Here is a 57671-nt window from a genome sequence, read left to right on the forward strand (position 1 = left end):
GAACACAGAAGTTAAGCTTCTCCGCGCCGAAAGTAGTTGGTGGGAAACTACCCGCGAGGATAGGGAGCTGCCACGCTAATGATAAGGGATCAACCAAATGGTTGATCCCTTTTTTTGTGTATTTTTTATTTTCATATTTTTAAAGTAATAACTAAATTATTAATGAAAACTATGAAAGCTAAATTTATTTGATAAATCCAATTAGATTTTAGGATAATTTAAATAGTTGACCAATAGACAATTAATGATAAATTTAATTTAAAAGCAAAGTCGAACTTGTAGCTATCGCAAACAAGTTCGACTTAAATAATAGAAATAATTCGTAACAATTTTGCACATTAATTTTTCCTATTTTATAAAATTTGTTTTTTTCTGAATTAAGGACAGCCAAGGTACTATACTTATTAAAAATAAGGCGTAAAATAAAATATTGGTATAGATAATAATATATGTTCATATTATTTAAAATATTTTGTCTATTTATTTAAGTAAAGAGATATGGTAGTTTACTATATATAAATTTATTTACAATAAAATCAAGGTTTGAATATAAAATTGAATGTATTCTATTATAATAGAACTAATTGAATCTACGGGGGTGGAGTTCTTGGATAGCTTTACTGACTTGTTTCTATCAAAATCAGAGATAGAAAAAATACAACTATTTAACAAGATAAAATTAATCAGAACTAATCAATTGGCCAGTGCTAATCTTATTGAGACTTATCGTAATCGTGATATCAAAGTAAAAGATATCAATTTACGTAAGGCTGCTTATCAAATGAATAAGAGTTATGGCAGTGTTTATAATACATTTTTAGGAATTCAAGAGGATTTTAAGAAAATTCTTAAAAAGGATAAATACAATACTGAAGAAATGTTTGGTGTGACTAGAGATGCTTATCATGCTTATTTAACGACTAATTCAGATGGATATTTGTTCTTAGACGCTATTGTTAAGGATAAGGAGAGTTCTTTCAAACATTTCTATGAGACATTGGAAAGTAGCAAAGCAACTGTCCTACGTCATTTAAAGCCAATGAGAGGCTATCTAAAACGGTTTGGTGTCAGAATCGCCTATGAGCCAATGCGCTTTGTTGGAGATGAGGAATCGATTCGTTTGGCCATTGCAGCATTATATTGGAACGCTACACGGGGATACGTTTGGCCTTTTGAAGACTTCACGCAAAAAGTAGCCTTCAAAGTTGTTGATATTGCTTTGGATAAATATCGTCTCAAACCAACAAATCATATAACAAAAATGTTCTATGCATATGTCGTTATGGCTCATTTGTATCGAATCATTGAGGGCAATCACGTTCAAAACATGGACGCTTTAAATGTGATCAATTATCCGTTCCCTAATATTTTTGAAAGTGCCGGTTCAATGCTTGAGGGTGATACTGGTAGTGAAAAAGTTAGAGAATTAAAGCGTGCTATTAAAGAAGATGTCAGTTATGAGGAGCAAATGTTCCAGTCAGCTGATTTTTATATTTTGTTAATGTGTGTTCCTGCTACATTTGAAGTTTCAGATGAATATCTTCAATCTGTTTCTAAGCAATTGGTTAGATACAATCCATTGTTTGCTAACTTTATTGATGATTTCTTGGAACTTATTCCAATTGATGTGGAACAAACTGTTTCTGATATGGCTATGTCCCATAAGGAATTTTTGAGATATAAGTATAATTTAACAACATGTATTATTGGTGTTTTAGCTCTAGATCATAATTATATTGAAATTTTGAATTTGTATTCAGGTTTCGGTGATGCTATCAGTAAATTAAATGATGAAGGTCTTGAGAGTAAAATTTATTCAACTGTTCAACATTTAATGTTACGTGACAAGTATCAATCATTAACTGGAAAATCTAAGCAAATCTCAGAAGCCATTTATGCAATTGCATATCGTTTCTTCTCACTTTATAACAAGAATATTCAAGTTAAGGTTTATTTGGAATTAGAATCATTCTTCCTAGTTTATTCTGATTTAGCTGTAACTCTACAATCGTTGCCATACGCTAAAATTGTTAGTGATCCTAAAGAGGCTGATATTGTTGTTACTGCAAACAGTGCCAATCCACCAAAGGATGAGATGAAAAAAGATGTATGTATCTATCGTTGGATGTATAACGGTGTTGATGGACAAATGGGTGGCTTGTTGAATCTTATTTATAAGATATGGACGGAAGAAAAAGTTAGTGAAAATCCAAATCTTTAATGAAAATAGTTGCAACTATTTTCAGAATATATTATGATACAGGTTGTGCGATGAGTCGAGAGCCGTCGAATTTGGACGGCACTTATGATGGTAGGATATCGAGCACTACTCACCGGATTTGTGAGGGATATCTATAGAAACCTGATGTGAACAGGAATCTATTTGCTCATCTTGAGTACTACCGCTAAAACCATGGTGATTGAAACCATGGTTTTTTTATTGAAAAAAATATATAGAAGAGGTGAAAAAGATGCGCGCGCAAAGAATATGGTTAATTATTTTAAATGTTGCTTTTAACTTGGTCATGGGATTTATGTTGCCAGTTAATACTATTTTTATTCATAAGAACTTACACGAATCTCTAGTAACCGCCGGATTTGCGTTGATGGTCTATTCAGCGTTTATGATGGTGGGTAACGCTATAGGTGGTATTATGTTCGATCGCTTTTCAAGACGGGGAACGTTATATATTGGTTATGCAATATCAATTCTCTCGTTATTAGGTATGTCAGTACATCATGTTTGGCCTACATATGCGTTTATGCTAGTTATTTTAGGATTTGGAATGGGATTAGTGTATACGGCAATTAATGCTTATACGGCCTTCGTAGCTGAACAAATGACCGGAAATAGCCGAGTTGTATTTAATAATATGTATTTGGCTGCCAACTTAGGAATTGCAATTGGTTCAAATGCAGTTGGCTTTATTTTTGATTGGAGTATCTTTTTCACCTTCTTTATTCCAATGTTATTGTTTGTAGTCAGTGCAGTTATATTATTACTTAGAGCTAATGTTTTAGATCATGTTAAAGAAGAAGACGAGAGTCAGATCAAAGAAAGATCATATAATGCGGTTGAAGAAGAAGATCCTAAAGTTGCAATTGGAGCACGTCGTTTTAATATAAATGTCTTTATTATCTGTGCTTCTATTTTGATCGTTTGGTTAGGATACTCACAATGGGACAGTAATCTTTCAGCATATATGCTAGATCAAGGTTATACAACACGTGAATATGGTTTTGTCTTTACTATTAATGCCGCTTCATTGTTGATTATTCAACCAGTAATGAATCGTGTCGTTTCAAGAATATTTAAGTTGTTAAAGTATCAAATTTTCTTAGGAACAGTTATCATGGGAGCATCATTTTTATTGTTACCAGGAGCAAAAACATATTTGGCATTCATTATTAGTATGTTGATCCTAACAATTGGTGAATCAATGGTCTTCCCAACTATTCCAGCATTATTGAGTAAGATGTCGACAAATCGAAATCGTGGTACTTTCCAAAGTTTTTATAGTATTTTTGGTTCATTGGGACGTGCTATCGGACCTTATGCCGGAAGTCTGATTATCACAGCATTGTCATTCTCTACTTTGTTTGTAGGAATTACGATTTCAATGATTATAGTTGCCATAGCAATGATAGGTGTGAAAGAATTAGGATAAGTGAGGTAATATCATGATAATTATTCTGTTGGTATTGTTATTACTAGTCGTTCTAATTCTGAACGCCTTTTTTTTATATATTCAAAAAAGAGGTTCTAAGGCTTTGGGAGCGGAAGCACCTAAGGTTAAAATGGATGAAGGACTAGTTGAGAATACGACTAAATTTTTAGAAAAAGAAAAACAAGAATGGCAGATAAACTCTACATATAACAATAGTAAGTTGTACGGTTGGTTTACTGATAATAACGATGGTGTAACGGTAATTATGGTCCACGGCTTCGGTGTCGATCATAATTCACTTAATGTACATGCACAGCTTTTCGATAAATTAGGATGTAATGTCTTGCAAATAGATAATCAAGCGGCTGGTAAAAGCCAAGGTAAGTACTTAGGTTTCGGATATATTGAGAGTTTGGATCTATTGGATTGGATCAAGTACTTGTTATCGATCCGTCCTAACGATAAAATTATTCTGTTTGGTGCTTCAATGGGTGCAGCAACTGTTATGCTGACATCGAAGTATGATTTACCAAAGAATGTTAAACTGATTATTGAAGATTCTGGATATACTAGTGCGTACGATATTTTAAGTTATCATTGCCAGAAAAGATATCATATTAAGGGAAGACTTTTAATCAAAGGGATATCTTTGATGTCAAAAGTTAGAGCTGGTTTTTCATATAAGCAAACCGATTGTCGAAGAGCTTTAGAGAAGAATTCTTTACCAATTATGTTTATGCATGGTAAAAATGATTTTACAGTTCCGTTTGAAATGAGAGATGAGTTATCCACATGTGGAAAATCCCCAAGAAAGTCTTATGAAAGCCTTGGTGTTCACATTCGCAGCTACTATGTTGATTCTAAAAACTACCAAGAGGCTGTGGATAAGTTTTTGAAAATGTACCTTTAGGAGAAGAGTATGAAAATTAAAATTGCAGATTTTATTGAGAATGTTCAAGAAGGGAAATTTAATCAAACTAGTTTAGAAATTAGTAAAGATGATTTACTTCAAGAGGATCTTTGGTCTTTGAATAAGGCTAAGGAACAAATGGAGAAGGATGTTGCCGATAATAAACTTTCTCAAATTATGATTCATGTAGCGGATGCTGAGTTTGAAATTAACTTTTATTTAGAAACAGGAGTTATTAATTTACCGTTTGATGATGCCAAAAAAGTAACTCATTTCTTTGATGATGATGCTGAGGTTGAAACAAAAATTTATCTTTCAACAAATTGTGATTATTTGAATGCATCTAAATTTCATATTGATTTAATTTCAGAAAATGTTTTAAAAAATGATGAAATAAAACACACAATGGATATAATGAAAAGTAATTACGAAACTTCCGTGGAGAATTTCTCTAATAAAGAAGAAGTTGAGAAAGAGGATAAATAAAATGAATTCAATGCTGCTACTCCTAGTGATGGGTGTGGGAGCTGGTATTCTTGGTGCAATTTTGGGGATCGGTGGCGGAATGATTATCACTCCGGTATTGACCATTATGATGGGATTAGATATTAAGTATGCGATTGGTGCTAGTATCATTTCTGTTATTGCAACGAGTTCTGGCTCAACTATTGCTTATTTAAAAGATGATATGTTAAATCTTCGAGTTGCGATGTTTTTGGAAATTGCTACTACAGTTGGTGCAATTATGGGTGCCTTACTAGTAGGAGTATTTTCTAGTAATTTCTTATATGTCTTATTTGGATTTTTCTTACTTTATTCAACTTACAATATGATTCGTAAGTTAATGGATAAAAAGGGCGAAAATGTTTATACGGGACATGATCCGATTGTTGATAAATTCAAACTTGCCAGTACTTATTATGATAAAGCTGAGCAGAAACAAATTGATTACTCAATGAAAAATGTTCCTGGTGGTTTTATCATGATGTGGGCTGCTGGTCTTGCAAGTGGTTTGTTAGGTATTGGTAGTGGTGCTTTTAAAGTTATCGCTATGGATACGATTATGAAGATGCCTTTAAAGCCATCCAGTGCTACTAGTAATTTGATGATGGGTGTAACAGCTGCCGCTAGTGCAACAGTTTATTTCTTTAATGGATCGATCCGTCCTGATATTGCTGCACCATTGGCAATTGGCGTCTTAGTTGGTGCTACAATTGGCGCTCGATTAATGCAAGTTTTGAAACCTAGAATTATTAGAATGATCTTTATTCCTATTATTCTTTATATGGGAGTTCAAATGGCTCTTAAAGGATTTGGGGTGAATATCTAATGAATAATACACATGAAGAAACACGACAAGTTGAATTAGTAATTGGAAAAATTTTACGAATCGGTGTTATCACTTCAGCAATTGTTATTTTAATAGGTATGGCTTTGTACTTTATGAGTGGTAGTGGCTATGCTCCAGGAGCTTATCCACGTAGATTCATGGCAATATTTTCAGGTGTAGCTGCTGGTAAATCGTATGCTGTTATTATGTTGGGTGTATTTTTATTAATTTTGACGCCTGTTTTACGAGTAGTTGTTTCAATTTATGCCTTCTATAAAGAACATGATAATTTGTATGTTGTTATTACAACGATTGTTTTAATTATTTTGATGTTTGCTATGTTTATGGGATATCGTAGTTAATATACAGTAAAAAAAGAGTGTGAGGTTTTTTTCCTCACACTCTATTTATTTGGAACAGAATCTTGTAAAGTCCAATTAATAAGACCACTATAGGTGCCAGCTTTATTGTGTGCTTCGGAAAGTAATAAAATACCGTTTTGAGATTTCCATTCTTCAGTTATATTTTTACTTTCAATACCATCAGTATCTTTATAATGTTGAGCAATCGAGGCTCCCTTATTAAGTAGAGTTATCTTGCCAGATTGATCTTTAAAAATCATATTTCCATTGAATTTTGTTTTGTCAGTGTTGTTAATAAGGTCGGCGGATTGAGCTTGAACTTGCCAATTGTTGCCTTTTTTGCGGCTATCAAGAATATTAACTTCCCAAGTATCAAATCTGGGGATGATTTGATTAGGAAAGGTAAGATTAGTATTTTTAAATTGCATTTTTTTAGTTATGTTACCGAATTGAAGAGTACCAGAATCGTCTATATTAATCTGTCTAGTAATCTTATTGGTAGTATTGCCTAAGTTATCTTTGACATAGAAGGTTATCATATTAATCTTTGAATGTGATAATTGGTCGCCGGTTAAGTGAAGCTTAAATCCAGTAGCTGGATTATCGTCATTTAACCTAAAAGGAGATAAGCTTTTATTATTTAAAGTTGGATAAACTGTCATATTAGAGCTAATTAAAGATGTTCCGTCATGATATTCTAGTTCTCCAGGAATATCTACATCCTCATTTGGCTGTACATTTTTAACTTCTGGAAAATCACTCTTTAGGGTTAATAAACGAGATTTTATGAAAAATTGGTTTGTGTTAGTATCGGTAATTAAATTGTCACCATCGAAAGAGGCATATGCAGCAGGTACTTTTAATTGCGTGGTAGCGATTGTTTCGGTATGTCCACGTAATTCAATTACTGCTTTTGGACTTTCGTGACTTAATGGATCTGGTAATTGTGTTTGAACTATACGGGGATCATTAACAAGCAAATCAGAAATATTATAAGTTTTACCCGTTGATTCATATTTAATAGAGCCAGTGGTGAAGTGAATGTTGTTTGGAACATTAATAGTAGCATTGATTTTATTCCAAGTTTTAGTCCAACCTTTATAATTTAAGGTATAGAAATAGCTTATATCATCATTAGGATCAACATTGGTATCATTGGCTGCGATGTCACGATTTTGAGTATTATCGTGAATTCTGGGGATTGCTTCTGCATCAACAAAGGAGGGAATTGATTCAAAAACCATTAAATTATTTTCATAGTATTTACCAGTGGAGCCAGTAAATCCCCAGTATAATTTACTATCTGATTTGAGATTGAAATTGCTAGTATCTAAATCGAAACTAGTACTTTGTACACCGTCAGTATTGGGAGTGCCGTCAATATTTTTGTCATTATAACTGTAAGTCATTGTTCCCCCTGTAGGAATCTGTTGACTGTTTGCACTAGTATTTGGAGACCATTTGATGGTAACATGATGCCACTTACTGTCTACTAAGTTTTTAATACCAATAAAATTATCATGGTGCATAGTGTAGTAATAAATTGGAGGATTGGTATTACTGGCCTTTTGTCTTATATAGGTTTTGGATGAAGCAGGAAATCCGGTAGCAATATGTTGAGAATAAGTTCCAGGATTAGTAGCATCAAAGGAAACACCCTCTCCAGAAATTTCATTGGCGCCAGTTAGTAGATTTTTGTAAGTATCGAACTCCATGGCCCAGCTGTTCTGAATAGCGGTTTTAGAGATATTTGAGGGTTCGGAATTTGTTTTATCCCAATCAGCGCCCCAAACGCCTAATGATTGTCCGTTTACGGGTATTCCGGTTGATGAAAGAGCAATAGAGTTTTCGCCCCTTTTATCGTTTTGTAAGACGAAGGCCATACCGTCACCGGGAGCTTCTCCTCCGGTATTACCAAAGTATATCCACATTGAAGCCACTTGTTCGTGACTTAAATCAAAATAATTGTCTTTTTCAAATTTGCTCCAAACAGCACCAACTTGGTAAGTGCCATTGGTTAAGCTAATGACACTGGTATTTTTAGTTGCTGGATTTGTTGAATGAACAATAGTGGCATTATTGTTATAACTGTATTTTTTTCCCGTTGGACTAGAAAGCGGAGCATTGTCTGGTTTGGGAGGAAATTTAGCAATTACAAAATTTCCATCGTCCCAATCGAGCCCCTTAGGGGTAGTAGAAAGGGCATGATCATAATCAGAATCTCCAAAGACTGTGGTAGAAAAGGTACCTAGAAATAATATTAAGGTACACAAAAAAATACCAAAGATTAAAAAATCTTTTTGATGAAAATTATTCATAAAAGTCCCTCACAATTTTATATATCCTTAATCATTACAAATTGTATCAATATATCATGTTCTAACTCAATTAATTTAAGTATTTTTATTATTATTTGAGTTTAAAATTTATAAATATTTGATTATAAATATTTATATTATATTTGGGACTTTTAAATTAAGTTGTGCGAAATAGAATAGTTTACAATTTCATTGATTAGGAATAAAATTAATCAATAAAAGGATAAGGAGGGATAAGTATGGCAGAAAAAGTTGAAATAGATATGACTAAGCCGATCCCCTTGAATGATCATTTGTGTTTTTCTCTTTATGCAACTTCACGTGCGATTCAAAAGTTATATCACGATGGGTTAAGTAAAAATCATTTAACCTATCCACAGTATTTAGTATTAGTTTCCTTATATGAAAATAAAGAGGTTACTGTCAAAAGATTGGGTGAGTTATTATCACTTGATTCAGGTACTTTAACTCCTTTGTTAAAAAGAATGGAAAATGAAGGACTGGTTGTTCGTCAACGAAGTAAAAGTGACGAACGTGTTGTTAATATTCATTTGACTGAAATTGGAGAGAATAAAAGAAAAGATGTAAATGAGTTACCAGAAATATTAGTGGCTAAGAGTGGATTCAATAAAGAAGAATGGGATTCATTGGAAAATCTTTCTAAAAAATTATTTCAAAATATAACAAAATAAAAAATAAGGATTCACCTCTTGGTGAATCCTTATTTTTTATAAATTATTTTAATTTTTTAACTTTATCAAATAATGAATTGCTGTCAGGGGTTTTATTGTCGCCAGTACGTCCGATATCGTAATCAGAATCTTTCATGGCCTCAACTTTACCCATTAAATAACCATTACCAACTTGTGAAAAGAAGTCGTGATTACTTGTACCAGTTGAGATACCGTTCATAACGATAGGGTTAACATCTTCAGCATTTCCATCAGGGAAAAGTGGCTCTTGTCCAAGATTCATCAAGGCTTTATTAGCGTTATAACGAAGAAAGACGAGAACTTCATCGACCCAACCAACTTCTTTGTATAATTCTTTAGTATATTTCTCTTCATTATCATAAAGAGTATAGAGTAAATCATACATCCAATCTTTTAATTCGGATTGTTTCTCGGCACTCAATTCATTGAAACCTAGTTGAAATTTATAACCAATGTAAGTTCCGTGAACTGATTCGTCACGAATGATCAATTTAATAATTTCGGCAACATTAGCCAGTTTGTTATTACCTAAATAGTAAAGAGGTGTGTAGAATCCAGAATAGAAAAGGAAACTTTCTAGGAAGACACTAGCAACTTTTTTTTGAAGTGGATCACCATTTTGATAAATATCATTAATGAATTTAGCTTTCTTTTGAAGATATTCGTTATGATCTGTCCAATCAAAGATTTCTTCAATTTCTTCAGCAGTATTCAAAGTACTAAAAATAGAAGAATAACTTTTGGCGTGAACTGACTCCATGAATTCAATATTATTGAAAACGGCTGTTTCAGCTTGAGTACGAGTATCTTTCAACATGGCTTGGATTCCATCTTGAGATTGAAGGGTATCCAAGAGTGTTAAACCACCAAAAACGTGTCCAACAACAGTTTGTTCAGCAGGACTAAGGGTACGCCAGTCGTCTAGATCGTTGGAAAGTGGAATACGTGTATCCAACCAAAATTGTGAAGTTAACTTTTCCCAAGTTTCCTTATCAATTTGGTCTTCTAGTTTATTCCAGTTCATTGATTTGTAGTATGTATCAACCATTATAAAAATTTCCTCCTAGATAGAGCAGCTTTCGCATTCATTACTGCCAATTTCGTCATTGTTCTCTGTAAATGTTCTGACATAGTAAAGAGATTTGATACCTTTGTAATAAGCGTAATTACGTAAAATACTTAAATCACGAGTTGTCTGTTTAGTGTCGTTTGCGTCTTTCCAGTCGTAAAGGCCAGCAGGTATTTCAGAACGCATGAATAAAGTTAAACTCATACCTTGATCAATATGTTCTTGAGCTGAAGCATAAGTATCAATTACTTTACGCATATCAGTATCATAAGCGGACTTATAGTATTTGATTGTATCATTACTTAAGAAAGGTGCAGGGAAATATAATTTACCGTTTTTCTTTTCTTGGCGTTCCTCAACAAGACGAGTTACTGGCTGTAAACTAGCACTGGTATTGTTGATATAAGAGATTGAACCAGTAGGTGCTACGGCCATACGATAAGCGTTATAAAGGCCATCACGCATAACGTCTTGCTTCAATTTGTCCCAGTCACTAGGTTCAGGAATAAAGATATCTTTAAATAAATCCTTTACTTCGGCTAATTTAGGAGCAAAGTTAGTAGCGACATATTTGTCAAAGTAAGATCCGTCAGCATATTTTGACTTCTCAAAATTAGCAAAGGTTTCATGACGTTCCTTAGCAATATTATTACTTTCAACCAAAGTCCAGTAGTTAAGTAACATAAAGTAAACGTTAATAAATTCAATGGCTTCTGGTGAGCCATACTCAAGATGATGACATGCCAAGAAGGTATGAAGTCCCATAGCACCTAGACCGATAGAATGACTCATTTTGTTACCGTGAGCTACCGGAGGAACTGCAGAGATATTAGAAGCGTCACTGACAAAGGTCAATGCTCTTGTCATTGAACGAATTGATTTTCCAAAATCAGGACTTTGCATCATGTTTAGAATATTAGTTGATCCTAGATTACAGCTGACATCAGTTCCAAGTTTAGTATATTCTTGAGCATCGTTTAATTCTGAAGGAATTTGTACTTGTTGAATCTCGGTACAAAGATTACTCATAATAATTTTTCCGTCAATTGGATTGTCACGGTTAACCGTATCAATATTTAGAACATATGGATAGCCAGATTCTTGTTGTAGTTTACTGATTTCATCTTCAAGTTCACGAGCTTCGATTTTGTATTTCTTAATACGATCATCTTTAACCATGTTGTCGTATTCTTTAGTGATATCGACATATGAGAAAGGTATACCATAGACTTTTTCAACTGAATAAGGGCTAAATAAATACATATCTTCATTGTTACGAACTAGCTCATAGTATTTATCAGGAACGATAACACCTAATGATAGTGTTTTAACACGGATCTTTTCGTCAGCATTTTCTTTTTTAGCAGAAAGAAAATCAATAATATCTGGATGAAAAACATTCAAATAAACCGCACCAGCACCTTGTCTTTGACCAAGTTGATTACTGTAACTAAAACTATCTTCTAATAATTTCATAACTGGTAAAACACCAGAAGAAGAATTTTCGACACCTTTGATAGGTGAACCAGATTCACGAAGGTTAGAAAGAGTTATTCCGACCCCACCACCAATTCGGGAAAGCTGTAAAGCACTATTGATAGTTCGCCCGATACTATTCATATCGTCAGTTACTTGTAGTAAGAAACAAGAAACATATTCACCACGACGCTTACGTCCAGCATTTAAAAATGAAGGAGTTGCAGGTTGATAACGTTGAGCAATCATTTCAGTAGCTAAACTTTGAGCCAAATCTTGATCTCCGTTAGCGTATAAAAGGGCATTAAAAAGGATTCTCATTTCATAATTTTCAAGGTAAAGATCACCATCATTAGTTTTTAAGGCGTACTGATTGTAAAATTTATATGCAGCCATGAATGATTGAAATTGGAAATGTTGATCTAACAAATTTTGATAGAGTTTTTCAATAAAAGATAATGGATATTTATCAATAACATTTTTCTCAATAAAGTTCTCATCAATTAAGTAATTAAGATGGTCTTCAAAGGAATCAAATTTTTTAGTATTTGGTTCAACATTTTCTTTAAAAAAGGCTATAACGGCTTCTTTATCTTTGTTTAAAGGAATTTTGTCATCTACGGGGATGTTGATTTCGTTATTTAATTTAAAATAACTGAGTTTGGTTACATCTAGGTTATTTAATCCCAATTTCATTCACTACTTTCTTAAAGTTTTCGACATCTTTTTGTGTTCCATTAAATTCGAATTGGAATACGACCGGAACATTTAAACCAGCTGCAATGTCCTTAGCTGTGTGATTATAGAGTGTATTAAAATTACGATTACCACCACCGGCCACTCCTAGGCAGTTTTGTGCATTATCTTCGTACTGAAGAAAGTCAATTACAGGGTCCATCATATCGTCGTCATAAGATGGCACAATAAGAATAAATGGCCGACCCATTTTATAAAACGGATCGGCATCGGTTATTTCATATCCATCTATTCCCAGCTTATTAACAAATCGTTTTGTTTGACCAGTAATTGAATAATAAGCTAATTTCATGATTAGTCGACCAATTCTCTTAGACTATCTGGACGAAAACCGACGATTGGGTCCATGGCTGAATTCATTACAATGGGAACACTTTGGAAGCCTTGTTGTTTTAGAGAATCAAGATATTGTGGATCTTGATTGATATTTCTTTCTTCAAAGGGGACATTATGTTCCTTTAAGAATCTTTTAGTCATTCTGCATTGCATGCAGTTATTCTTGCTATATACGATTACGTTGTTCATAATATTACTTCCTCTCAGGTGCTGTTCTCAATTAGTATAATCATTTAAAATTTGAAACACAATATATTGTGCCTATCATAACGAATGATACACGATATAGCGTGGTTATACTGCCATTATAAAAATGCGACAAACGTATGTACCCACAGATTTTGTATCGTTTCGTGTTACAATTTCAATTATTTTTTCGATTCGTGGTAAAATTAGCGTAATGACTATTATAGAGTTATGAAGTGTTTAAGACAATTAATTTTTAGTTGGGAGAAAACAATGAGTTCTTGGAATTTTATAGGAATTATTGCATGGATTATTGTAATTGCACTATTAATCTTTGTTGTATTTAATATTAGAAATCGTCATTTAAAAATTCTCGTCGTAAAGAAGGGGAAGATTACTTGGACAACTATATTAACTGATTTGTTGGAAATTGTAGTTGTTATTTTGGCAGTCTGTGGTCTACTTTATACGAGTTTATTTACGAAGGTTGATTTAACGAATAAAAATGAAGTTGCTGTGAGTTATAAATATGATCCAATGATTGTCCAAACGACTAATGATGGACAAGGATATTACGTTAAAATTGATAAGAAAGAATCCAATTCAGCCACAGATGTATATCAATATTGGTTGAATAATTCTACTTATACTGTTTCCAGTCGTAATGCAACGATTTCTGATGCTACATTGCCATTTACAGTTTCTGGGGTTCACCTTGATTGGCCAATGAAAAAGATTAAAAAGTTAGATGCTAAATATCAGTATGCATATGTTATTACTGTTCAAGCTAAATATAAGAATAACTTGGTTAATGGTTTAGGTTTAAAGGCAAATCGTTATGCGATGGAATATCGCGTCTTGAGAGTACCAGCTCGATCGTTTATTGAAGTTGAAAAGTAAAAATAAGACTGACCTTTTGATGGTTAGTCTTATTTTTTTTGTATATAGTGTAATAAAAAAGACAAGCTCTCAAGATAGAGTGCTTGTCTGATATTATTTATTTAGCTTTTTTGATTTTCTTGATACTAACAACAATTTTGTTGTTCAATTCCATTTTGTTTGTGTTATCTTTAGGATCGTTTTTAACAATTTCCATTAAAGCTGAATGTTCATAGATCTTTTCAACTTTACCTTGGAATGGGTAATCCATATCTTCATCAACGGAGCAATCGTAAACAGTGCCAACCTTTAAGTCTTCTATTTTCATATGTAAAGTCTCCTCGGATTAATTACTTAACAGACTAGTATAATAATATAGTAGAAGAAATATTTCAAATATAGGAGTTCCATAATGGATAAAAAAATTATTGTTATCACTGGAGCAAGTGGAACCGGTAAAACGACAATTAGTAAATATCTGCAAGATACATATCATATACCGAGTGTTATAACTCATACTACTAGATTACCACGTACGGGTGAGAAAAACGGGGTAGACTATTATTTTGAAACAAAAGAATCATTCGTGAAGAATCATTATCTTGAAAAAGTCGAATATAGTGGCAATTGGTATGGTTCGTCAGAGGAAAGCCTTAACAGAACTTGGAAAAAGTATGACGTTGCTAGTATTGTCGTTGATACCAAAGGAGCAGTTTCTTATAAAGAGAAGTATGGAAAGCAGGCAGTAGTTATTTTTCTAGAGGTTGATTTAGATACTGTGACGCAAAGGTTAGCTGATCGTGGGGATGATAAAGCAAGATTAAAGGCAAGAATAAGTAGTGAGGAATTCCGTCGAGATCTACAAATTCCACCGGAATTAAGGGGAAAAAGCTATAAAATTATTAATAATGACATAGAAATGACTAAAGAAAACGTTATCAAAGTATTAAAAGACGAGAAAATCAAGTAAAAACTCTTTTCACAAAGAAGGCCTAACCATTGATACTACTGTGGTTAGGCCTTTATTATATTGTGAATTTCAAAGTGTAACATTCTTATACAATTATTGTAACAATTCTGCAATATTCAGAGAGTATTATAGTCATCGTTGAGTGATAAGAAATTAATAATTAATAAAAACTTAAAAAATAAAAACAAACCACTACGGGGGATTTCAATTTTGAATACTAACGTTAAAAAGAGTCTTATTTCATTTACAGCTGCTGCAGCATTAGCTGTTACAGGTTTAGGTCTATCAAATGCTACAAGTACTAAAGCTGCTGCACAAGTTATGTCAGATGCACCATCAGCTGTACGTACAAAGGTTATGTCAGCATTGTATTCAGCACCATCAACATCAGCTAAAACAACTGGTCGTGCATTAGCATCTAACAGTGATTGGGCTGTTGGTGAAGCCGTACAAGATGATCAAGGTAATATCTGGTACTTAGTAGGTAATAATGAATGGGTTAAAGGTAGCGATGTAACTGCACAAACAGCTGTTACAGAATCAGCTGCTTCAACAGACACAGCTTCAACTGCTGACAGTGTTATCAATACTGCTAAACAATATTTAGGTACACCATATGTATGGGGTGGTAAGACACCTTCAGGTTTTGACTGTTCAGGTTTCACATCATACGTATACCAACAAGCAACAGGTAAGAGTATCGGTGGTTACACAGTAGCTCAAGAAAGTGCCGGTACACAAGAAGCTGTTTCTCAAGCATCAGCCGGTGATTTATTATTCTGGGGTAGCAAAGGTTCAACTTACCATGTAGGTATCTACTTAGGTAACAACCAATACATCGCTGCACCACAACCAGGTGAATCAGTTAAGATTTCAACAATTTCAGGTTACTTCATGCCTTCATTCGCTGTTAAGGTTCTATAATACAAATTCAAAATTAAAATCATTCTTCGTTTAGACCACCATATTATGGTGGTCTTTTTTTGTGTAATGTTCGTCAAATGCAATAAACAAAGAGTCAGTAATATACTTCTCATATTACCGGTCGTTGATAACAATATAGAAATCATTAATAGTATAATTATCAAATCTTTAACAAGTATTTTTAACGTATTTTCTCCGCCGTATTTCTAATTTTGTTATACGTACTCAATTGCTTTTATAAAAAAAGCTTTTATTTATAAAAAAGTTCAAAATATCTTCACATATTGTTATAAATTTATTCGTATTTAAAAGCTATTATTTAAGCATAGTCAAAAGCAAAGAGGTGACCGGATGGTTCGATAAAGTTTCAAATAGAGACAACCCTTTAAAAAACAATTATTGAAAACAATGAATAGAATTAACCCCCTTAAAACATATATATAATATTTAAAAAATTTAATCCCCTATAACAAATAACTTCAAATATATCTCCCCCCTAAAAGATATGAAGTCAAATTAAGAACTATTCCCCGTAGTTCTACAAAAATGAAAGAAGTTGATATTTATGATACTTTTAAATATCATGGCAGCCTGCTTATTAGCAGGCTTTTTTGCTGTCATAAATTTGATAGAATATAGTTAGAGGTATTAATTATGCAAAATATAATCGATGTTATCTATAATAAATTGCCACATATGTCAGTCACAGATAAGAAAATCGCACAGGTCATTTTGGCTAAGCCCAAAGAAGTAATTGATTATACAATTTCTCAATTAGCAAATAATGCTGGAGTCAGTGATGCTTCTGTATCACGTTTTTGTAAAAATTTAAATATTGATGGTTTTCATCAACTGAAAACCCGATTGGCTCAGGTGTCTGATGACGATAATGTTTCGGTTACAATAGATGATGACATCCAAGCATCTCTCAAAAATATTGCTGAAAATAAAGATACTGAAATCAGTAATACTTTGAAAAATTTATCTACTGAGAAAGTCACAAAAGTATTAGTGGCAATTAAAAATGCTCGTTTAATTCAAATTGTCGCGGAAGGAAATACTTATCCTGTAGCAATAGATGCAGTTTATAAGTTTAATCAAATTGGATTATTAGCGATGAGTGATGCGGCATTTGAAACTTCAATAGCGCAAACTTTGAATATGACAGATAAGGATATTTTAATAATCATATCTAACTCAGGGGAATCTAGATCCTTAATAAAACAATTAGAAGTGGCTCAAAAACTTGGTATTAAGGTTATTGCAATAACCAATCGTGCTGACTCTCCAATTGCTCAGAAGGCTGATATACATTTGAAGACCTATGTTCGTGAACAAATTTTTCAATCAGAATATTACTTTTCAAGAATCGCAGCATCAACCATGATTGAAGCATTATTCTTATTGTTGATTGGTCAAAATAAAGAGACTTTAGATAAAATCACAAAACATGAAGAATTAATATCTGATCGTAAGATTTAATATCCTGCTTGACAGGGTATTTTTTTTATTTTATTATGAAAATGAATTTCAAGCATAAGGCATGTGTGAAAATTAATTTCTAAAGGGAGATTTAAAATGGAACAACTAATTGAAACAGCATCAAAAATGATTGAACCAAATATGACTGTTAGTTTTGGTGGTGGTAGAACTGTTAGCCGGTTGATTAAAACTATTGATACTTCAAAGATATCGGTGGCTAGTCCTTCAGAACAAACTCGAAATCTTTGTCAATCTTTAAATATACCGATTGTTCCCTTAGAACAAGTTAAGCAATTTGATTTAGCATTCGATGGCTGTGACAGTATAGATCATCAATTAAATGTTTTAAAAAGTAATGGGGGGATTCATACTTTTGAGCGTTTATATGCAAATTTATCAAAACGCTACATAATTATGGCTCCAGAAGCCCGATTTACTGAGAAATTGAACCCTGAAGTGCAATTAACTTTAGAAGTTTTGGACTTAGCGATGCCCCAAATTATTAGCGAGGTAGAAACATTAGGTGGAAAAGCAGAAATTAGACAATCTCAAAATATGGCTGGGATGGTACGGACACCAAATGGTAATGGATTAATTGATTGTCATTTTGGTAACTGGGATAATATCGACACAATAGATTCTAAATTATCACAAATGACTGGCGTATTAGGAACTTCTTATTTTAAAAATGTTGTAACAGACACGCTTTTGGCAACAAATGATGATGTAAAACATATTAGGAAAGAAGATTTGTAATTATGAAAAAATATAATTGGGGAATGATTGGAACTGGCTGGATCGCTCATGAAATGGCAGATGCACTAAATGTAGTTAACGGAGAAATATATGGAGTTTCAGACATGAATGCTGAAAAGATGGCTGAATTTTCTCAAGAAAAGAAAATTCAACATCAATTCAATAATCCTACAGATATGATCAATGACCCCAATATTGATGTTATCTATATAGCAACACCACATACATATCATTATCAATATATCAAAGAGGCCCTGAATGCAGGTAAACATGTTTTCTGTGAAAAGGCTATTACGGTTAACGCAAATCAATTTGATGAAGTTCAAACTTTAGCTAAGAAGAAAAACCTTATTTTAACGGAAGGATTTACACTATTACATATGCCTCTTTATAGTCAGGTTAAACAGTTGATATCTGAGGGTAAAATAGGTCAAGTTAAATTAGTACAAGTTAATTTTGGTAGTTTGAAAGACTATGATCCAAAGAATCGGTTCTTCAATAAAGAATTAGCTGGTGGAGCATTGTTAGATATTGGTGGATACGCAACAGCCTTTGCTAGAAGTTTCTTGGACAAGCAACCAACTAATATTTTAACAACGGTTAAATATTTTGAGACCGGAGTTGATGAACAGTCTGGAATTATTTTAAAAAATGATGATGAACAGATGGCAGTTATGGCTTTATCAATGCGTGCTAAGCAACCAAAACGTGGTGTAATATCCGGAACCAAGGGATATATCGAGATTAGCAATTATCCTCGAGCAACAGAAGCAGATATTACTTATACAGCTGATGCTCATACTCAAACAACGGATAAGATTGTTGTTGGTGATGATGATAAGGCACTTCAATATGAAGTTATAGATATGCAAAGATATATTGATAATGGTCATGATGACGGGCAATTAGAATTATCACACGATGTAGCTCATATTTTGAATGATGTTAGAAATGATTGGGGAATGAAATATCCGTTTGAATAAAAAAAACTACGACAAATTTGTCGTAGTTTTTTTAATAGTGAATATTTTGTACCCATTCATTTGGTCCAACTTTACAATAGGATATTCCTCGCGGTAATTGAACTCTTTCATTACTTGCCCATGTACCAGCTGATAGCCGACGTCCTGTATAGGAAAATTCATAGGTTTTATAATTTAATTTCCAGATATTATGTCCAGTTGAGATAGTAATAGGACGATCAACATTTCGGTTTACTAAAGCAACATCATCAGTACTAACCCATTCATTAGTTGCTACACGATAATAGTGATCATTTCCAGAATTTTTACCGATTTTATCAGTAAACCAGTCCGTTTTAGCTTTAAGATTACGTCTATTTATTCGGTTAAAATTATAAGTAAAATCATCATTTTGTTCACTTCTAGAGACGACTGGAGTTTTCTTAAAGGTGTGCACAAAACTAACAGCTTTAACTTCAGTTATATTTTGAAAACTGAATAATACTATTGATGATAAGCAAAAGATAATCATTGAATTGCGTTTTTTCATTTCAATATCCCTCGATTTGAATTAAGGAATAATTTTATCACTAAATAATAAAAAAGCCAGCCCGTTAAGACCAGCATTTCCATAGTGTTTTTATTTATCCAATAGTTGTTAATTTAATTGTATCGTACATCATGTAACCATTATGAACACGTAATTTAATAATATTATTTTCATCTACACATGAATCTGAGTCTAACGGAATCTTCCATAAGTGATAACTACCACATTTTAAGGCATTACGATAAACGGCATTGTCATCTAAAAATGTTTTTTGTCCAAGAGGGTTATCATTCAGACTTATTTCCAATGAGGGATCTCCGTGACCGCGATCATTTTCGTGGTCAGCATTAGTTTTACTTGCGCCTGCTAAAGCAATGGATAAGGTGAGTGTCTTATTTTGTTTGGGAATAGAATTAAAATGAATTTCCCAAACGCCACGAGTACTTTGGATACAATACCAATCTTGATCAGACTGACTTTTGCCAATTTCATAAATTAAGTGAGCTGGAGTAAGTTTTCTCCAAGTGCTGTTACGTAGGTTCGTTGAGAATTGAAAGGGAACCGTTGTGTGATTGCTAGTTCCAATTTGCCAAAAGACTGTTTCTTTTGGAACTTGCCATTGCATGCTTGGTAGTGTTTGGTCACCAGATTTGACGGAAATTTTTGTTGAAAAAGTTCCTACGGTAGATCCTTCTAATGGATAAGCTGAGAGTCTATATTCTCCAGGACGGACGTTTTTCAATGAAAATAATCCCTGCTCGTTAGTATCAGTGTAATAGATATAGCCGCCAGAGGCTTTATCAAATGTCGTATCTCCTTGACTTAAAATGATTTTCAATTTTATCTTTTCTTTATTGGAAAGAGTTAATTTTCCATAGACATTACCGCGAGTGAGCGGATATAAAGGTGTTTGTAGCCAAGAGTATGGCCAATTGGTTTGTTGTTTTTTGGCATATTCCTGGGCATCGAGGAGTTTATCTGTACCATCATTGATATAAATACTCCAAGGTCCATACAATTTTTTCCAGCCGGCAGAAATATGAAAATCGCCAGTTCCCAAATGGGCACCATTTAAATAATTTAGGAGAATACCATCATAGTGAACCATTAATTCTTGTTTCAACGGACCGCTAGGGTAATACTCGGTACTTGCTGGAACAAACCAAAATCCATATTCAGAACCAAAGAATCCCCAAAAAGGATTATTGGCAAAGAAGTCGGCATAATCGTATTTTGAATAAACTTTAGAATTTGAAAAACGTTCACCATCAGGCATTTCGTAAGTTTCATCTTGCCAGCGCTTGAATTGATTAGTGTAATTGCTACTAGGTTGTAATCCTATTCTAGAAGTGGTGTAGCTATTAGGAAAGACTGCTGGATCCAATCTATAGACAGTTCTTAATTCATTGATTGTAAAGGGATGTTCATCATTACTTTTAGCGATAACATAACTAAATACTTGAGCTTTTTCCGAACGCATTAATAAATGATATTCCAATCTTAATTGACTGTTGTCATCACAAAAGGCAATATGTTTACAAGTATTAGAATCTTCTATTATTTCTACACGATTATAATTGGGTTCTTTAGATTTTAAATCCTGATGATAATCTAAATAAAATGAATTATGGCGGTCAGGATCAACAACGTTTCCATCAAGATGTTCAATTAAATTTTTTCCTTTGTAAGACAAAAATTTCGCTTTTCCTTTAGAGTCAAGTGTAAGAGATATTTGATTGTTTTTTAGAGTGTATAAATTATCCTTATGTATTAGTAACAAATAATCACGCCTTTCTTAAAGTAATTTCATTCGTGTAAGTGCTTGCATAATATATTTAATTCCATTTTTTTAGGCAATACAATAATGAAATTACAGGAAAAAAGTATTTCTTCTTTAGGCCTATAATAGGTTAACTAAGAAATAAGGATCATTTATTTAAATCATGTTCTTGATGCCATGTCTTAATATATTCTAAACGCTGCTTAAATAATCTTTCTTTACCTTGTTCAGTAGGAGAATAATACTGATGACCTAAAACTTCGTCAGGAGCAGTTTGCATACTAGTTAATTTATCCTCATAATTATGTGCCAATTGATAGTCTTTACCATAACCTAAGTTTTTCATCAGTTTAGTTGGAGCATTTCTGATTTGCAATGGAACTGGTAAATTACCATATTTTTTTATATCTTTTTCGGCACGTAAAACAGCTTTATAAGTAGCATTTGATTTAGGAGCTACGGATAAATAAATAACAGTTTCTACCAAATGAACGTTACATTCAGGCATACCAAGGAATTGACAAGCTTGAAATGCATTAATAGCAACATTCAAAGCGTTGGTATCGGCTAAACCAATGTCTTCACTAGCAAATCTAACCAATCGACGGGCAATATAAAGTGGATCTTCGCCACCGTCAAGCATTCTCATTGTCCAATAAATGGCCGAATCGGTATCACTATTTCGCATAGATTTATGTAAAGCTGAAATAATATTGTAGTGTTCCTCACCATTTTTATCATAACGTAGGGATTTGGTATTCAGTAATTGGTGAATATTATTAGAATCCACTTTGACCACTTTATCTTTAGTTTCTGAATTAATGACCGCCATTTCTAAAGTATTTAAGGCTACACGAGCATCCCCATTTGCGTAAGCAGCAATTAATTCTAAAGTATCGGATTCGATTTTGACCTTAAGATCTGGAAATGCTTTAGGATTTTTTAGTGTATTTTCTAATAATTGAATTAAGTCATCTTTAGTTAGTGATTTAAGAACGAAGACTTTACAGCGTGATAGTAAGGCTGAATTAATTTTAAAAGAAGGATTTTCGGTTGTAGCTCCAATCAAGGTGATACTACCTTTTTCGACAAATGGTAAAAAAGCATCTTGCTGAGCTTTATTGAAACGATGTATTTCATCAATGAAGACAATAGTTCTTTGTCCCATTTCACGATTAAGTTCAGCTTCTTGCATAACTTTTTTAATATCATTGATACCGCTGGTTACGGCACTAAAAGTAATGAAATTAGCTTTAGTTTTTTTAGCGATGATTTCAGCTAAAGTTGTTTTACCAACCCCGGGAGGTCCCCAGAAAATCAATGAAGGGATTTTATCTTGATCAATGATCTCGCGAAGTATTTTTTGATTGCCAATTAAGTGTTCTTGACCAACAAACTCCTCTAGTGTCGTAGGGCGAACCCGGTTGGCTAGAGGAGTATTGTCATCGTTACTTTGATTGGCAAATAGTGATTCTTGTTGCATAATTTGCCTTCTTTTATTTAATAGATTCTTGAATTTTCTTTTCGTTGTAACCTAGTAATATCAAAAACATGATGATATAAAGGACTAACGGAATTAATGCGTAGTTTAAATTGATAGCGGAAATAGTTGTAGCTGACTGGGTTTTATTAGAAACGTAACCTGAAAGTTGTAGTGATTCAGCAGTAATAAGTCCGCCCAGTCCTAGTCCTAAATTAACGCCAAAATCATCAGTCGATGCTAAGACACCCTCAGCTTGGATACCCATAGAAGTTCCATAGCGAATAGTATCAGCAATCATGATAGACACTAGTCCAATAATGAAACCTCCACCAATACAATTGATGAAGATACCAGTGAATAGTACTGGTAAGTTTTTGGTATAAGTGGCAAAGGTAATGATCAGTTGCCCAACAAAAGCAGTGACGATACCTAAAAGCATCGTATTTTTTTTACCAAGTTTGGCCGAAACGAAATAGATAGCTACTACTCCAATCAAAGCAGTCAAAGTGAAACTATTAGCTAAAGATACGAGGTTCTCGTCGTGGATAATGTATTTGAAATAGTAAATAGTAGTTTGATTTTTTATGGAAGTAGTTAACCAGTAAAGAAAGATTACGATTGAAATTACGATCCATGGCTTGTTCTGTTTTAACATTTTCCAAACTTCAGAGATAGGTTGATGGTTGATTTCGTTGTTTGTATAGCGTTCTCTAACATGAAAGAATGTGTTGAGAATAAGAAATAGCGAAATGATCCCGAAGAGAAGAATAGTCCCTAGGAATCCCTTTTGTTGATTGCCTTTACCAAAGAAGTTTACTAGTGGAATTGTAAAGACAGCTACAATAATTTGAACTGAACTGCCAAAGAATTGTCTGATAACGCCTAAAAGGGTCGTTTCCTGCTCATTATCCGTCATAGTAGGTAAGATAGAAGTAATAGGTAGGTTTACGGCTGTATAGAAGAATCCAAGGCCTAAATAAGTGACGTAGGCCCAAAATAATTTCCCGGAATGTGGTAGGAAATTGGGCGTGACAAAAGTGAGAACAGCGAAAATTACATAAGGAAATGAGTACCAAAGAAAGAATGGCCGACTTTTCCCCCATCTAGAATGAGTATTGTCGATCATGATTCCAATAATTAAACTTTCAAAGACATCGGCGGTCCTTGCAACAACGAAAAGAATGGCGACTTCATTCGCAGTTAAACCAAAGACATCTGTATAAAAGAATAATAGGTAGGTAGTCATCATTTGGAAAACCAAATTATCTGCTGCATCACTTAATCCATAACTGATTCTCTCAGTTAGTGAAGTTTTCCATTTATTCAAAAGTTACTCCTATTTTTGAGTAGTCAAACGACGATAGAGCTCACGTCCGACGATGTCGTTTGTCCACATCCAAGCGATATGACCGAGAGCTTCTGAAATATGTTCCTCAGTAGGTTGATCTTTGGGAGAAGGGACTGTTTTCATCATAGGCATAATTCCAATATGAAAAGCGACCCAAATGGCTAAACCGAAAATAGCACCGGAGCCTTTTCTGATAAAAGGCTTATATTGAGCTAAGACTTCATAGATAATGGCAAATGAAGTTGAAAAGCCAAAGTGCATTAGAAAACTAGCCCAAGGCATTTGATGTTCAGAATAGGTGTAAGTACCACGAGTAATCTGCTTAGGAATTCCAGCTTGTTCCATCAATGTTTGAGGTGGGTTAACGGCATCACGAGCAGGTGTACGAGGAGGTAGGATATTTTCCCAGCCTAATTTTACAAAACCTGAGAATATTCCAGCTGCTGTACCGGCGATAATGGCAGCCTTCAAATCGACTTTTTGATCTTTGGTTAGTTTCATATTAATAGCCTCACTTTATAATCATTTTAATTAAAGTATAAATCAGCTGAATTTCTAATTCAGGTAATTAGTCTTATAGCGCTAAGATATTTTGACGAAATCCTTAGTTGGAAAGAGAGAGGTCACAATTTCTTCATATATTGTTATAAATTAATTCTTAGTTTGGCAACTGTATATTCATAAATTCCCGTTATTATTTAAGCATAGTCAAATAACAAAGAGCAAAAGCAATATTAATTGTTAGTCAACTCTTTACTAGATGATTATTAAAACATGAATAACTCTTATAAATAGAAATATATCTCCCCCCTTAAAGATATAGAATTAATTTAATTTGAAAGAAGTGACCGGATGAAATTGGAGACCCCTCGTAACTATTAGTTTCTTAAATAACTCACTTTACACATGAATAGAAATAAACCCCTATATAAATACTCTATTTTTAAAAAGTTTAATCCCCTTAAAAAACACATAGATAGAAAAACTTTAAATATCTCCCCCTTTAAGATATAAAGTTAATTTCCTAAAAACAATTAGATATTTATTCCCCCTAATAAATATCAAAAACAGAAAAGACCTGCCGCTGGCAGGCCTTTTCTGTTCTAGATCGAAGTATGTTACAGGGAAGGTGAAATATGTCGTCTTCCGCAACAAAGAAATTTCGGCCTTCTACTAACCTTACTACGTGAACCCATTTTCTTTGTTGCTCCGGACTAGTGTTTTGCTCTTTTGATCAGTTAATTTTTAATTCAGTAGATAAAAGGGGAAAACAGGTTTTATTAAGTATGCAAGGAGATGTAAATGTACTTGTATTTCTTGATGGATATCATTCTTCTTTTGGTTAAAAGGTTCAAGGTCAGTATTTGAGATAATGCGAACTTCATTAGCTCAAATCTGTGCCCACCACGTTCCAGCATCCACAGAGATTTTGCGGACGACGGCATACTTAAAAACACCCAGTTGGTATACGCATCCTTAAAAGAATCAATTTTTCTTCACATTTAATTGTTAAATAATTCGCAGTTTCTAAATCGTATATTCATAAATTCTCGTTATTATTTAAACATAGTCAAATAACAAAGAGGTGACCAAATGAACAAACAAGTTCCTCATGAAAGAACCAATTAAATTTATAACTAAAATTAAAATTAATAATCCTTTTTATTTAATCCCCCCTATAAATTACAAATAGATTTTTTTAAAAATATATCTCCTCCCCCCCTGATATATAAGAAAATTTTAAACAGAAAGAAGTTAAAGTCTATGAAAAATAATTTAAATACAAAAAGAGCTAGCCATTCGGCTAGCTCTTTTACTTTTTATAAAATAATATTTGTTTGGTATTGGATTTGAATCGTATTTTATAGGATTTGAAATTTGTCAGATACATAACGTTTGATGTCTGCACTCATCAAATTATTAGTTATCTATTTTTTGTACTGAGCTGCTTCTTCATTGCTGCAATAGAGGAAGTGACCAGGTAAAACTTCTTGAAGTCTTTGATCATCCTTGAAGGGACTCTTATGATCAAAATCAATTCTTGTACGACTCTTTTCAATCTCTGGATCAGGAACGGGAATAGCTGACAAGAGGCTTTGAGTATAAGCATGTAATGGATTATTGTAAATCTCATTAGAATCAGCTAATTCAACGATTTTTCCACGATACATAACAGCGATACGATCACTGATGTATTTAACCATTGAAAGATCATGGGCAATAAAGAGGTATGTTAAACCTTTTTTCTTTTGGATATCTTGCATCAAGTTAACGACTTGAGCTTGAATAGAAACATCAAGGGCTGAAATAGGTTCGTCAGCGATAATGAATTGAGGATCAACAGCCAAAGCACGGGCAATTCCGATACGTTGACGCTGTCCACCAGAGAATTCATATGGGTAACGAGTCATATGTTCAGGATTTAGGTTAACCATATCAAGTAGTTCACGGACTCTTTGATCACGTTCTTGGTCATTTTTAACTAAACCGTGAACATCAAGGCCTTCAGCGATGATATCTTTAACCTTCATTCTTGGGTTCAATGAAGCGTAAGGATCTTGGAAGATCATCTGCATTTCGCGACGGAATTCCTTCATCTTAGGACCATGGCTCTTGATCTTACTAATATCTTGACCATTGAAGAAAATATGACCATCTGTTGGATCATAAAGTCTGATGATACTACGTCCAGTAGTACTCTTACCAGAACCAGATTCACCTACAAGTCCAAAAGTTTCACCTTTATAAATATCGAATGAAACGTCATCAACGGCTTTAACCTCGTTAGGTTTACCAATGTTGAAATATTGTTTTAGATGTTTTACGGATACGATTACTTTTCTTTCATCTGCCATTATTTAGCATTGCCTCCTAACTTCTCAAATTTTGCGAAACGTTTCATGATACCTTCGGGTGGTGTAACTTTTGGTGCGTCTGGATGAAGCAACCAAGTGGCTGCGTAGTGATTCTTAGAAACTTTGAAGAATGGTGGCTGTTCTTCTTCATCAATTTCCATAGCATATTCATTACGAGGTGCAAAGGCATCTCCCTTTGGTGGGTTCAAAAGGTTTGGTGGTGTACCAGGAATAGAATTCAAGCGGGCATCTTCATTAGTGTCTAGAGTAGGCATTGAATCAAGCAAGCCCCATGTATAGGGATGTTGAGGATTATAGAAAATGTCAGTAACAGAACCATATTCAACGAAGCGACCAGCGTACATAACAGCAACACGGTCAGCAATTCCGGCAACGACCCCAAGATCATGGGTGATGAAGATGATCGAAGTACCAATTTTTTGTTGTAGTTCTTTTAGCAAGTCGATGATTTGTGCTTGAACGGTAACATCAAGGGCAGTTGTAGGTTCATCAGCGATTAGGATTTCTGGGTAATCGACGATGGCAATTGCAATAACGATACGTTGACGTTGCCCACCAGAGAATTGGTGAGGGTAGTCATTCATTCTGGCAGCTGGATTAGGAATACCAACTAGACGTAGAACTTCTTCAGCACGTTTTAAAGCATCTTTTTTAGAAACATTGTTGTGAATCAAAAGTGGTTCAGCAACTTGTTTTCCAATTGTCATAGTAGGATCAAGAGATGTCATTGGGTCTTGGAAAATCATAGAAATTTTATTTCCACGGATCTTATCCATTTCTTTATCACTTTTTTGTAGAAGATCGTCCCCGTGATAGAGAACTTCTCCTTTTGAGATTGTGGCATTTGAAGCCAATAATTGTAAAATTGAACGAACAGTAATAGATTTACCAGAACCAGATTCACCAACAATAGCTAAGGTTTCACCGGCATTTAAATGGAAATCAACACCACGGATCGCATGAACGGTACCGTTATAGGTGTCAAAATCTACATGTAAATCTTTTACTTCTAGAATTTTATCCATTTCGATTTCTCCTTAGTTAGTGTTCAGATGATTGTGGGTCAAAGGCATCACGTAAACCATCACCAAGAAGGTTAGTGGCAATCATGATAATACTCAAGATAATAGCTGGAGCCCACATTTGATATGGTAAGAATCTGAAGGCTTTTTGACCATCTGATAAAAGTGTACCTAATGAAGCGTTTGGAGCTGGAATACCAATACCAATGAAACTTAGGAAAGCTTCAAAGAAAATGGCATTAGGAATCGTAAACATTGTTTGAATGATAATTGTTGAAGAAAGATTAGGAATTAAATGTTTTGTAGCAATCTTCATTGATGGCTCACCTAAAGTTCTCGCAGCCAAGATATACTCTTGTTCCTTCAATTGGAAGGTCTGCGCACGAATCAGACGAGCCATTGTAACCCAACCAGTAATGGCAATCGCAATAACGATTGATGTTAGACCTGGTTTTAGAACAATCATCATCAAGATAACAACAATCAAGTTAGGAATTGATGAAACAATTTCAACGATACGTTGCATGAATGTATCAGTTTTGCCACCTTTCCAACCAGAAACGATACCATAGGGTACCCCGATTAGAAGATCAACTAATGTAGCAAGTACGGCAACGACTAATGAAAGTCTTGTACCATAGATGATTCTTGATAGAAGGTCACGGCCTAGGTAGTCAGTACCAAGGATAAATGATGTACCCTTAGGTGCTCCAGCCTGTTTGTAGGCATCAACCATTTTACCACCCATGTTTTGATATCCGTTCATACCGGGGATATTCAAGTTACCCAATTTAGGAGGGAGATTAGACATAGTAACATTTTGAGCGTTGGGATTAGATGGGGCAATAAGTGGAGCAAAGATTGAAATTAAAACAATAATTGAAAGTAAAGTTAAACAAACGACAGCAACTTTATTCTTAAATAAACGACGACGAACATCTTGCATGTATGTTAGTGAAGGTGTACCGATCTTTTCTTGTTCGGCATTATTCTCGTCGTGAACGAGTCTAAATTTTTCTTTAGGAATTTGAGGAGTCTGTTCCATTATTCTTTACCTCCGTTTCCTAGTCTAATTCTTGGATCGATTAGTCCGTAAAGGATATCGACGATCAAGTAAACTATGATTAATAAGAATGAATAGAAGATTGTAAGACCCATGATAGTAGGGTAATCGTTAGTTGTAATTGACTTAACGAATTGTTCACCAATACCAGGAATTGAGAAGATGTTTTCAACAACCATAGAACCAGTCATAACAGAAACAGCCATAGGTCCAATAATTGTGACAACGGGGATCAATGAGTTACGAAGTGCATGCTTGGAAACAACTTTCCAATTGGAATTACCTTTTGATTTAGCCAATTCGATGTAATCACTACTCATAACATCAACCATTTCGGTTCGCATAAACCGGGCGACAGTACCTAATGGCAGTGCTGTTAAAGCCAAGGTTGGTAAAACACTTGATTGGAAATTATCCCAAAGAGCAACTGGATAGATCTTCCATTTGTAGGCTAGGTAGAATTGTAAAAGAACAGCTAAAACGAAAGAAGGAATAGACAAACCAAGGATTGAAATGAATGTAGCTAAAGTATCAACCCATGAATTTTTACGAATAGCTGCGACGGCACCAAGTAAGATACCGAAGATAGTACCAAGGATCATAGCTTGAGCACCAATTTGCATTGATGGAGCAAGTCTTTGACCGATTAATGCTGTAACAGGTTCATTATTGAATTGGAATGATGTACCCAAATTACCATGTAATAAACCGACCATATAACGAACATATTGAACACCGACTGATTGATCCAATCCATATTGTGCTTTAACAATTTTTAGTTGATCCGCTGACATACGATTCTGGTTAGAGAATGGTGTACCAGGAAGTAACTTCATTAAGAAGAATGTTATCGACGCAATAATGAATAGGGTCAAGAATAAATAAAGTATTCTTTTGAGAATATATTTAGCCATTATTTAATCTCCCTCATCATTGATTATTTTTTGAAAACAGTAACTAAGTTGTAACTACCATTTGGAGTCATTGTGTAATCCTTGATGTTACTTCTAGTTAAGTTAGCTTGATATGATTGATACAAAGGAACAGCTCCTTGATCATCAGTTAAGATCTTAGTTGCTTGGAGTAGATCTTGCCATCTAGCTTCTTCATTAGTAGCATCAGTTGTCTTAGATTTGTTGATCAAAGCATCATAATCTTTGTTTGAATACTTACCATTGTTTTGTGTATTGCCAGTTGTAAAGATATCCAAGAATGTAACAGGATCAGGATAATCGGCATTCCAACCAGTAACAACAATATCAAATTGACCAGATGTTGATTTGTCTAGACGTGACTTAAATGGAACATTTTGTAAAGTAATCTTCAAACCAGGTAGGTTCTTTTCAAGTTGACCTTGAATGAACTCATTTTGCTTCTTGGCATTATCAGTATCATCACCTAGAAGTGTAAAGCTTAGGTTCTTTTGACCAGTTTCCTTAATACCTTCTTGCCAAAGTTTCTTAGCTTCAGCCGGATTGTATTCGGTGTACTTGTTTGAATCTTGAAGAACTTTTTCTTTAGTGAAATCTACTTTAGTCTTAGGATTGTATGACATACCAACAGGAACTAAGGTATGTTCAATACCACCAGTTTTACCAAGAACGTTGTCAGTTAACTGTTTACGATCAATGGCCATAGAAATTGCTTGTCTAATTTTGGCATTTTGGAAGAACTTGTATTTCTTTTGGTTAAATTCGAGATAGAAGTTACCTGTTTGTTTATCCAATGAGAAAGTCTTGTAGTTTGAAACTTGACGAGCTGTATCACCACCAAGTTTTTCAAGACGGTTGATACGGTTTGTATCGTATAGGTTCAAACCAGTGTTGGCGTCTTTAACGACGTAGTACTTAACTTTCTTTAGCTTAACTGATTTGGCATTCCAGTAAGAGTTGTTTTTAACTTCAGTCCAACTGTTATTTGAAACATTCCAGTTAACTAATTTGAAAGGTCCGTTGAAGACCATTCCTTCACTCTTTAAACCATATTGCTTACCGGCTTTTTCTACAGATGGTTTGTATTGAGGATAGAATGTTGAACTAGCCATCAAAGTATTGAAGTAAGGAATAGCATCTTCCAATGTAACCTCAAGTTTATATTTACCTAATGCTTTGATTCCCAAAGTATTTACGGGTTTCTTACCGGCATTGATCTTGTCGGCATTTTTAATACCAGTATAAATGTAGGCATATTGTGAAGCTGTCTTAGGATCGACCGTTCTGCGCCATGCGTAAACGAAATCATTGGCAGTAACAGGTTTTCCGTTAGACCACTTAGTATGTCTTAAATCAAAGGTATATGTTTTACCATCATTTGTTGGTTTAACAACCTTCTTGGCTATGGCAGGTTTTAATTCTTTACCATCATATCTGTAAAGACCTTCCATAGTGTTAGTTAAATTTTGTGCCCCGATAACATCGGTGTTCATAGATGAATCCATTGTTGCAATAACATCACTGGAACTGATTGAGAGGGTATCTTTGCTATCTTTTTCAGAAGCGGAACCACAACCACTCAGAACTAGTGCGAATAGAAATATCGGTAACAATGCAAGTAAATACTTCTTCTTGAATTTCATTGTTTAACCTCCCTAAAATATTATTCTTAGAATACACTAATGAATATTAAAATCAAGTGCCCTTAATTAGAAAAATTCTAATGTTTATAAAATAATAATACAATAAGGGTTAAAATGCAAAGAAAAACAGAGATATCTGTTAATCAGATATCTCTGTTTGAATGTATTTATTAAATCTTTCTAATTCTTCAGGACTTAAATTAGCAGTGATCAATGAACCGTCATTAATGAACTCTTTTTTGAGTACTTGGGAAGTTTTGAGAATTTCTTCAGTAATCTTTTGGTCGCTATATGGAATAAGCAATTCAGTCTTCTTATAGTTATTAAAGATCTTTAGTTTAATAAGGTTAACTAATTTTTCGATTGAATTTTTATCGATGGCTGAATAATAAATATTATCGCCTTCAATAGATGGAAATTGTTGTCCAGGTTTTAGATCAGCCTTGTTAAAAGCATAGATCATTGGTTTATCAACAACGCCAACTTCTTTCAAAGTTTTTTCAGTGACTTCGATCATATTACGCCAGTGTTCATCAGAGATATCGATGACCTGAATTAAAAGATCAGCAGCTTGCGCCTCTTTCAAAGTAGTCTTAAAAGATTCAACTAAGTTATGAGGTAGTTTGCTAACAAAGCCGACGGTATCGGAAAGTAAGAAACTTGTGTTGTCTTCTAGGTCGATACGACGAACGCTAGTATCAAGTGTAGCGAAGAGCATATTCTTTTCAAAAACCTTACGGTCTTCGGAATCTTCTTTATTAAAATTCAAAATACCATTCATTGTTGTTGATTTACCAGCATTAGTATATCCAACTAATGAAACTAATGGTAAAGAAGTATTAGTTCGACGTCTACTTTGAACGTTGACCGTTTTGTCGACCGTTTTAAGCTCGTTACGTAAAGCCGTAATACGTTTACGAATTACTCGACGGTCTAATTCTAGTTTAGATTCACCGGCACCACGGTTAGCTAATCCACCTGAAGCCGATTGTTGATCCAATGGATTACCTGATGGATGAATTCTGGGTAGTTGATATTGTAATTTAGCAATTTCAACTTGTAACTTAGCTTGCTTAGTTTGAGCACGATTGGAGAAAACTTGAAGGATCAATTCAGTTCGATCCATAAAACTCAATTTAGTTTCTTTTTCAAGGTTTCTAATTTGAGATGGTGTTAATTCATCATTCAAAACGATAATTTGAACATCGTCAGCGTTGGCTATCTCTTTGATTTCAGTAACTTTACCAGAGCCAAAGTAGGTTGCTCCACTAACGCTATTGGCGTTTTGAATAATAGTATCTGCCACTTCCATATTGTTTGCTTCAACTAAAGCAGCTAGTTCTTGCATCGTATATTCGAAATCAGGCTGTAGGTGGCTAACTCCGGCAACGATGACACGTGTTTTTTCAAATGTTAATTTAGATTCAGTCATTAAATCCTCCTGGTGGCACTAATTACCCCAGGGTAACAATGCCATTTTTTTATATATTTGTTGAAATGATATCTGTCTTTAAGCGCATGATGTGAATACCATCCTTTCGATAAACTGTTTAAATAATAACATGGAAGTTAGTTTCACGCTATATAATAGGTAGAAAACGATTTCTTGGACTAACTGTATTCTTTAGCCGACTTAGTTGTAACTAGGCTTTTTCTATATTAAAATCAAATTTATTAAAAGAGGGAGACCGTGAATATGAAACGACAAGAATTATTGGACTTAATTCAACAGACTTGTTTGGATAAAGAGGTTGCTACTGATACAGCTGTAACAACTAAATTGTTTCGGGCTTACCGTGATTTGGAAGATGGTAAGGAAGTTCGTCTTGTCTGTCAGGAAATTAATAATATGATCTCTAAGTATTTAATACTTAATAAATATAAAGCTCCTAATGCGTTATTAGTTTTGGCTAAGGCGACTGAAAATGATGCCAATAGTGTTCTCAAAGGAACGGGATTGAGTAATCCTTTTAGATAGAAAAAATCAAATGTATGTGCTTTGTGATGCTTTCGATAATACATAAAAACTGTATCTATTATCTTAAAAATCAGTTATATTAGTATACGGGTGAGAAGACAAATGGATAATTCAAAACAGAAATTACTATTATCATTATTAATTGAATTTGAAAAATCATTTAGTAAGCAAATCAATGAATCAGTAATTGATCAAGATACAGATAAATTGATTCAAACATCTGTCCAAGAATTAAAGGACAAACAGTATCGTGGTTCGCTCTTTGATAAAAAAGTTAATGAATTGATAGAGGAAGTCAATCATGCCAAGAAATACGACCATTTAGTCTTTAATGATTATTCAGGTCGCTTATGGAATGAGATTTCTCAGATTTCAAAAAGAACAACGAGTTTTGAAACAGCTTATTCACTAATAGATATATTTAATTCAAAAAATGCTTCTCTTAAATTATAAGAGAAGCATTTTTTTACGTTATAACGATAGATTTTAGAGTGTCTCTTGAATGACTTTTTTAAGTTTTTTAGCTTTACCGATAGAGAATTTTCTTGTTAAACCATCATCAAAATCAATTTTACGAACAGAAAAGTCAATATGCTGAATATTTTCAGGATTTATCAAACAGGAACGATTAATTCTAAATAAAAAAGGATATTTATTTTCTAGTTCATTCAGTTTTCCATAGAATTCAAATTTGCCATTAGTTGAATAAATATTTAAACGATGTGGTATATCTGAAGCTTCTATCAAAACTACTTCGTTTTTTTCCAAATTATAAACTTGTGTTCCAACTTCAAAAGAGAAGGTCTTTTTTTGAATGGTTCTGGTTTCATCAATAATTTTTTGAGCGTAGTCTAGAGTATCATATATCTCTTGTCGATAGTCTTCGAGAGGTTGATCCTTTTCAATAAAATCTAGCGCAGCGACTTTTCTTTTTAAAGTTAATGGTGCTAATTCATCATGAGTTGTGACGAAAATAATCTCCGCCTGAACGTCTTTTTGACGAATTTTTTCGGCTAGTTGTATACCATCAAGATCAGACTTTAAATCAATATCGAGGAAATAAATACCATTTTGGGGTTCTTGATTGTTCAAGTATTCAATGACCATTTGTGGATTTGATGCTTGAAGTTTTATTTGAAAAAGATTGCTGTGAAATAAGATGTAATTTTTAATTAGTTTATTCAACTGTTCTAATTGGATTGGATCATCTTCACACATAATGATTGGATAGCTCATTTTTTATCTCCTTTAATAATTAATGTAACGTGAAATCTAAACCATTTATCGTTTTTACTGTATTGAATAAAAACATTATTATATTTTTTCTTTAGTGATTTGATATTTAAAAGGTCCAAATAATCTTGTTCACGTTCTGTCGTAGGAATATTGGCTACAGTATTGTTGACTAAAAATGCTAATTGATTATCTTCTTGAGTGATTGCTAGTTGAATTTGACCGTGTTCTTGACGTTTGGTGAAGAGAATGGCGTTATCAATTGCCTGATCCAATAAGTTGATTAAATCTAAAATATTAATCGGAATTTCATTTAGTTCTGTATTGCAATCAAAGGAACTAAAAATTTTACTTTGATTTATAATATTTAACTTACTGATGAAGAGACTTTTCAAACTAGCGATTTTAACGTTATTAAGATCTTGATAAAGGTCCATTGATAAATTGTTCAAATAATCATCGGAGTAATTTTCTAGTTTATCAAGAGCCTGGTTCATAGCTTCATAATCTTCATTTTGAGCTACTGTTTGAAGGCTAAATAAAAGATTTTTATAATCGTGTTTGAAATGGCGTAACTTGAGTTGATCGCTCTCTAATTGGTCAGTATATAACTTTAAATTTTTAACTTGTTCTTGAGAAAATTTATCTTGATATATCTTTTTTTGTCGTCTCCGAGTGTGAATAAAGATGAACATAATAAAGATACATTGTAATAAGGTGAATAGGAAAATGCCGGTAATTAAATGAGCATAAACTGTAAAGTGCTGCATCATCATGATGAACATGTATAAAATAACGTAGATGTAACCTAAGATAATACTGGTCATGGCATTTTGTCGTGATTGAAAGAAATCATTTAATTTCAGATGATTATAGAAGTAGACAAAGATAATTGAAAAGATGAATTCTATTAATACTACAACTAAAGTAAAGCTATAAGTGGAGTTATAAGGGTTAGGGAAAATATACCTTAAGATAGGGCTTGGAATAAAGAAGGCAAAGAATTTTATAATAAGATTTAGCAAAATAAGGTTTATCAAATAGTAATTGACCCTTTTCTTGGTCCAAAGACTAAAGTAAATAGCTAGTCCTATTAAAAGTACAGCCTGCCCACCTAGAAGAAGATTTAAAGCTGAAGATATAAAAATTAATAAAACGTATGTAGCAATTCTTCTTTGAGCTGATAATCTGGAATGATAGGTAAGGTTGAAAACGTAATAGAAGACAGCCCAAGAAAAGAAAACTCTTAGTAAGTGAGATCCAGTTATTGAAAAAGGCATAAATACTCCTCAAGTTATTTGATAATTACAATATTAAGTTTAAACCAGGATTCGTTATTTCGATATTGAACGAACAGGTTAGGGTACTTCTTTTTAATGTCTTGAATATTAACTAATCCTAGGCCGGAGTGATGTTTTTTGGTAGTGAATCCTTCTTCCATTATTTCGTTAATATCGGTTTTAATGGTAGTTGTGTTGTTGATAATAAAGGACAGTTGCTTTTTTTCTTCAATGATGGCAACTTGTATTTCACCATTTTTTTGATTCTTAGTAGCTTCAATAGCATTGTCGAAAGAAATGCCTAGTAATCTCACTAGATCGAAAATATTGATCAAAATATCATCAATGCTATCACGACATTCAAAGTGACAGATGATATTGTTTTGATTGATTAGGGTTAGCTTACTGATCAATAGGCTCTTTAAATAAGGATTCTTAACGTTATTGAGATCCTTAAAGAGTTGCATAGAAATATTATCAAAATAACTGTCAGAGTAATTTTCTAAGGTATTTAAAGAAGATTTCATTTTTGGATAATTTTTCTCTTGAGCAATTGTACGTAGATTGGAAATTGTATTTTTGTAGTTGTGTTCAAAATGACGTAGTTTAATTTGATCATGTTCCAATTGATCGGTGTACATTTTAAGATTTTTGAGTTGTTCCTTAGTTAATTCACGCGTATAGGCTTCTTTTTGACCTTGATTACCCTTTAGAAAAATAATTACGATAAAAGTACATTGGATTAAAATGAAGAGCATAATTCCAGAAGTTAGATCTGAATATGCTTGATAATGCTGAATTATTTGCATAAATATAAAGATAACGGCGAATAGATAACCAATTAGTAAACTAAATAATAATGATTTTTCAATATTCCAAATAGTAGCAATATTGAAACGACGATACAGATAAATAAAAAGTAAGGAAATAAAAGCCTGAATTAAGTTAGCCGTTATAACGAGCGAAAGACTACCTTGCATTGTTTCTGTTGAAACGTTATTAGTAAAGAAAACGATAATAGCGAAGTTAGCAATTGTTTGAGAAATTAGACGAACTAAAGAGCTTAGAAGAATAGTATTTAATAAGAAAATTTTAGACCTTTTCTCCCAATAAAAAGTTAAAAATAGTAGTATGGCAACTACTAAGTAGGCGTATGGGGTAAAGATATCACAAAGAATACTAAGAATGTAAAGAATGAATAATGGATAAAATTTTTGTGGATGATAGATAGATTTGAAGACATAAAAGAAGATGAACCAAGTAAAAATTTTTCCTAATGCATAGATGTTTGGATCTACATGAATCAAATTTATCCCCCCTGACAAACTGAATTTGTATATTAATTATCCCATATAATGATGAATCACAAAAAAGATATCATGAAACCGAATAAATTTGTTCCTGAAAAAGCAAAATAGTTTGATTCAGGAAATAAATCTCGTGGGTTCAAGATATTTTTTGTTTAGAAAAATTCCCTGATGCTAAATTAGAACCAGAAAGAAACAAATGAATTGTTTTCAAAGGAGATAATTATGGATATCAGAGAAGAAGCTAAAAAGAATATACACATTTTATACGGATCATTAATGCAACATGATGAGAAAAGTTCATATTTACTAGATGTGACTGATGTTTTATATCAAGTATATAAAAAAATTGATGATGCTAAGAATCCAGAAGCACTGCTCAATCGTATGGTGCATTATATTTATGTTGCCGGTTTTAGCCGTGTGAGTTTGAATCATGATGAAGAAAAAGCTTTGATGGAATTAGGAAATCTTTCCAAGAGAGCTGGATTTAATGGTGCTTACCGAGGAAACTCAGTTGATAAGTCACAGTTTTATAGTATTTTTGAAAAAGTGCCAATTAGATAATAATTTTGAAAGAGATGACTTCTATGAAAAATAAAGAAAAAGTAACTTTAGTTATGGATCAGTTAAGTACAGCTTATGGTGCTGAAGATATGAAAGATCATCAAGACCTTAAAGATATGATTTTAAAAGAAGCCAAAGACTTAGAAAAAAATCAAAATGTTGATTTGACATCCTCAAGAATATGTAAAAAGATTGCCTTGGAATATTTAGGACATAAAGAAAATTTTCCTAAAAGTTTAATTGTTTTACATAATCAACTAAAAACTAATGCTATGAAGTATGATGGTACGGCCATAGCTGCCATGATGATGCCTGTGTGGTTCTAAATAAAAACCCTACTTATTGACTTAGGTCAGTGAGTAGAGCTTTTTTTATATACTGATGAATTTTTTAGTTTCTTCAGAAAGTTGAACAACGGAGGGATTGAATCCTTTGAGAAATAATCGTAATTTGCCAATGGTTTTTTGAGCGTTATGAACGTAATCTCTCGATAGATCAAGATCGACTGTTTTATTATTCACTAAAATCAATCTAACTTTTACTGGTTCATTGAGCATTAGTAATAGGTTGTACATAAAGCCGCTTTCTTCAGAAACAACTAACTTTGATGATAGATTAGATTTTGGCTGTGGAAGACCTAATATCAAAACGGTTTTAATTTGATTCTTGGGGATATCTCTAAGAGCTAGGTGCTTTGGAAAAAACATAGCTATTAGACGATTTTTCCAATTTTTAATATCGCTATAACGGATAAAATTTTGTTCGGAATCCCAATAGTTGAAGATAGTAGGCAAAATAAAAAAGTAATGTCCGATAAACAGCATAATGAAAATAATAATGCCCATTTGTAGACCAAGCTTTTTAGAGATATTTAAGCCAAATAATAGTCCTACTATTAGTGCCAAAGATAGGCTGATCAGCATGGGTCTAGAAGTAACTTTTTTACCAAATTTTAGCATGATATTTCAGTTCTTTCGTTTCATATCCATTCCCAATTTGACTTAAATGTAGCATGATTTTGATTTTAGAAAGTATTAAATGATATTTACAAATTGTATAAAAATTTAAATTTAACAATTGTCTAAAAAACGATTGCTTTTTTTTATTATCTGTTTTACTGTATTAGTGTACTAGAACAGTAAGAAGGTGAAGAAATGGAATACATCGATAACATACCCATCTATCTTCAAATCAAAGACATTTTATATCGCAAAATCATTAGTAACGAATATGAGTTGGGTTCACAGTTGCCATCAGTTAGACAACTAGCTGTTCAATTTTCAGCCAATTCAAATACCGTTCAAAAGGCGTTGAAAGAAATGACAGAAGAGAATGTCATCATTCCTCAAAGAGGAAAGGGTAATTATGTGACGGAGGATGTAAGTATTGTGAGTAAATTAAAGGATCATATTGTCACTGAAATGTTTGATACAACTTATGACAAATTACATTCTTTGAACATGAATGATAAAGAGATCACTACTAGTTTTAATAATTACGTCAAACAAAGGGAGCAAGATCATGAGTAGAGTCTTGGAAATTAACCATTTAAAATACAAAAAAAATAATAAGTTAATTTTAGACGACATCAATCTTGAATTGGATCATGGTAAAATCGTTGGTTTGCTTGGAGCAAATGGTGTTGGTAAGACAACCTTGATGCGTTTGATTGCCGGAGTTAATGCTAAAACGGCTGGAAAAATCAAAGTTTCAGGTATTGAAAGTAAAGCCGCCATAAAGTCTTGCGTTAGTATGACATATTCAATAGAGAGTTTGAAAGATAATCAAATTGGAAAGAATAATCGGATCAAGGTAAAAGATATCGTAAAATTTTATCTTGATATTTATCCAGATTTTTCATTAGAAAAATATCAAGAAATAGCTAAGTATTTGGATATTGATAGTGATGAAAAATTAATGGATCTATCAACTGGTAGTGGCGAAAAATTGGTTATTGCATTGACTTTATCTAGACAAGTAGCGCTTTATCTTCTTGATGAACCATTGAATGGAATTGATATCATGACTCGTAAAAAAATCATAAAAAGTATTATTCAATGGAAGAGCGATGAATCGACAATTATCATAAGTTCGCACTACGTCACTGAAATAGCTAGCTTACTAGATGATGTGATTATTTTAAAGGATCATAAGGTTTACGAAGTAAGTTCAGTCGAGGATATTCAAAACAAGTCCCATTTAGGAATTGAAGCTTACTATGAACAGGTTTACGAGGGAGGGACAAATGATGAGTAGTTTTGGAAGAGTTAGTAAACGATTATTAAGTTATAGGTTTAAAATCATAAGTCTATTATTGGGCATACATATTGCCGTAATCATTCTTTTGCAATTGTATAATTACCTGATTCATAATACGGATATTACTAGTTTTACTGGTGGCGTTGTAATGGTCATGATTTTTGGTACAGTACTACTTTCAATGACCATTGAAAAAACGTACACCAATGACAAATATCGATTGATTCCTATTAGTGATAATACTTTATATGCCAGTAATATTTTGACAGCATGGGTAACTTATCTATACTTGACGATTGGTGAAGGAATTATTTATGTAGTTGCTTGTAAAGTATTCCCCAATCCATATGATGGGATGATGATTAAAGATTTTAATTCAGTTCAACAATATCTTTTTAAATTTGAAATTTTTATAGCTTTTATTTTAGGAGTTTTGTTGGTCTGGACTGCTATAACCTTGATACATCAAATTATAAATTGGATAAATGGTTTTTTACCTTTTAAAAATCAGAGCTTTGGAAAAGTAATCTTGAGTTTAGTCGTAATTTGGATATTTTTGATCCCATTCAATTTTATTACAGCTAATGTTTTAAAAATTATGGGAATTAATGGAATGAATAGTAGTTTTAGCGGTGTCAATCATGTGATTTTATCGGGAATGGCAATGATGGTTTTGTGGATTATTGTATTCACAATGATTAATTTATACTTTTTGAACAAGTGGTCTGAAACTACAAAGTAAAGGGGGAGAACGATATGAGAGAGATTCTAAATATTAAAAATTTAAATTATAAAAAGAATAATAAAACAATTCTAGAAAATATTAATCTATCTGTTTCGAGCGGCAAGATCATTGGTCTATTAGGGGAAAATGGTGCTGGTAAAACAACCTTGATGCGTTTGATTGCGGGTGTTAACTCGATTCCAGAAGACGTTATAACGGTGAATGGAACGACGAAGAAAGCAGCAGTTAAAGAAAATGTCAGTTTAAGTGATCAACTAGGTGGTTTTGCGAAAAACACTAAACTTAGTGAAGTCGTTAAATTTTATCAGAATGTTTATTCTGATTTTTCGGTTTCTAAATATAAAGAGATTTCTCAGTATTTAGGCTTAGATAATGACAAACGTTTATCAGGTCTTTCAACAGGTACATTAGGTAAGTTAGTAATTGCCTTGACCTTATCCCGTAATACCAAACTTTATCTACTAGATGAACCATTAAGTGGAATTGACAGCATGTCACGTAAGAAAATCATTAGTAGTATTATTCGTTGGAAAAATGACGATTCAACTTTTATTATCAGTGACCACTATGTAACTGAAATAGCTAGCTTACTTGATGATGTAATTATTATTAAGGACAAGACCATCTATGAAGTCAGTTCAGTAGAAGCCATTCAGAAAAAGTATCATCTTGGAGTTGAAGAATACTATGAGGGTGTTTATGAAGGAAGTGTTACAAAATGAACGAATTTGTCAATTTAAGTAAAAATTTGATGCGTGATAAATGGAAACTAATAAACTGGGTAACTATTTTTGAATTAATTGCTTTTGTAGCAATCTACTTACTTAGGTTAGTAACTGGTGGTTGGAATGGTGAAATAATGCCCACCTACTTTGTAGGAGTGTTTGCCTTTGAAACAGGAATAGTTAGTTTTGTTGGTTTTATAATGCTCTCTCGCAGTAATGAGCACGTATTTACCAGCAACAATTATCGTTTAATACCTATTTCCGATACGAAATTATATTTTAGCAATATTTTAACGACCTTTTTGGCATATGTATACTTACAAATTTTAGGAGTTGTTATTGGTAATATTATTGAGTTTATGACTGCCGGTGGAGTTGGCCAGATGCCCAAGCTAAGTGGGGAAGATCTAATGACAATGGGGCAGTTTATTCTATTGACCATTATAGGAATGATCCTTATATGGACTGGCATTACTTTAGTTCATTTCTTGATAAATTGGATCGGCGGTTTCTTAGCTTTTGGAAGACAAAAATTGGTTAAATTTATTCTTTATGTAGTTGTTACTTTTGTTGGTTTGGTAATTTTTAATTACACAACGGGAAGCGTCTTTAAATTTGTATATGAAAATATGACACCTGAAGGGATTAATAACTTAAATCAATTCAATAATGTTATCTGGATAAGTATTGGTGTCAGCGCCATCTGGTTAGTGATTTTTACGGTATTAAATATTTATTTCTTGAAGAGATGGATCGAAACAATTCGTTAAAACACTACTAAAATAATTCTTTTTTTATTTGGTTGTAACTAATACTGAGCAAAATAGTTAAAGTATGCCGTCCTCCGCAACAAAGAAAATTGGGCTGGAACGTAGTGGGCACGACTTGGAGCCTTTTGGCTTCGCCAACAGTCTTCAAGCTCGGCCTTCTACTAAATCCGCAAAGTACGCGAATTTAGTAGAATTTCACTACTGAGCCCATTTTCTTTGTTACTCCGGACTGGTTTTATTGATTTTTTACATTTGTATATGAAAACTCTAAATATTGGAAAATAAGTATATAACAAGCATGCAATAGTAAGGTGCCACAAGTTTGAATAATAATATTAGAAATCAATTTCTAGTCGGGAACAAAATCTCTGTGGACCCTCAGTGGTGAAATTGTTCTTAGTGGGGAATCCACTTAGAACAAGGTCAATCTTGAAGACAATGCGAACTTCATTGGCTCCAAGTTGTGCCCACCACATTCCAGTGGTCCACAGAGATTTTGCGGACGACGGCATTATCAATTAACTCGGTTGGTATTAGTTAAATCAAATTAAAAGAATTCAAAATTAGCTATGGGATGGTTTGAATATGAGTAGCGTTCTGGGTGTAACAAAAGATTTAATGTGGAATAAGTTTAAATTGGTTAACTTGATTTTGTTCTTTGATGCGTTGGTATTTGCCGTAAGTTTGGCTAAATGGGATTATAGAGAAACTATCACAATGAATGTTACATGCTTAGTGTATTTTATTGGAATAATCTTTTTAGTTCGAAAAAATGAATCAGTTATTTCCAATAATCGATATCGATTAATTCCAATAAGTGAAACCAAATTGTATTTTAGTAATTTATTAACAACTTGTGTGGCATATGGGTATTTAGGAATTGTAGCAACAATATTTTTCTTTAGTTCAGCATATATGCATATGAGCCCATATTTTATGCATATTAATAATCATTTTTTTGATCTTTTCGTAAACTTTAAGGATATGCGGCTGAACTTACTTATTGAAAATGACTTAATTATTATATTAAGCATTATATTGGTTTGGACTAGTAGTACTTTGATACATTTATTTGTGAGTTATTTAAGTGATTTTTTAGGAATAAATAAGTGCAGATTCACTAGTGCCTTTGTGGGATTATTAATTTTGGCATTAAGTGTTGGGGTTATTCTATTTACTTTTATGCAAATGTCAATTATTACAATAGATCTTTATTGGGGTGTATCACCAAGCGACACTTTTTTGAAATTTTGCTTATTTGATATTTTGGGAATTATTATTACGAGTGTTTTTAATATATATTTGTTACAAAATTATTTCGAAACAAGGCGTTAGATTACATTCAGGATAAGAAAATGTACGTTTATGATTAAATTGGCACAAAAATAAATTTTTGGAGTATTATCAAGATAATAACAGAGTAAAGAAGGGGTCTGCGTGAATTTTAATAACGATTTTTATAAAGGAAAATACTTTTGGATAGGCGTTTTGGGATTATCATTTTTGATTAACTTCCCTTGGAATAATGTCTGTACTATTAACGGCATTTTTTCTCTAATAATGGTTGTTATTGGAATGGTCTCTTTAATTGGCTCAATGTTTAATTTTTCAAAATATTTTTCTTAGAGTTTTGGCTAAGGACGTTATGTCTATGGCTAAAGCTTTTTTTATTATCACTTAAGAGAGTACGATGTGACTATGAATTGGTCTTAAGAGAAAGAAGGGACCGAATATGTCTAATTTGATTGCTTTAGTGATTTTAATTTTTGGTTGCGGAGAAATATATGTAACGATTAAGGCATTTATTAATATGAAAAAAGAGAATAAGAAATTTCCGAAGTTTAGTCGTTTTGCACTTTTATATGGCTCTTTATTTGGTGCAATACTGATATTTTCGGGCTTTGATATACTTTTTAAATGGATCTGATATATGCAGATCCATTTTTTGTGTTTTTTAACTGTTATATAACGATGCAAGCAATAAGTGCGTGCTTTTTTTCTGATTTAGTACCTATAATTTAATTATGAAAAGGGGAAGTGAAGAAGATGAGCTTAGCAAATAATATTGTCAAATATCGCAAGAAGAATCATTTGTCTCAAGAAGAGTTGTCTAAGTCTTTAAATATATCAAGACAGTCAATCTCCAAATGGGAAACCGGAGAAAACCTACCTAGTATTAACAATTTGATCTCTTTGAGTGGCATGTTGAATATTTCTTTAGATGAATTAATAACTGGTGAGCCTTATTTACATTTTCCATTTGATTTTGGAAGACCCCAAAATAGAAAGCCAGTTTTGGTGATGCTTATTATACTTTCTATCATTGGATTTATCAGCTTTGAATCTATACATGGAAGTGTATTATTAGAAATTTTGAATCTGATGATGATTGAATTTATTTTTTATCTTTTAATTATTTATATATCTCCTATCGACTATAAGAATTACTATAACTATTGGACCATAGGTCGTTCTGGAATAAAGTATCCGAGTATTAATAGAATTGATAAAAGCGTTGTCAAAGAATTAATTATGCCAATAGAAGCTCTATTACATTTACGAAGAACAAAATATTTATCTTATAAACAGATTAAGCAAATGGAAATTATTTTGGATCTCTACGATATGGCACCCAAATCGATTATTTCATTTGATTGGTATTTTGCCGGATACAGTCAATTAATGCAGGAAAAATTTTACTTAGAAGTTACGACTATAGATAACGAAAAAATTGTCTTGAATTTAAGACAATATTATTGGAAAGAGTCTAAAGAGCATAAGATGTTACCGACCATTATTTCTTTCCTACAAAGAAAAAATTTTAGATTTGTTGATAAACAAGGTATTACAGATATAGTAAAAGATAAAAATAGTATTTTGATTAATGACCTTTATGATAAAAGAGATTCTTTAAGAAGGAAAAGAACGGATGTTTCTAGCAAATAATATTTTTAAGCATTGTAAGAAGAATCGTCTGAATACTTGAAATATTCATTTACTAAATTGACTTCAAGTCTGATGATTATCAAGCTAGGCTTCTCGGTTGTAATAGAATATGATGGTTCTAGAAAGAAGTGAAAAATATGGGTGCAGAATTAATTGGAATAGTTGTCATTTTGATGGGAATATATCAAATTTATATTGGTCGGAAAACCTATTATAATATCAAGAAAAATGTTAAGAATCCTCAACCGTATGTTTTCATGGGTGTTTATTTTTCTCTGATAGTTGGAATTATCTTTTTAGTCTTTGGTGCCTTTTTGATTAAGTAGTAGATAATTTCGATAAATTGGTATCTCCATTGATCTTGAAAGTTCATAATTAGGCCAAATAAATCAATGGGGAAAGAAAATGAAGAGAAGATTAGAAATTTTACCAACAATTTTATTGTTACTAGTGTTTATATACAGCCTTTTTCAGAGATTGAGTGGTAATAGTTGGACAAATTTGTTTGTAATTGGTTTGACTGGATTGTGTGTTTATACACCAGTAATTATATTTATCGATGGAGTTACAAGAGCTTTCCGATATCCAAAGCCACTTCCTAAGGGTGATAAATTATTTTTTACATATATGATTTCTCTAACGATTGTATTTATTTGTTTAGCTATTTATCTGATGGCTCATAATTAAAAATAGATCGGTAACCAAAGCGGTTACTGATCTATTTTTAATTTACATAGTTTAAATGAGTTTTAATACCATTCTTTTCGTGAATAACGGTCCTTACACGTTGGGAAGGTTTAAAGTACTGATTGTTGCCAATTTTCCACCATGATTTTCCATTGATTTGAACTTTTTGGGCTTTCCAATTTTTCATACCCTTTTTGTTGTAGGTTTTGATAGTTTTGGCAGCGACCATTTTTTTGTGGTTCATTTTATAAATTTTATATTTGTATGAATCACGTTTAACTGGTTAAGCGATAATTAATGTTTCGGTATTGTTCTCGGTACTTGCAGATACAGTAGTTGTTCCTACTGGAATAAGACAAATGCTCAATAGAATAGAAGCAATTATTTTTTTCATCTCAAACTCCCTTAACTTTTATTATCAAACTTGTTTCTAGCGTTATCGTATCATGGGAAGATTCCTAAAACAAATGGAACTAGGATCAATTATTGTTAGTTCCGAAAATCCGATCATATATATCAATACCAAAGCTGGTTTTGAGTGGGTAACCCTTGAGTAATTTAAAATTACGATGTCCATTTTGATCTCTCTCAGGTCTGAGAAAGATTGGATTTACATCGTCATTTAAATCTAATAATTTAGTAAATTCAAATTGATGAGTTACAGATATTACGGTTGTACTGCTATTTACTAATCCAGAAACGATTTGAGCATTGATTTGAGAACCTTCGTGTTCATTTGTAGATGAGAAAGATTCGTTCATTAAAATTAGACTTTTGGAGGTTATATTTTTGACAATATTAGACATACGATATAGCTCATTATCTAACTTTCCACTAGTTAATTCGGAGTCTTCTTCACGTTTGAAATGTGTCAAAATTCGACTGTAAATAGGAGCCTGATAGCTGTCAGCAAAAACGAACATACCGGAATCCATCATCAATTGAGCTTGACCTAGACTTCTCAAAGTAGTGGTTTTTCCGCCTTGATTAGTGCCAGAAATTATAACAAGTGAGATATTGCCAGTTAAATCGTTGCCTACAATTTTTGCATGGTTGGAATCGTTTAATAGAAGAACTACGTTTTTTAATTCTTTAATATCAGTCATTGGAGCGATTGTCGGATAAGTGATTTTAATGTTAGTTAGGGCATTCTTGAGACGAACGTTTCCTAATAAAAATCCCATTTGAAATTTTAATTCATTAAAAAAATTTTCAAATTCATATTTTGTATTAACAACTTTAGTGGCTAAGTTTAGATCGGCTATATTATTGTAATGTCCTAGAGCATTGCTGCTGTCATCATCACGTTCGGGGATAACAAATTTGATTTCGTTTTTTTCAAAACGTATTTTCATAGAACCCATCATATCGCTAAGTCGATTGGTTTTTTTATTGAAATCTAAATCTGAAACATCACTGCCAAAATTTTTATTTAATTTGACGGGAAAACTGTAAGTATTATTGGTGACGATAATATCAATTAAATCATGCATAGCGGAAAGTGATTGTGGAGAAAAAGTATTTTTAAGCCGACCAAAAAAGTTTTGAAAATTTCTAGATTGCCAGTCAACGTTAGAAAAAATTTCAATTTTAGCGATATATTTTAAATAAATATCAATTTGACGAGCAAAACTATGTAGCTTGTATGAAGCAGAACCAGAATCTAAGGTCCAAAATTCGCTACGAACAGTTTTGATAGTTTCAACAATAATTTGGTATAAATCGTGAATTTCTTGAGAGTGTTTCAAGGCATCTTTAATAGCCGCCTGACGATAAATAATATCTTCAGCTGTATTTAAAGGATTAAACCAAATCTTTAAAATGGTTTGATTGAGAAACTTATCTTTATCAGACATAATTTCCAAAATTGGTTTTAATTCCAAATCTTCAAGGACATCTTCTTGAAGATCGTTGAGTTGAAATTTTGATAAATCGAGGTCTTTTTTTGAAATCAAGTTAGTTTTCATTTTAATAGTTCTCCTTCAATGTCAGATTGGCTCAGCCGGTACTTTTTCAATAGAATATCGGTATATGCTTGGCCATTTAAATTTTCAGGAATAACTTTAAAGGTACGTTTAGCATTAGATGTGACTTGGCTCATTAGTGTCTGTACACGTGAATTTTCACCCAATGATTCTAGAAAAGTAACATAAATCCCAGTTGCATGTTTTTGATCTAATTCTTTTAGAATACGATTACCTAATTCTGTGGCATCTTCTTCAGATGTGGAGGAAAAAAGTTCATTTAGAATTACAAAACTGTGAGCATCAACTTTTTTGGTGATTTGATACATACGATCAATGTCAATTTCTAATAAACCACTGAGTTTATTGCTGGATTCCTGACGATCAAAATGAGTAAAAATGTTTTTCCGAGTTTTGATTTTGGCGGAAGTACCAGCAATGGCGATTCCTAATCTTGCCAGATAGAAAATTTGTCCAGTCATACGGGCATAGGTGGTTTTACCGCCTTGATTAGGTCCTGAAATGATAAGAAATGGTTTATTGGGATTCAAAGTAAATTGATTGGTTATTATTTGTGGATGATCAGTCCTTTGTATTAATTTAAGGGCAAGATTTAAATCGAAACTATTAATAACTTTTTCACTACCGTCATTGGTAAGAATAGGGAGAGTGAAAGAAAGATCAGTTTGTGTACTAATTATTCTTTCAACCTTTTGCCAAGCAAGGAAAAAAGTAAGTTCCTGCACAGTATTTTCAATTAATTGATCGTGATAGCGGGAATATTGGTTGTAAAAATTACTTAACTCTAAGAATTGTTGTGGGTAGAGTTTAGACAGTTGGGTAATGATTGAGATTTGTAAATTATTCATGCTATAAGGAGAACGATTATCTTCCATTTTTACTGGGGAATCCATGTCTTGAATTGATTCAAATATAGGGGAGAAAGTCTCTTTAAAATTATCATTCATGCTTTCTTTGTGTTTGGGCGAGGATTCAACTGTAACAGTACGTCCGTTTAAATATAAACGATAATAAATATTGTTAAAATCCCGATTGATAATTGTAATTTTGCTTTTTATAGTCTTGATTTTGTCAGAATTTTGGTATTTCTTAAGATAACTAATGAATTTGCTTAAACCGCTGGAAGACAAAGATTTATTTTCTAGCTTTGAAAGAAGGGTATCAATGGCTTCAAATTCATTATCAAGGATATTAACTAGATTGTGTTCACGATAAGATTTAGGATCTAGTTTGTGAAGTTCAGTATGTTGTTGAAAATTATAGAGCATTTGTTTAGTGAAATATTCAAAAGCTTGATAGACTGATTCTTCTTGAAAGTCTTTAAATGTTTCCTGACGGTATCGAATTTCATTGTCATTTGTTAGGGGCTGATGATTAATTTTTCTAATGTCATAACCAGTCAGTTGATTAATTTTTGTAAATAGATCTTCTAAATTTAAATCCTGAAAAATCGGATCATCAGTTGGTAGAATTTGCGGTTGATGATTAATATCTTGAAAAAGTAAACTATCGAACATAATCAGACCTCCTGAAATTTTAGATAAAAAAGACGCCTACCTCAAATAAGGTAGACGTCGTCAAATTCTTATGAATTATTGCAGTGAACGTCATCACTGACTCTCTCTACATTTATAGTATTACTAATTAGAAATTACGACAATTATTTTGAATTTTACAATTTTTATTATTTCAGATCAACGGTCCGAATTTGCTTAATTAAAAATTCTAAAAAATTGTCTTTTATTTCTGACAAGATTACAATTCTCTTGAAAAATAAGTATCAAAATAGGAGTTGATAAGTATGGATATTTATTTTATCCGTCATGGAGAAACATATTTTAACCATTTGGGTAAAATGCAAGGTTGGTCAGACACTCCTCTAACAAAAGCTGGTCATGAAGAAGCCTATCGAATGGGACGGACTTTGGGCAATTTAGGTACGATAGCTGAAACAATCTATTGTAGTGATATGAACCGATCAGTTCAAACTGTTACTGAATTGAATAATGGTTTTAAGGCGGCAGGTGGTAAACCCTTTAAGATGGTGACTATGCCTGAACTAAGAGAACAATTTTATGGAAGTTTTGAAGGTCAATCGAAGAAAGAAACTTATGCTAAAATTTCTGGTAAATCTGTGGAAGGAACTTTAACAGAGATGAATGCGAATGAAATGCAGGATAAAATTGCTAAATTAGATCCTACTCATTTTGCTGAAACGAGTAAGGAGTTTTGGAGCCGCTTTGGAAGCGGAATTGAAAAAATTTTAAAGGCTGAAACAAAACCAGTAGTTGTAGTTACCCACAGTGCAATTTTAACGGCCTTGGTAAATATTTATGCACCAATGTTGTTAGATCAAATCGAACCTAATAATCTTTCTTTAACCAAGGTTCACTTTGATAGTGATGAATTTAAACCTAAGATTGTCTACTATAATGAAAGAGTCGAGCAGAATATTTAAGCGATCCATAAATAAAAAAGAACAGCGTCTGTTAAGAAATATTTGAGGTATGTAAAATATATACCTGCATTCTTAATAGATGCTGTTCTTATTTTTTAATTTGAGTTAACGATAAGTATTTTCTTTTTGTTTGTTTAAATTATCCATATCTTTGATCAAAGCATAAACTTCATCCATGCTGCCAACGTAAGCACCACTAGCAAGGGGATGACCGCCACCGCCAAACTTTTCAGCGATGCCATTGATAGAAACATTTTTTGATCTTAGATTTACTCTAAATTGATTTTGGTGTTTTTCGCTAACGACAATCCAGTTATTAACATTGTTGATACGTCCAATCAAAGGAACAACGTGGTCCAATTCACCGTCATCTAAGTTGAATTTTTCTAGAGTGTTTTTACGAATAATAATATAACCAAATCCAGAGTTGGTGATTTTAAGATTATCCAAAATGTAAGCTTCTAAACGTGCGACTTGAATAGACATTTCATCTTCATGTAGGCCTATTTCGGATATGTTAATTCCAGTTTTAGCCAATTTAGCGGCAATATTCAAGGTACGATAACTAGTTTCAGCATATAAGAAGCGGTTAGTGTCGCCAACGATACCGGCATAAAGACTATACGCACTCTTTTTGGAAATATTTAAGGGAGCTAATTTTTCAGTTAGAGAGTAGATCATTTCGGCACAGCTAGAAATATTTTCATCTACCCAATTGATATCACCAAAAGGATCAACATTAGGATGGTGATCGATTTTAATAATTTTAAGAGCTTTTTTGTAGTCACCATTATTGTCAATACGAGGTGAATTGGCTGTATCGACAGTGATCACTAAGGCATTTTGATAAGTTTCAGGTGAAACATTTTGCATGCTCCCAATCCAATCGAGAACGGGTAGATCAATTCCAGCGACATAGATCTTTTTTTGAGGATAAGCTTCACGCAGTATGATTGCTAAACCAGTTTGTGAACCAATCGCATCAGGATCCGGATTTTGATGTCTGAGAATAATAATTGTATCGTACTTTTCGATATTTTTTAGAATTTCATCAACCATATGACTACTCCCCAAGATTTATTGAATTATTTATAATGTTACCTTCAAACTAACCTTTATTTGCTTGATAAGTCAACAAGAAACTCCTTGGCCTTTTGACGATAATTATTTGCTTGATTAATTTTCTGAAGTTTAGCTTTATCGTGAGTAGATGCATGACCGGTAGTTAATAGTTCTTTATAAAGTGAAGGATATGGAAATCCTAATTGGTTAGCATTGTTTAATTCGGTTTGAATGTCATAAGTGATACGGCGGAAATCAACATCGCTGATTTTGTCATCTTCCAAACTTAATAAAATATAACTGGCATCGCGGTCTTTCATTAGACTAGGACGACTATACCAAGGTTGACCAACTGAACCTGGATTTAAAATCATTTGGCCTTCGGTGGTGTAACGCCACAATGGAGTATGAGTGTGACCATAAATGGCAACATCCATATCTGAGCCAATATCTAACTCGTCAAAATTAGCTTGTTCTTTATAAGCAAAAAGCTCATGACCACGGTTACTTGTAGGTAAATTATGAGTTAATGAAAATTTAATACCTTCGATAGTCTTTTGACCAGTCAAAGGTAGATCTTTAATTTGTTGAATTCTTCCGGAAGTAAAATGTTCCAAGTCATATTGAACTAAATTAGCAAAATATACTTGGCTAGGATTATCTAAATCAACACTTTGAGTTGAGATAACCGATAAAAAGGCAGTTTCCCAGTTGCCCATCAAGTATTGAGTTGTATTAACTTCACTTAATAATTGGAAACATTCTTCAGTAGATGAACCACCGATGGCAATATCTCCTATGGACCAAACTTCTTTAGCACCGTTTTTTTCAGCGTCATTTAAGACTGATTTTAAAGCGGTGATATTGCCGTGAACGTCTGAAAGTACTGCAATTTTTTGTTTCATGATGATCGCTCCAACCTTTTTTCCTTAGTGTACAACAAATTAAAATTAGTTAGTTTCTTTAGTTCTTTGATATCTAGCAAGTAAAGGCAAGATGATACCGATAGCTATCATTATCAATGGTTCGATGATATTCAAACTCAAAACGTGAGTCCAAGCAGCAGTACCTGGCTTTTCGTCTGTAGGGAAGATACCTAAAGTGGCAGCTCCGAAAGTAATAGCGAAACACCAAATACCTACTAAGATAGCGAAGTACTTATTCTTAATATAGGTAAAGTCTGACTTGAATTTATCGTCATGTAATCTGACTAGAATAAAGGAACTGAATAAGAAACAGGTTGTATATGGTGAAACAATCCCATTTAAATTCAATAGTTGATTAAAGATTGAATTCATGTTTGGCAAAGTAGCACTCAAAACCATGATTAAAGTACAGATACCAGTAGTTAACCAATAGCCATTGATTGGTAAACCACGCTTATCAGTTTTAGTTAAACCCTTTGGTAAGTACTCTTTGGCTGTATCAGATAAGAACATTCTGGTACCAGCATCTAGTAAGACAGCTAATTGAGCCATCATATACAAGGCTTGAGTAAGAGCAAATAAGTATAGGAAGAATTGTCCCATTCCAAACTCTTGACCCATGTATTGGAAAGCATAATAAGAACCATTCATTTTCAAATCATTTGGCAAGTGGTGGGCATTGAAGAAGACACCCAATGCAAATGATCCAAGAACAGTTAAAAATCCTGTCATGATTGCAAGCATCCACATAGCTTTAGGAAAGTCACGCTTACCATCTTTCATTTCAGTAACATATGGAGCCGCAAATTCTGATCCGTTCATCGCAAAGATAACTAGTCCAAATGTTGATAGATAATGCATATCAAATTTAGGAATAAACGATTTAATCGTAAATGGTTGAGTATGAGGCATGTTGCCTTGTCCCAAGTAAACGAAGGTCATAACCACATAAAGAATAGTGATGATAAACATTGCACCACCACCGATGATACTCAAAATTTGAAGAGAATTTCTCAAACGATGTTGAATAAAGATAAAAATGGTAAAGATGACGGCTGTCAATAGAGCAAACATTGAGTTACTCATTTTGTCTGACATTGAACTATTACCGTTAATCAACCAACCGAATGAAATCAAAGTTGAATTAGCAACATCGACAATATAAGGCAAACTTGAAACCCAAACAGTCCAAGCACAAATATAACCCCAAACGTTACCACCAGTGGCACGAACCCAAGAAGTAACGCCACCACCTTCTTCATTAAAAGTTGAACCAAGATGACCAACCATCATCTCATAAGGTACAACGAATAAAAATAGCATAAGAATCCAAGTAAATACGATACCTAATCCTTGGTTATGAAAGTTGTAAACAATGTCATCGAATCCGATAACTGTAACAAAATCCATTAAAGCAACAACAGGCCAGCTAATATAGGATTTTTTAGAATCCATTTCTGGCATTTTTTTCCCCATCGGAAATACACCCCTTAGTGTTTTAAATTTTAGAACATCTTTGCGAATCGACGTTCTAAAATATTATATCGCTTAATGTAACAATGACTTACAAAAATGTAAGAAATTGTAAGGAGAATCGAACGACCCAAAATGGTTTAGCCGTTATGATAGATATATCGAATGAAGAGTTATAAAGATTGTTTTAAGGATACCGTCGTCCGTGAAATCTCTGTGGACGCTGGAACGTGGTGGGCATAACTTGGAGCCAATGAAATTCGCATTGTCTTCAAGATTGAAATTGTTCTTAGTGGTTTCACCACTAAGAACAATTTCACCACTGAGCATCCACAGAGATTTAACTACCGACTAGAGATTGATTTCTATTATTGATGTTTAAATTTGCAGTGGTGATAGCAAATATAAAAGACAATACGCTAGTTCGGGGCAACAAAGAAAAAGGGTTCAGTAGTGAAATTCTACTTAGCTCACAAAGTGAGATTAGTAGAAGGCCGAGCTTGAAGACTATTGGCAAAGCCAAAAGGCTCCAAGTCGTGCCCACTAAGTTCCAGCCCAATTTTCTTTGTTGCGGAGAACGGCATCTTAATCAAACTAAAAATGCAATACGTGGAGGGAAGTACCAATGGAAAAAATAGTTGAAGTACAAAATGTTGAAAAAATTTACGGTAAGGCTGGAGAGAAACAGTTTAAGGCTTTATCAGATGTCAATTTTGAGGTGAAACCTGGCGAATTCGTAGGGATTATGGGTGCTTCAGGTTCAGGTAAAACAACGCTTTTAAATATTTTATCTACATTAGATACACCAACTAGCGGTCAAGTAGAAATTGCTGGTCAAGATATTACTAAATTGAATAATAATCAAATGGCTGATTTTAGAGCCAATAAAATTGGCTTTATTTTCCAAGATTTCAATCTTTTGGAGAATTTAACAGCTTATGAAAATATTGCTTTACCGTTAGCTTTACAAAATAAACCAGTAAAATCAATCAAGCCATCAGTAATGAGTATTGCTGAAAAATTAGGATTAACAGATATTTTGAATCACTATCCAACTGAGTTATCTGGTGGTCAAAAGCAACGTGTTGCAGCTGCTCGTGCCTTGGTACATCAACCATCAATTGTTTTCGGGGATGAACCAACTGGTGCTTTGGATTCTAAGAGTGCTAGAGCATTATTGGATACTTTGACAAAGATTAATCGTGAAGATAATGTTTCTATTTTACTTGTAACGCATGATCCATTCTCAGCTAGTTTCTGTGATCGAATTCTATTCATTAAAGATGGTGAGATTGGTCAAGAACTAAAGAAAGAAGACGCAACACGTGCTGAATATTATCAAGAAATTCTAGATTCATTGGGAACATTTGCGGAATAGGGAGGAAAACATGTTAAATAAATTAGCCTTGAGTGGCATCAAGCATCGAATGCGTGATTACACAGTGTTGTTCTCCGGTTTGATGATTGCTTCAGCCATCTTTTATATGTTTATGTCGTTAGCAACTAACCAAGCTTTCTTGAGCTCTAATTCACCAGCCGCGGCAACAAGTTTTATCTTTGGGTTCGGAATTGTTCTTTTAGCTATTATCACGATTGTTTACGTTAATTATGCGAATACATTCTTGTTAAGTATGCGTCAAAAAGAATATGGAATGTTCATGATGCTTGGTGCTAAAAGTAGTAAAATTTCACGAATGATTTTTATTGAAACTTTTGCTATTGGTGCCATTTCAACAATTATTGGTACTTTGATCGGTATTGTGGCTACAGGTTTTGTTAGTCGTTGGCTGATTGGGATGTTGGATATGCAAGTTAAACATTTCAGTAGTTTTTATTTACCAGCTTTAATTTGGACGTTCGTATTTTTCATTGTAATCTTTATGTTCTCAGCAATTAGAAATTCAGTTTCATTACGTCGAACAAAGGTTTTAACCTTGTTAAATCGGGACAGTCAACCAGTAAAAATTAAACGTAACGGCGTTTTAAAAGCTGTTCAAGCTGTTTTAGGATTAATTTTGTTAGCAATTGGTTACTTTACAATGTGGTTCTCCGGAAATAATCCTGGTGCAATTTATCTAGGAATACCTGTTGCTTTAGTAACTATTGTTGGTGGTACTTATTTAACAATTAATTCCTTTGTAACTGCAGTTATCTTAATGCTTAAGAGAAGAGTTAATTACTCACAAAAAGGTTTGAACAATTTTACCTTGTCGCAATTAAGTTTCAGAATTAATGATTATACTAAGATTTTATCTATGGTTTCAATCATGTTTGCCTTAGCATTAGGGGCCATCACTGTAGGTTTAGGTTTCAATAATCAAATTGACAATGTTGTTAATGGTCAGAATTACTATGATGTTCAAGTAACAAATCCGGATGCTGCTCAACAAAAGCGTTTGAAGGATTTGAATATTGATAAAAAAGTTGTTTATAACTACAAAACTGACGGCAAAAAAGTTTATTACCGTACTAGTGAATTTAAGAAGCAACCGATTGGATATTCTCAAATCAATGTTAAGACTATGCAATCTAAATTAGGTACAACTTCAGATATTAAAAAGAATTCTAACGCTCAATATGAGTTGATGAATACACGCTTACCAGAAACTCGTGGTATGCAAACGGAATTTGTTAGTGATCAGGATTACAACGCTATCAATTCTAAAGAAACTTCTACGGTTTTAATTAAGACTAATTCCTTTAAAGATAATTTATCTGAGATCAAAGCGATATCTAAAGCCGAGATAAAGAGTTATCCAGCTTTGAAAAATGCTGGAGGAGATAAGTATAGTGCTTATACATTGATTAATGGTTTCTTCTCTGGTTTGGAATTTATGGGATTCTTCTTAGGAATTGCCTTTCTAGCAATGCTTGCCAGTTGTTTAATGTTTAAAATCCTATCTGGAGCTAACGGTGATGTTAAACGTTACAATATGCTCTATAAGATTGGTACAAAGCAAAAGATGCTTCGTGCAACTATTAATAAAGAAATTGCTGTTTTATTCGCAGTACCAGCAATTTTAGGAATTATCCATGTTTTGATAGGTTTGCAATTATTCGTTAAGTTGCTTTACAAACCATATATGAATATTGAAATTCCTTTCGCTATCTTTATCGTGCTTTATCTAGGCTATTATTTCCTAACTAGATATCTTTATAAGAAGATTGTTTTGAAATAAAATACCTTGTCCCTTCCGAGGGACTGCGCAAGAAGGGTACAACCTTTCGTGCGCAGCTTCTCGGAAAAGAGAAGCACTTCCCCCTTAATAATTATTAATATAGAGATCCTCAACAATCTCAAAAAATACACACGTAAACTGAAGAAATGTGTGTATTTTTGCTTTGTTCAAAAATATTTTTTTATAAAATAAAAATAATATGGTTCTAAATATAACACTGATGTTATCGTGTTTATAAGCTAATACTTCAAAATTTTAAAACCGAACAATAATTTCACAAAAGAACTTTTTGTTGCT

At 33.1% G+C, this 57671-nt stretch carries 57 protein-coding genes; 30 read left to right on the forward strand and 27 right to left on the reverse strand.

All coding sequences use genetic code 11. The features are described from left to right. The first annotated feature begins 598 nt into the window (after positions 1–598). The 6 genes from LAB100_RS07690 to LAB100_RS07715 all read left to right on the forward strand — a co-directional run bounded on the left by LAB100_RS07690 (position 599) and on the right by LAB100_RS07715 (position 6270). Positions 599–2221, forward strand: a complete 1623-nt coding sequence (locus LAB100_RS07690; protein ID WP_246001309.1) for a helix-turn-helix domain-containing protein — start codon at positions 599–601, stop codon at positions 2219–2221. Between the two features lie 250 nt (positions 2222–2471). Then, positions 2472–3668, forward strand: coding sequence for an MFS transporter (locus tag LAB100_RS07695; RefSeq protein WP_119326594.1), 1197 nt, complete (start codon positions 2472–2474; stop codon positions 3666–3668). A 13-nt stretch (positions 3669–3681) separates the two neighbouring features. Then, positions 3682–4578 (forward strand): alpha/beta hydrolase, encoded by an 897-nt coding sequence (locus LAB100_RS07700; RefSeq protein WP_119326595.1) that lies wholly within the window; start codon positions 3682–3684, stop codon positions 4576–4578. A 9-nt stretch (positions 4579–4587) separates the two neighbouring features. Beyond that, positions 4588–5064 (forward strand): hypothetical protein, encoded by a 477-nt coding sequence (locus LAB100_RS07705; protein ID WP_119326596.1) that lies wholly within the window; start codon positions 4588–4590, stop codon positions 5062–5064. Between the two features lies 1 nt (position 5065). Next, positions 5066–5908 (forward strand): sulfite exporter TauE/SafE family protein, encoded by an 843-nt coding sequence (locus LAB100_RS07710; RefSeq protein WP_119326597.1) that lies wholly within the window; start codon positions 5066–5068, stop codon positions 5906–5908. Next, entirely contained in the window at positions 5908–6270 is a 363-nt protein-coding gene (locus tag LAB100_RS07715; protein WP_119326598.1) for a DUF1634 domain-containing protein, read from the forward strand. The genes LAB100_RS07710 and LAB100_RS07715 overlap by 1 nt, the downstream gene beginning before the upstream one ends. A 41-nt stretch (positions 6271–6311) precedes the next feature. On the opposite strand, the gene LAB100_RS07720 is transcribed toward LAB100_RS07715, so the two are convergent. Further along, positions 6312–8588 (reverse strand): L-type lectin family protein, encoded by a 2277-nt coding sequence (locus LAB100_RS07720; protein WP_119326599.1) that lies wholly within the window; start codon positions 8586–8588, stop codon positions 6312–6314. A gap of 239 nt (positions 8589–8827) precedes the next feature. Between LAB100_RS07720 and LAB100_RS07725 the strand changes: the two genes are divergently transcribed. After that, positions 8828–9280, forward strand: coding sequence for a MarR family winged helix-turn-helix transcriptional regulator (locus LAB100_RS07725; protein ID WP_119326600.1), 453 nt, complete (start codon positions 8828–8830; stop codon positions 9278–9280). Between the two features lie 43 nt (positions 9281–9323). Here the strand turns inward: LAB100_RS07725 and nrdF are convergent, their stop codons facing one another. From nrdF to nrdH, 4 genes are read right to left on the reverse strand one after another with little or no spacing between them, the layout of a single operon-like run. After that, on the reverse strand, positions 9324–10349 hold the full coding sequence (nrdF, locus tag LAB100_RS07730; RefSeq protein ID WP_119326601.1) for a class 1b ribonucleoside-diphosphate reductase subunit beta: 1026 nt from the start codon (positions 10347–10349) through the stop codon (positions 9324–9326). Between the two features lie 15 nt (positions 10350–10364). Beyond that, positions 10365–12542, reverse strand: a complete 2178-nt coding sequence (nrdE, locus tag LAB100_RS07735) for a class 1b ribonucleoside-diphosphate reductase subunit alpha (protein ID WP_162894220.1) — start codon at positions 12540–12542, stop codon at positions 10365–10367. Beyond that, positions 12523–12894 carry a class Ib ribonucleoside-diphosphate reductase assembly flavoprotein NrdI gene (gene nrdI / locus LAB100_RS07740; RefSeq protein WP_119326602.1) on the reverse strand — a complete coding sequence of 124 codons (372 nt, stop codon included), beginning with the start codon at positions 12892–12894 and terminating at the stop codon, positions 12523–12525. The genes nrdE and nrdI overlap by 20 nt, the downstream gene beginning before the upstream one ends. Before the next feature lie 2 nt (positions 12895–12896). After that, positions 12897–13127, reverse strand: coding sequence for a glutaredoxin-like protein NrdH (nrdH, locus tag LAB100_RS07745; RefSeq protein ID WP_119326603.1), 231 nt, complete (start codon positions 13125–13127; stop codon positions 12897–12899). 270 nt (positions 13128–13397) lie between these two features. On the opposite strand from nrdH, the gene LAB100_RS07750 reads away from it, so the two are divergent. Then, positions 13398–14024: an LVIS_2131 family protein gene (locus LAB100_RS07750; protein WP_119326604.1), complete on the forward strand. Its 627-nt coding sequence runs from the start codon at positions 13398–13400 to the stop codon at positions 14022–14024. A 97-nt stretch (positions 14025–14121) separates the two neighbouring features. On the opposite strand, the gene LAB100_RS07755 is transcribed toward LAB100_RS07750, so the two are convergent. After that, positions 14122–14331 (reverse strand): DUF2187 domain-containing protein, encoded by a 210-nt coding sequence (locus tag LAB100_RS07755; protein WP_119326605.1) that lies wholly within the window; start codon positions 14329–14331, stop codon positions 14122–14124. Between the two features lie 84 nt (positions 14332–14415). Between LAB100_RS07755 and LAB100_RS07760 the strand changes: the two genes are divergently transcribed. From LAB100_RS07760 to LAB100_RS07780, 5 genes are all read left to right on the forward strand, one after another. Then, on the forward strand, positions 14416–14973 hold the full coding sequence (locus LAB100_RS07760) for a guanylate kinase (protein ID WP_119326606.1): 558 nt from the start codon (positions 14416–14418) through the stop codon (positions 14971–14973). A gap of 210 nt (positions 14974–15183) precedes the next feature. Then, positions 15184–15897: a C40 family peptidase gene (locus LAB100_RS07765; protein ID WP_119326607.1), complete on the forward strand. Its 714-nt coding sequence runs from the start codon at positions 15184–15186 to the stop codon at positions 15895–15897. 654 nt (positions 15898–16551) lie between these two features. Next, complete coding sequence (locus LAB100_RS07770; RefSeq protein ID WP_119326608.1) at positions 16552–17379, forward strand: MurR/RpiR family transcriptional regulator; 828 nt, start codon at positions 16552–16554, stop codon at positions 17377–17379. A 96-nt stretch (positions 17380–17475) separates the two neighbouring features. Then, positions 17476–18135: a ribose 5-phosphate isomerase A gene (gene rpiA, locus LAB100_RS07775; protein ID WP_119326609.1), complete on the forward strand. Its 660-nt coding sequence runs from the start codon at positions 17476–17478 to the stop codon at positions 18133–18135. 2 nt (positions 18136–18137) lie between these two features. Next, complete coding sequence (locus LAB100_RS07780; RefSeq protein WP_119326610.1) at positions 18138–19118, forward strand: Gfo/Idh/MocA family protein; 981 nt, start codon at positions 18138–18140, stop codon at positions 19116–19118. Between the two features lie 31 nt (positions 19119–19149). Here the strand turns inward: LAB100_RS07780 and LAB100_RS07785 are convergent, their stop codons facing one another. The 11 genes from LAB100_RS07785 to hflX all read right to left on the reverse strand — a co-directional run bounded on the left by LAB100_RS07785 (position 19150) and on the right by hflX (position 33226). Further along, positions 19150–19647 carry a hypothetical protein gene (locus LAB100_RS07785; RefSeq protein WP_119326611.1) on the reverse strand — a complete coding sequence of 166 codons (498 nt, stop codon included), beginning with the start codon at positions 19645–19647 and terminating at the stop codon, positions 19150–19152. 94 nt (positions 19648–19741) lie between these two features. Continuing rightward, positions 19742–21340, reverse strand: a complete 1599-nt coding sequence (locus LAB100_RS07790; RefSeq protein ID WP_119326612.1) for a polysaccharide lyase family protein — start codon at positions 21338–21340, stop codon at positions 19742–19744. Between the two features lie 235 nt (positions 21341–21575). Continuing rightward, positions 21576–22910 (reverse strand): replication-associated recombination protein A, encoded by a 1335-nt coding sequence (locus LAB100_RS07795; protein WP_119326613.1) that lies wholly within the window; start codon positions 22908–22910, stop codon positions 21576–21578. A 13-nt stretch (positions 22911–22923) separates the two neighbouring features. Continuing rightward, positions 22924–24237 carry an MFS transporter gene (locus LAB100_RS07800; RefSeq protein ID WP_119326614.1) on the reverse strand — a complete coding sequence of 438 codons (1314 nt, stop codon included), beginning with the start codon at positions 24235–24237 and terminating at the stop codon, positions 22924–22926. Positions 24238–24246: 9 nt separating this feature from the next. Next, positions 24247–24759, reverse strand: a complete 513-nt coding sequence (locus tag LAB100_RS07805; protein WP_119326615.1) for a DUF1440 domain-containing protein — start codon at positions 24757–24759, stop codon at positions 24247–24249. 1427 nt (positions 24760–26186) lie between these two features. Further along, the gene (locus tag LAB100_RS07810; RefSeq protein WP_119326616.1) at positions 26187–27113 is read right to left on the reverse strand and encodes an ABC transporter ATP-binding protein; all 927 of its coding nucleotides are present in this window, start codon (positions 27111–27113) and stop codon (positions 26187–26189) included. Then, a complete protein-coding gene (locus LAB100_RS07815) occupies positions 27113–28159 on the reverse strand; it encodes an ABC transporter ATP-binding protein (protein WP_119326617.1) in 1047 nt (348 codons plus the stop codon). Before LAB100_RS07815 ends, LAB100_RS07810 begins: the two co-directional genes overlap by 1 nt. A 16-nt stretch (positions 28160–28175) precedes the next feature. Further along, the gene (locus LAB100_RS07820; protein WP_119326618.1) at positions 28176–29201 is read right to left on the reverse strand and encodes an ABC transporter permease; all 1026 of its coding nucleotides are present in this window, start codon (positions 29199–29201) and stop codon (positions 28176–28178) included. Then, a complete protein-coding gene (opp3b, locus tag LAB100_RS07825) occupies positions 29201–30133 on the reverse strand; it encodes an oligopeptide ABC transporter permease (protein ID WP_119326619.1) in 933 nt (310 codons plus the stop codon). The genes LAB100_RS07820 and opp3b overlap by 1 nt, the downstream gene beginning before the upstream one ends. 23 nt (positions 30134–30156) lie before the next feature. Further along, positions 30157–31794 (reverse strand): peptide ABC transporter substrate-binding protein, encoded by a 1638-nt coding sequence (locus LAB100_RS07830; RefSeq protein WP_119326620.1) that lies wholly within the window; start codon positions 31792–31794, stop codon positions 30157–30159. A gap of 139 nt (positions 31795–31933) precedes the next feature. Further along, complete coding sequence (gene hflX / locus LAB100_RS07835) at positions 31934–33226, reverse strand: GTPase HflX (RefSeq protein ID WP_119326621.1); 1293 nt, start codon at positions 33224–33226, stop codon at positions 31934–31936. Positions 33227–33490: 264 nt separating this feature from the next. On the opposite strand from hflX, the gene LAB100_RS07840 reads away from it, so the two are divergent. Continuing rightward, entirely contained in the window at positions 33491–33772 is a 282-nt protein-coding gene (locus LAB100_RS07840; RefSeq protein ID WP_119326622.1) for a bacteriocin immunity family protein, read from the forward strand. A 102-nt stretch (positions 33773–33874) separates the two neighbouring features. Continuing rightward, the gene (locus LAB100_RS07845; protein WP_119326623.1) at positions 33875–34225 is read left to right on the forward strand and encodes a hypothetical protein; all 351 of its coding nucleotides are present in this window, start codon (positions 33875–33877) and stop codon (positions 34223–34225) included. Positions 34226–34258: 33 nt separating this feature from the next. Here LAB100_RS07845 and LAB100_RS07850 read toward each other — a convergent pair whose 3' ends face one another. Genes LAB100_RS07850 through LAB100_RS07860 form a run of 3 tightly spaced genes read right to left on the reverse strand, consistent with a single transcriptional unit; the run spans position 34259 to position 37592 of the window. After that, positions 34259–35008, reverse strand: a complete 750-nt coding sequence (locus LAB100_RS07850; protein WP_119326624.1) for a response regulator transcription factor — start codon at positions 35006–35008, stop codon at positions 34259–34261. Then, positions 35005–36285, reverse strand: coding sequence for a sensor histidine kinase family protein (locus tag LAB100_RS07855; RefSeq protein ID WP_119326625.1), 1281 nt, complete (start codon positions 36283–36285; stop codon positions 35005–35007). The genes LAB100_RS07850 and LAB100_RS07855 overlap by 4 nt, the downstream gene beginning before the upstream one ends. A 14-nt stretch (positions 36286–36299) precedes the next feature. Then, positions 36300–37592 carry a sensor histidine kinase gene (locus tag LAB100_RS07860; RefSeq protein WP_119326626.1) on the reverse strand — a complete coding sequence of 431 codons (1293 nt, stop codon included), beginning with the start codon at positions 37590–37592 and terminating at the stop codon, positions 36300–36302. Positions 37593–37817: 225 nt separating this feature from the next. On the opposite strand from LAB100_RS07860, the gene LAB100_RS07865 reads away from it, so the two are divergent. Together LAB100_RS07865 and LAB100_RS07870 are read left to right on the forward strand one after the other, a co-directional pair. Then, complete coding sequence (locus tag LAB100_RS07865) at positions 37818–38159, forward strand: bacteriocin immunity protein (RefSeq protein ID WP_119326627.1); 342 nt, start codon at positions 37818–37820, stop codon at positions 38157–38159. Positions 38160–38182: 23 nt separating this feature from the next. Next, on the forward strand, positions 38183–38485 hold the full coding sequence (locus LAB100_RS07870; RefSeq protein ID WP_162894221.1) for a bacteriocin immunity family protein: 303 nt from the start codon (positions 38183–38185) through the stop codon (positions 38483–38485). Positions 38486–38530: 45 nt separating this feature from the next. On the opposite strand, the gene LAB100_RS07875 is transcribed toward LAB100_RS07870, so the two are convergent. Next, a complete protein-coding gene (locus tag LAB100_RS07875; RefSeq protein WP_119326629.1) occupies positions 38531–39118 on the reverse strand; it encodes a hypothetical protein in 588 nt (195 codons plus the stop codon). A 195-nt stretch (positions 39119–39313) separates the two neighbouring features. On the opposite strand from LAB100_RS07875, the gene LAB100_RS07880 reads away from it, so the two are divergent. From LAB100_RS07880 to LAB100_RS07925, 10 genes are all read left to right on the forward strand, one after another. Further along, complete coding sequence (locus LAB100_RS07880; RefSeq protein WP_119326630.1) at positions 39314–39688, forward strand: GntR family transcriptional regulator; 375 nt, start codon at positions 39314–39316, stop codon at positions 39686–39688. Continuing rightward, positions 39681–40415 (forward strand): ATP-binding cassette domain-containing protein, encoded by a 735-nt coding sequence (locus LAB100_RS07885; RefSeq protein ID WP_119326631.1) that lies wholly within the window; start codon positions 39681–39683, stop codon positions 40413–40415. Before LAB100_RS07880 ends, LAB100_RS07885 begins: the two co-directional genes overlap by 8 nt. After that, positions 40405–41160 carry a hypothetical protein gene (locus LAB100_RS07890; RefSeq protein ID WP_162894222.1) on the forward strand — a complete coding sequence of 252 codons (756 nt, stop codon included), beginning with the start codon at positions 40405–40407 and terminating at the stop codon, positions 41158–41160. Before LAB100_RS07885 ends, LAB100_RS07890 begins: the two co-directional genes overlap by 11 nt. Before the next feature lie 14 nt (positions 41161–41174). Continuing rightward, entirely contained in the window at positions 41175–41885 is a 711-nt protein-coding gene (locus LAB100_RS07895) for an ATP-binding cassette domain-containing protein (RefSeq protein WP_119326633.1), read from the forward strand. Continuing rightward, complete coding sequence (locus LAB100_RS07900) at positions 41882–42658, forward strand: hypothetical protein (RefSeq protein ID WP_119326634.1); 777 nt, start codon at positions 41882–41884, stop codon at positions 42656–42658. Before LAB100_RS07895 ends, LAB100_RS07900 begins: the two co-directional genes overlap by 4 nt. Positions 42659–43243: 585 nt before the next feature. Further along, positions 43244–43993 (forward strand): hypothetical protein, encoded by a 750-nt coding sequence (locus LAB100_RS07905; RefSeq protein WP_119326635.1) that lies wholly within the window; start codon positions 43244–43246, stop codon positions 43991–43993. Between the two features lie 397 nt (positions 43994–44390). After that, positions 44391–44585: a hypothetical protein gene (locus LAB100_RS07910; RefSeq protein ID WP_119326637.1), complete on the forward strand. Its 195-nt coding sequence runs from the start codon at positions 44391–44393 to the stop codon at positions 44583–44585. Positions 44586–44704: 119 nt separating this feature from the next. After that, on the forward strand, positions 44705–45604 hold the full coding sequence (locus tag LAB100_RS07915; protein WP_119326638.1) for a helix-turn-helix domain-containing protein: 900 nt from the start codon (positions 44705–44707) through the stop codon (positions 45602–45604). 137 nt (positions 45605–45741) lie between these two features. Then, positions 45742–45930: a hypothetical protein gene (locus tag LAB100_RS07920; RefSeq protein WP_119326639.1), complete on the forward strand. Its 189-nt coding sequence runs from the start codon at positions 45742–45744 to the stop codon at positions 45928–45930. 79 nt (positions 45931–46009) lie between these two features. Next, a complete protein-coding gene (locus tag LAB100_RS07925; RefSeq protein WP_119326640.1) occupies positions 46010–46291 on the forward strand; it encodes a LasU family protein in 282 nt (93 codons plus the stop codon). Positions 46292–46328: 37 nt separating this feature from the next. On the opposite strand, the gene LAB100_RS07930 is transcribed toward LAB100_RS07925, so the two are convergent. The 3 genes from LAB100_RS07930 to LAB100_RS07940 form a co-directional block, all read right to left on the reverse strand. After that, positions 46329–46535 carry an SLAP domain-containing protein gene (locus LAB100_RS07930; protein ID WP_126322032.1) on the reverse strand — a complete coding sequence of 69 codons (207 nt, stop codon included), beginning with the start codon at positions 46533–46535 and terminating at the stop codon, positions 46329–46331. A gap of 235 nt (positions 46536–46770) precedes the next feature. After that, a complete protein-coding gene (locus tag LAB100_RS07935; protein ID WP_119326642.1) occupies positions 46771–48258 on the reverse strand; it encodes a MutS-related protein in 1488 nt (495 codons plus the stop codon). Beyond that, entirely contained in the window at positions 48255–49793 is a 1539-nt protein-coding gene (locus LAB100_RS07940; protein WP_119326643.1) for a MutS-related protein, read from the reverse strand. The genes LAB100_RS07935 and LAB100_RS07940 overlap by 4 nt, the downstream gene beginning before the upstream one ends. Positions 49794–50077: 284 nt before the next feature. Between LAB100_RS07940 and LAB100_RS07945 the strand changes: the two genes are divergently transcribed. Continuing rightward, entirely contained in the window at positions 50078–50734 is a 657-nt protein-coding gene (locus LAB100_RS07945; RefSeq protein WP_119326644.1) for a histidine phosphatase family protein, read from the forward strand. Between the two features lie 105 nt (positions 50735–50839). Here LAB100_RS07945 and LAB100_RS07950 read toward each other — a convergent pair whose 3' ends face one another. From LAB100_RS07950 to LAB100_RS07960, 3 genes are read right to left on the reverse strand one after another with little or no spacing between them, the layout of a single operon-like run. Then, positions 50840–51793: a DHH family phosphoesterase gene (locus tag LAB100_RS07950; protein ID WP_119326645.1), complete on the reverse strand. Its 954-nt coding sequence runs from the start codon at positions 51791–51793 to the stop codon at positions 50840–50842. Between the two features lie 56 nt (positions 51794–51849). Continuing rightward, on the reverse strand, positions 51850–52701 hold the full coding sequence (locus LAB100_RS07955) for a metallophosphoesterase family protein (protein WP_119326646.1): 852 nt from the start codon (positions 52699–52701) through the stop codon (positions 51850–51852). A gap of 45 nt (positions 52702–52746) precedes the next feature. After that, on the reverse strand, positions 52747–54198 hold the full coding sequence (locus LAB100_RS07960) for an APC family permease (protein ID WP_119326647.1): 1452 nt from the start codon (positions 54196–54198) through the stop codon (positions 52747–52749). Between the two features lie 622 nt (positions 54199–54820). Between LAB100_RS07960 and LAB100_RS07965 the strand changes: the two genes are divergently transcribed. Together LAB100_RS07965 and LAB100_RS07970 are read left to right on the forward strand one after the other, a co-directional pair. Then, positions 54821–55573, forward strand: coding sequence for an ABC transporter ATP-binding protein (locus LAB100_RS07965; RefSeq protein WP_119326649.1), 753 nt, complete (start codon positions 54821–54823; stop codon positions 55571–55573). A gap of 10 nt (positions 55574–55583) precedes the next feature. Continuing rightward, complete coding sequence (locus tag LAB100_RS07970) at positions 55584–57374, forward strand: FtsX-like permease family protein (protein WP_119326650.1); 1791 nt, start codon at positions 55584–55586, stop codon at positions 57372–57374. Positions 57375–57671 lie beyond the last annotated feature (297 nt).

The organism is Companilactobacillus musae (genome assembly GCF_003967595.1).
Lineage (GTDB): Bacteria > Bacillota > Bacilli > Lactobacillales > Lactobacillaceae > Companilactobacillus > Companilactobacillus musae.

What these genes read in the sequence shown, in the direction of transcription:
- LAB100_RS07695 (WP_119326594.1), top strand. Translation starts at nt 2,472, where the DNA reads ATGCGCGCGCAAAGAATATGGTTAATTATTTTAAATGTTGCTTTTAAC.
- LAB100_RS07700 (WP_119326595.1), top strand. Translation starts at nt 3,682, where the DNA reads ATGATAATTATTCTGTTGGTATTGTTATTACTAGTCGTTCTAATTCTG.
- LAB100_RS07705 (WP_119326596.1), top strand. Translation starts at nt 4,588, where the DNA reads ATGAAAATTAAAATTGCAGATTTTATTGAGAATGTTCAAGAAGGGAAA.
- LAB100_RS07710 (WP_119326597.1), top strand. Translation starts at nt 5,066, where the DNA reads ATGAATTCAATGCTGCTACTCCTAGTGATGGGTGTGGGAGCTGGTATT.
- LAB100_RS07715 (WP_119326598.1), top strand. Translation starts at nt 5,908, where the DNA reads ATGAATAATACACATGAAGAAACACGACAAGTTGAATTAGTAATTGGA.
- LAB100_RS07720 (WP_119326599.1), bottom strand. Translation starts at nt 8,588, where the DNA reads ATGAATAATTTTCATCAAAAAGATTTTTTAATCTTTGGTATTTTTTTG.
- LAB100_RS07725 (WP_119326600.1), top strand. Translation starts at nt 8,828, where the DNA reads ATGGCAGAAAAAGTTGAAATAGATATGACTAAGCCGATCCCCTTGAAT.
- nrdF (WP_119326601.1), bottom strand. Translation starts at nt 10,349, where the DNA reads ATGGTTGATACATACTACAAATCAATGAACTGGAATAAACTAGAAGAC.
- nrdE (WP_162894220.1), bottom strand. Translation starts at nt 12,542, where the DNA reads ATGAAATTGGGATTAAATAACCTAGATGTAACCAAACTCAGTTATTTT.
- nrdI (WP_119326602.1), bottom strand. Translation starts at nt 12,894, where the DNA reads ATGAAATTAGCTTATTATTCAATTACTGGTCAAACAAAACGATTTGTT.
- nrdH (WP_119326603.1), bottom strand. Translation starts at nt 13,127, where the DNA reads ATGAACAACGTAATCGTATATAGCAAGAATAACTGCATGCAATGCAGA.
- LAB100_RS07750 (WP_119326604.1), top strand. Translation starts at nt 13,398, where the DNA reads ATGAGTTCTTGGAATTTTATAGGAATTATTGCATGGATTATTGTAATT.
- LAB100_RS07755 (WP_119326605.1), bottom strand. Translation starts at nt 14,331, where the DNA reads ATGAAAATAGAAGACTTAAAGGTTGGCACTGTTTACGATTGCTCCGTT.
- LAB100_RS07760 (WP_119326606.1), top strand. Translation starts at nt 14,416, where the DNA reads ATGGATAAAAAAATTATTGTTATCACTGGAGCAAGTGGAACCGGTAAA.
- LAB100_RS07770 (WP_119326608.1), top strand. Translation starts at nt 16,552, where the DNA reads ATGCAAAATATAATCGATGTTATCTATAATAAATTGCCACATATGTCA.
- rpiA (WP_119326609.1), top strand. Translation starts at nt 17,476, where the DNA reads ATGGAACAACTAATTGAAACAGCATCAAAAATGATTGAACCAAATATG.
- LAB100_RS07780 (WP_119326610.1), top strand. Translation starts at nt 18,138, where the DNA reads ATGAAAAAATATAATTGGGGAATGATTGGAACTGGCTGGATCGCTCAT.
- LAB100_RS07785 (WP_119326611.1), bottom strand. Translation starts at nt 19,647, where the DNA reads ATGAAAAAACGCAATTCAATGATTATCTTTTGCTTATCATCAATAGTA.
- LAB100_RS07795 (WP_119326613.1), bottom strand. Translation starts at nt 22,910, where the DNA reads ATGCAACAAGAATCACTATTTGCCAATCAAAGTAACGATGACAATACT.
- LAB100_RS07805 (WP_119326615.1), bottom strand. Translation starts at nt 24,759, where the DNA reads ATGAAACTAACCAAAGATCAAAAAGTCGATTTGAAGGCTGCCATTATC.
- LAB100_RS07810 (WP_119326616.1), bottom strand. Translation starts at nt 27,113, where the DNA reads ATGGCAGATGAAAGAAAAGTAATCGTATCCGTAAAACATCTAAAACAA.
- LAB100_RS07815 (WP_119326617.1), bottom strand. Translation starts at nt 28,159, where the DNA reads ATGGATAAAATTCTAGAAGTAAAAGATTTACATGTAGATTTTGACACC.
- LAB100_RS07820 (WP_119326618.1), bottom strand. Translation starts at nt 29,201, where the DNA reads ATGGAACAGACTCCTCAAATTCCTAAAGAAAAATTTAGACTCGTTCAC.
- opp3b (WP_119326619.1), bottom strand. Translation starts at nt 30,133, where the DNA reads ATGGCTAAATATATTCTCAAAAGAATACTTTATTTATTCTTGACCCTA.
- LAB100_RS07830 (WP_119326620.1), bottom strand. Translation starts at nt 31,794, where the DNA reads ATGAAATTCAAGAAGAAGTATTTACTTGCATTGTTACCGATATTTCTA.
- hflX (WP_119326621.1), bottom strand. Translation starts at nt 33,226, where the DNA reads ATGACTGAATCTAAATTAACATTTGAAAAAACACGTGTCATCGTTGCC.
- LAB100_RS07840 (WP_119326622.1), top strand. Translation starts at nt 33,491, where the DNA reads ATGAAACGACAAGAATTATTGGACTTAATTCAACAGACTTGTTTGGAT.
- LAB100_RS07845 (WP_119326623.1), top strand. Translation starts at nt 33,875, where the DNA reads ATGGATAATTCAAAACAGAAATTACTATTATCATTATTAATTGAATTT.
- LAB100_RS07850 (WP_119326624.1), bottom strand. Translation starts at nt 35,008, where the DNA reads ATGAGCTATCCAATCATTATGTGTGAAGATGATCCAATCCAATTAGAA.
- LAB100_RS07855 (WP_119326625.1), bottom strand. Translation starts at nt 36,285, where the DNA reads ATGCCTTTTTCAATAACTGGATCTCACTTACTAAGAGTTTTCTTTTCT.
- LAB100_RS07865 (WP_119326627.1), top strand. Translation starts at nt 37,818, where the DNA reads ATGGATATCAGAGAAGAAGCTAAAAAGAATATACACATTTTATACGGA.
- LAB100_RS07870 (WP_162894221.1), top strand. Translation starts at nt 38,183, where the DNA reads ATGAAAAATAAAGAAAAAGTAACTTTAGTTATGGATCAGTTAAGTACA.
- LAB100_RS07875 (WP_119326629.1), bottom strand. Translation starts at nt 39,118, where the DNA reads ATGCTAAAATTTGGTAAAAAAGTTACTTCTAGACCCATGCTGATCAGC.
- LAB100_RS07880 (WP_119326630.1), top strand. Translation starts at nt 39,314, where the DNA reads ATGGAATACATCGATAACATACCCATCTATCTTCAAATCAAAGACATT.
- LAB100_RS07885 (WP_119326631.1), top strand. Translation starts at nt 39,681, where the DNA reads ATGAGTAGAGTCTTGGAAATTAACCATTTAAAATACAAAAAAAATAAT.
- LAB100_RS07890 (WP_162894222.1), top strand. Translation starts at nt 40,405, where the DNA reads ATGATGAGTAGTTTTGGAAGAGTTAGTAAACGATTATTAAGTTATAGG.
- LAB100_RS07895 (WP_119326633.1), top strand. Translation starts at nt 41,175, where the DNA reads ATGAGAGAGATTCTAAATATTAAAAATTTAAATTATAAAAAGAATAAT.
- LAB100_RS07900 (WP_119326634.1), top strand. Translation starts at nt 41,882, where the DNA reads ATGAACGAATTTGTCAATTTAAGTAAAAATTTGATGCGTGATAAATGG.
- LAB100_RS07905 (WP_119326635.1), top strand. Translation starts at nt 43,244, where the DNA reads ATGAGTAGCGTTCTGGGTGTAACAAAAGATTTAATGTGGAATAAGTTT.
- LAB100_RS07910 (WP_119326637.1), top strand. Translation starts at nt 44,391, where the DNA reads ATGTCTAATTTGATTGCTTTAGTGATTTTAATTTTTGGTTGCGGAGAA.
- LAB100_RS07915 (WP_119326638.1), top strand. Translation starts at nt 44,705, where the DNA reads ATGAGCTTAGCAAATAATATTGTCAAATATCGCAAGAAGAATCATTTG.
- LAB100_RS07920 (WP_119326639.1), top strand. Translation starts at nt 45,742, where the DNA reads ATGGGTGCAGAATTAATTGGAATAGTTGTCATTTTGATGGGAATATAT.
- LAB100_RS07925 (WP_119326640.1), top strand. Translation starts at nt 46,010, where the DNA reads ATGAAGAGAAGATTAGAAATTTTACCAACAATTTTATTGTTACTAGTG.
- LAB100_RS07930 (WP_126322032.1), bottom strand. Translation starts at nt 46,535, where the DNA reads ATGAACCACAAAAAAATGGTCGCTGCCAAAACTATCAAAACCTACAAC.
- LAB100_RS07935 (WP_119326642.1), bottom strand. Translation starts at nt 48,258, where the DNA reads ATGAAAACTAACTTGATTTCAAAAAAAGACCTCGATTTATCAAAATTT.
- LAB100_RS07940 (WP_119326643.1), bottom strand. Translation starts at nt 49,793, where the DNA reads ATGTTCGATAGTTTACTTTTTCAAGATATTAATCATCAACCGCAAATT.
- LAB100_RS07945 (WP_119326644.1), top strand. Translation starts at nt 50,078, where the DNA reads ATGGATATTTATTTTATCCGTCATGGAGAAACATATTTTAACCATTTG.
- LAB100_RS07950 (WP_119326645.1), bottom strand. Translation starts at nt 51,793, where the DNA reads ATGGTTGATGAAATTCTAAAAAATATCGAAAAGTACGATACAATTATT.
- LAB100_RS07955 (WP_119326646.1), bottom strand. Translation starts at nt 52,701, where the DNA reads ATGAAACAAAAAATTGCAGTACTTTCAGACGTTCACGGCAATATCACC.
- LAB100_RS07960 (WP_119326647.1), bottom strand. Translation starts at nt 54,198, where the DNA reads ATGGGGAAAAAAATGCCAGAAATGGATTCTAAAAAATCCTATATTAGC.
- LAB100_RS07965 (WP_119326649.1), top strand. Translation starts at nt 54,821, where the DNA reads ATGGAAAAAATAGTTGAAGTACAAAATGTTGAAAAAATTTACGGTAAG.
- LAB100_RS07970 (WP_119326650.1), top strand. Translation starts at nt 55,584, where the DNA reads ATGTTAAATAAATTAGCCTTGAGTGGCATCAAGCATCGAATGCGTGAT.